This is a genomic window from Pseudomonas oryzagri, from assembly GCF_020831405.1.
GTDB classification, from domain to species: Bacteria; Pseudomonadota; Gammaproteobacteria; order Pseudomonadales; family Pseudomonadaceae; genus Geopseudomonas; species Geopseudomonas oryzagri.
Map to the genome: position 1 here is coordinate 170731 of NZ_JAJHPU010000015.1, position 54615 is coordinate 225345.

Consider the following 54615-nt stretch of genomic DNA (forward strand, 5'->3'; position numbering starts at 1 on the left):
CTGCTACGAGGTGTCGCTGGGCGACACCATCGGCACCGGCACCGCCGGCGCCACCCGCACCCTGTTCGAGGTGGTCGGCCGCGATATCCCGCGCGACAAGCTGGCCGGCCACTTCCACGACACCTACGGCCAGGCGCTGGCGAACATCTACGCGAGCCTGCTGGAAGGCATCCAGGTGTTCGACAGCTCGGTGGCAGGGTTGGGCGGCTGCCCCTACGCCAAGGGCGCCAGCGGCAACGTGGCCAGCGAGGATGTGCTGTACCTGCTGAACGGCCTGGGCATTCACACCGGCATCGACCTGGACGCGCTGATCGCCGCCGGCGAGCGCATCTGCGCGGTACTCGGCCGCGCCACCGGCTCGCGGGTGGCGCGCGCCCGCCAGGGTCGCTGACGATGGGCGAACCGCTCGCTCCGCCACTCGCCGAGAGCATCGCCGACCTGCGCGACTACCAGCGCATCCGCCTGCAGGCGATGCGCTCGCTGTTCGAGATCGTCGAGCAGTCCAGCGAAGGCACGGTGATCGTCGACCGCCAGGCGCGCATCGTCTGGATCAACGACCGCTATGCGCGCCGTTTCGGCCTCGACGACCCCGCCGAAGCGCTCGGCCAGCCGGTCGAGCAGGTGATCCCCGGCAGCCTGCTGCGCGAGGTGGTCACCCGGGGCCGCCCGATCCTCCTGGACATGCTCGAGACCCGCAAGGACCCGCTGGTGGTGATGCGCCTGCCGATCCGCGACGACGACGGCCAGTTGATCGGCGCCATCGGCTTCGCCCTGTTCGACGAGCTGAAGAGCCTGTCGCCGCTGCTCACCCGCTACCTCAAGCTGCGCGAGGAGCTCGCCTCGACGCGCAGCCTGCTGCAGGCGCGCCAGGCCAAGTACAGCCTCGCCCAGCTGATCGGCACCAGCCCGGCGACCCTCGAGGTCAAGCGCCGCGCCCGCCGCGCGGCCTCCAGCCAGGCGCCGGTACTGCTGCTGGGCGAGACCGGCACCGGCAAGGAGCTGCTCGCCCACGCCGTGCACGCCGCCTCGCCGCGCGCCGCCGCCCCGTTCGTCAGCGTCAACATGGCGGCCATCCCGGAGAACCTGCTGGAGGCCGAATTCTTCGGCACCGCTCCGGGCGCCTTCACCGGAGCCAGCCGCAAGGCGCGCCCCGGCAAGTTCCAGATCGCCCAGGGCGGCACCCTGTTCCTCGACGAGATCGGCGACATGCCGCTGCACCTGCAGAGCAAGCTGCTGCGCGTGTTGCAGGAGAAGGAGTTCGAGCCGGTCGGCTCCAACGAGATCCTGCGCAGCGACGTGCGCCTGGTGGCGGCGACCTCCTGCGACCTGGCGAAGGCGGTGGCCGAGGGACGCTTCCGCGCCGACCTCTACTACCGCCTCAATGTCCTGCCGATCGCGCTGCCGCCGCTGCGCGAGCGCCTGGACGACCTGCCGGTGCTGTGCGAGGCGATCCTCGAACAGCTCGGCAGCAGCCACGAACTGGCCGACGACGCCCTCGCCCTGCTGCGCGGGCATGCCTGGCCCGGCAACATCCGCGAGCTGCGCAACGTGCTGGAGCGCGCCGTGCTGCTCGGCGACCGCCCGCACCTCGACGCCGCCGCCCTGGCCGATGCGCTCGGCCCGCTGCACGCCCAACAGGCCGCGCCGGCCGACGCGGCCGCCGGCCCGCGGCTCACCTACGCGCAGGCGCTGGAAGGTTTCGAGCGCGAGCTGATCGGCGCGGCGCTGGCGCGCAACGCCAGCCTGGACGACGCCGCGCGCGAGCTGGGTCTGGGCCGCTCGACGCTGTATCGCAAGATGGCGGCCCTGGGCCTGAAATCCCAAAAGAGAGACGCGATCCCGGAATAGAGAAACGGCGCCATCCTCACGACCCGCGGCCCGCGCAGCGCCAGAGCCGCGACCACTATCCCAAAACCGAGAAAGAGCCTCGCCACGGCATCCGGAATTTCAAAGAAAGAACTTCAAAAACAATAACTTAACTACATTGGCACAAGATTCGCTCAAGGAATGCGGTGCGCCATCGGGCGCGCCCACAACAACAACAGGCCCAGCGTGGTCCCGCCGCCGAGAACCTGCGTCTCGCCGCCACGTCCAGGCCCCAGGAGATTTCCGATGAGTGTCGTCATTTCCCTTGCAGCCCTGGCTTTGCTGATGTTGGCGGCCTATCGCGGCTACAGCGTGATCCTCTTCGCGCCGATAGCCGCGCTCAGCGCCGTCCTGTTCACCGATCCCTCCGCCGTCGCCCCGATGTTCTCCGGGGTGTTCATGGAGAAGATGGTCGGCTTCATCAAGCTCTACTTCCCGGTGTTCCTCCTCGGCGCGGTGTTCGGCAAGCTGATCGAGCTGTCGGGCTTCTCGCGCTCGATCGTCAGCGCCGCCATCCGTCTGCTCGGCACCAGCCAGGCGATGCTGGTGATCGTGCTGGTCTGCGCCCTGCTCACCTACGGCGGGGTGTCGCTGTTCGTGGTGGTGTTCGCGGTCTACCCGTTCGCCGCCGAGATGTTCCGCCAGAGCAATATCCCCAAGCGGCTGATCCCCGCGACCATCGCCCTGGGCGCCTTTAGCTTCACCATGGACGCGCTGCCCGGCACGCCGCAGATCCAGAACATCATTCCCAGCGCCTTCTTCGGCACCAACGCCTGGGCCGCGCCCTGGCTGGGGCTGATCGGCGCGCTGTTCGTCTTCAGCGTTGGAATGCTCTATCTGCAGCGCCAGCGCCGCAAGGCCCACGCCGCCGGCGAGGGCTACGGCACCGAGCTGCGCAACGAGCCGGAAACCGCCGAGGACATCGCCCTGCCCAATCCCTGGCTGGCGCTCTCCCCGCTGCTGCTGGTCGGCGGCGCCAACCTGCTGTTCACCCGCTGGATTCCCGAGCTGTACGGCAAGACCCACAGCCTGCAGCTGGCCGGCATGGCCGCACCGGTGCAGACCGACGTGACCAAGATCACCGCCATCTGGGCGGTGGAGGCGGCGCTGCTGCTGGGCATCCTGCTGGTGCTGGCGAGCAGCTTCCGCGTGGTGCGCGGCCGCCTCGCCGAAGGCACCCGCACCGCGGTCGGCGGCTCGCTGCTGGCGGCGATGAACACCGCCTCGGAATACGGCTTCGGCGCGGTGATCGCCGCGATGCCGGGCTTCCTGGTGCTGGCCGACGCGCTGAAGAGCATCCCTAATCCGCTGCTCAACGAGGCGATCACCGTCACCCTGCTGGCCGGCATCACGGGCTCCGCGTCAGGCGGCATGAGCATCGCCCTCGCCGCCATGTCCGATACTTTCATCGCCGCCGCCAACGCCGCGCAGATTCCCCTGGAAGCCCTGCACCGGATCGCCGCCATGGCCAGCGGCGGCATGGACACCCTGCCGCACAACGGCGCGGTGATCACCCTGCTGGCGGTCACCGGACTGACCCACCGCGAGGCCTACAAGGACATCTTCGGCATCACCCTGATCAAGACGCTCGCCGTGTTCGTGGTGATCGGCGTGTTCTACACCACCGGCCTGGTTTGATAACGGAGACGACCCCATGACCATCCTCAAAGGCAAGACCGCCCTGGTCACCGGCTCCACCAGCGGCATCGGCCTGGGCATCGCCCACTGCCTGGCCGCCGCCGGCGCCGACATCGTGCTCAACGGCTTCGGCGACGCGACCCAGGCGCTGGAGGCGGTGCGCCAGCACGGTCAGCAGGTGCGCCACCACCCGGCCGACCTCTCGCGGCCCGAAGAAATCGCCGCGCTGGTGGCCTTCGCCGAAGGCGAATTCGGCGCCGTCGATATCCTGGTCAACAACGCCGGCATCCAGCACGTGGCGCCGGTCGAGGAGTTCCCTGCGGAACGCTGGGACAGCATCCTCGCCATCAACCTCTCCGCGGCCTTCCACACCACCCGCCTGGCCCTGCCGGGCATGCGCCGGCGCAACTGGGGGCGGATCGTCAACATCGCCTCGGTGCACGGCCTGGTCGCCTCGGCGCAGAAGTCCGCCTACGTCGCCGCCAAGCACGGCCTGCTCGGCCTGACCAAGGTGGTCGCCCTGGAAACCGCGCAAAGCCCCGTCACCTGCAACGCGGTCTGCCCCGGCTGGGTACTGACCCCGCTGGTGCAGCAGCAGATCGACGCCCGCGCCCAGGCCAGCGGCGATCCCCTCGCCGCCCGCCACGACCTGCTGGCCGAGAAACAGCCGTCGCTGGAGTTCGTCACCCCCGAGCAGCTCGGCGCGCTGGTGCTGTTCCTGTGCAGCGACGCGGCCAGCCAGGTGCGCGGCGCGGCCTGGAACATGGACGGCGGCTGGGTGGCGCAATGATGGGCCATGCTTATCGCAGGGCTCGCCCAGGCAACCGGCCTCGGCGCCAAGCCGGCTCTGGCGCGGCCCGCCACTCCCTCACTGAACGCCGCCGCACGGGCGGCGGTATACCGACAACAACACGCGAGGCGACCCGATGAACAAGCTCTACCCCAGCGCCCACGCCGCCCTCGACGGGCTGGTGGAGGACGGCATGACCATCGCCGTCGGCGGCTTCGGCCTGTGCGGCATCCCCGAGGCGCTGATCGAAGCGCTGCGCGATTCCGGCAAGAAGAACCTTACCGCGATCAGCAACAACGCCGGCGTCGACGGCTTCGGCCTCGGCCAGCTGCTGGCCACCCGGCAGATCCGCAAGATGATTTCCTCCTACGTCGGCGAGAACAAGGAGTTCGAGCGCCAGTACCTGGCCGGCGAGCTGGAGCTGGAATTCACCCCGCAGGGCACCCTCGCCGAGAAGCTGCGCGCCGGCGGCGCCGGCATCCCGGCCTTCTTCACCAAGACCGGCTACGGCACCCTGGTCGCCGAGGGCAAGGAGACCCGCCAGTTCGACGGCGAGTGGTACGTGATGGAGCGCTCGCTCACCGCCGACGTGGCACTGGTCAAGGCCTGGAAGGCCGACAAGGCCGGCAACCTGGTATTCAACAAGACCGCGCGCAACTTCAACCCGCTCGCCGCGATGGCCGGCAAGGTCTGCGTGGTCGAGGTCGAGGAGCTGGTGGAAACCGGCGCGCTGGACGCCGACCAGATCCACCTGCCGGGCATCTACGTGCAGCGCATCGTGGTCAACGCCAGCCCCGAGAAACGCATCGAACAGCGCACGCTATCCAAACCGGCAGGGGGGAACTGAACATGGCCTGGACCCGCGAACAGATGGCGCAGCGCGCCGCCCACGAGCTGCAGGACGGCTTCTACGTCAACCTCGGCATCGGCCTGCCGACCCTGGTGGCCAACTACATCCCCGAAGGCATGGACGTCTGGCTGCAGAGCGAGAACGGCCTGCTCGGCATCGGCCCGTTCCCGACCGAGGACCAGGTCGACCCGGACCTGATCAACGCCGGCAAGCAGACCATCACCACCCTGCCCGGCAGCGCCTTCTTCGACAGCGCGGCCTCCTTCGCGATGATCCGCGGCGGCCATATCAACCTGTCGATCCTCGGCGCCATGCAGGTGTCGGAGAAGGGCGATCTGGCCAACTGGATGATCCCCGGCAAGATGGTCAAGGGCATGGGCGGGGCGATGGACCTGGTGGCCGGCGTCAAGCGCGTGGTGGTGCTGATGGAGCACACCGCTAAGGGCGGCGCGCACAAGATCCTCGAGACCTGCAACCTGCCGCTGACCGGCGTCGGCGTGGTCGACCGGATCATCACCGACCTCGCCGTGCTCGACGTCACCGAACAGGGCCTCAGGCTGGTCGAGCTGGCCGAGGGTGTGACCTTCGAGGAACTGCAGGCCGCCACCGGCTGCCCGATCCACCACTGAGGTACCCGTAGGGTGGACAACGGCGCAGCCTTGTCCACCGCCAATCCCATGGTGGGAAATCGCTGCGCGGTTACCCACCCTACCCCCTCGATCCACGCCGCCCGACGAGAACAACAAGATGAGCGACGTCGACCTCCCCACCGTTCGCGGCGAGTGCTTCCCGCGCGCGAACCTGTGCAGCGGCGGTGGCCAAGGTGTAGCCTTGACCACCGAACACGCATGAACGCCGCAACCCCGCCGCCCGCGCGGCGCCGGGGACGCGCCCCGCAGAATCTGGAACCCGCCATGGCGAAGCAGACCTACAGCATCTCCGACCTCGCCCAGGAACTGGACGTGACCACCCGCACCATCCGCTTCTACGAGGAGCAGGGCATGCTCACGCCGCAGCGCCGCGGCCAGGAACGCATCTACAGCCCCAAGGACCGGGTGACCCTCAAGCTGATCCTGCGCGGCAAGCGCCTGGGCTTCTCGCTGGCCGAGTGCAAGACGCTGATCGAGCTGTACGATCCGCAGGCCGGCAACAAGAAGCAGCTCAACAGCATGCTCGAGCTGATCACCGAGCGCCGCCGCCAGCTGGAACAGCAGATGCTCGACATCCGCCAGATGCAGCTGGAGCTGGACACCGCCGAGGAGCGCTGCCGCGCCGCCCTCGAGGAAACCACCGGCCGGCTCGCCGGCGCCAAGTGATCCACCGGCGCCGGCCGTCGCGCCGGCGCCCTTCCCCGCCAACCCGCAGGACATCCCGATGACCGACAGCCACGACCAGGGCCTCAAGGTACGCCGCGAGGTGATGGGCGACGCCTTCGTCGACCGCGCCATGGGCAACGCCACCGACTTCACCGCTCCGCTGCAGGAGTTCGTCAACGCCCACGCCTGGGGCGGGGTGTGGACCCGCGAAGGGCTGCCGCGCAAGACCCGCAGCCTGATCACCCTCGCCGCCCTCACCGCGCTGAAATGCCCGCAGGAACTCAAGGGCCACGTGCGCGGCGCGCTCAACAACGGCTGCACGGTCGAGGAGATCCGCGAGGCGCTGCTGCACTGCGCGGTGTACGCCGGCGTGCCGGCCGCCATCGACGCCTTCCGCGCCGCCCAGGAAGTCATCGACGCCTGGCAGGCCGAGCACTGACGGCCCGGACGGGGCGGGGCCGGGCGCCCCTCTCCGTCCGTCGCCTGCCTCCCAATAACCAACCTCAGAGGTAGGACTTTTTCCCCTGCACCGTGGTCGAAGCAAGTGACCGGAAATCCCGGACACTTGAGGAGCCTCGACCATGTTCGCGCGCCTTTCCCTCGCCACCGGAATTGTTGCCTTTCTGGCCCTGTTCGACCCGGTGCCAGCGGAGGCCGGCGATACCCGGGTCTTCATCGGAGTCCCCAGCGTCGAGATCTACTCGCCGCCCGTAAGCATCCAGTTCGGCGCGCCGCGCTACTACGCGCCCTACTACTACCCGCCGCGCTACTACTACCCGGGACCGGCCTACTACGGGCCGCGCTATCACCACCACCATCACCACCGCTACCATCCGCATCGCCGCTACCACCGCGACTACTACTATCGCGACCGCGGGTATCGGGGGCGTTGGTAAGAGGGCACGACGGCCTGGGGAAACGGTGCCGTCTTGCGGCAAACAGAACCGATCAGCGATCCGGTGGGCTGAGCACCTCATGCCCACCGCGATTGGACACATCGGTAAGTATCAGGGTGGCCTTCACATCGGCATGGCCCGGCAGCGCCTGTACCGTGCGAATGTCCTGGCCGCTCTCCAGCAGATGGGTGGCGAAGGAGTGGCGCAGGGTATGCGGCGTGGCAAGCTTGACGATCCCGGCCGCCCGCACTGCCCGCTTGAAGCCCCGCTGGATGCGCTTCTCATCGATATGGTGACGGCGAATTGCGCCCGAGCGTGGATCGACCGATAGTCCAACCGCTGGAAAAACGTACTGCCACCCCCACTCCCACGCCGCATTGGGGTATTTGCGCGCCAGCGCAAACGGCAACCACACGTCGCCGCGTCCCGTCTCCAGTTCGGTGTTGTGCTGCGCGCGGACCACGCCCAGGTGCTGACGCAGCGGCTGCGAGAGAGTACGTGGCAAAACGGTCACACGATCCTTCATGCCCTTGCCGTCCCGCACCAGGATCTCCCCACGGGAAAAGTCGACATCCTTGACCCGCAGCCGTGCCACCTCCATCAGGCGCATGCCGGTCCCGTACAACAGGCTGCAGGTCAGCCAGAGTTCACCCTCCAGCTCTTCAAGCACCCGACGTACCTCATCAACCGATAGAACCACCGGCAAGCGTTCCGACTTCTTCGCCCGCACCACATCGTTCAGCCAGGGAAGGTCGATAGCCAGCACCTGCTTGTAGAGAAACAGCAACGCCGCCAATGCCTGATTCTGCGTGGACGCCGAAACCTTGCGCCGCACCGCCAGATCGGTGAGAAAAGCTTCCAGCTCCGGAGCGCCCATTTCGACAGGGTGACGATACCGATGAAAGCGAATGACCTGCTTCACCCACTCGCAATAGACGCGCTCGGTGCGAATGGAGTAGTGTTTGAGGCGAATCAAATCTCGCATCTGATCGAGCAACTTGGGCTTACCGTCCATGGTGTATAACTCCCCAAAGCAGTCATCCTGACCGCAGAACCCGCAGAGTAGACAGGGAGAGCACGAATGACAAGGAATGTTATCCACCACGCCCGTTCGGGCAGTTATACACCATTTGGTGTCTAATAATAGTTAGACGCCATGAAAAAACTCAGCGAAATTGAACTCCACGATGGGAACTTACTAGGTTTCCATCTGAATCCTGAAAGCCAGACTGTCACTATCGACATTGAATATTGCTCCGGCACTGAAAGCGGCGACCGTGGTAAGGCGAAAATCAATTTCACAGGAGTTACGCAGGTCAACCAAATTCTTGACCTAGACCTCATGAAGAAACATGCAGTTTTCGGCAATATCGTTCAATGGGTTGTTGGGGAAAAGCCAAAGGTTACTCACCTCTATCTTGCAAGAGGTCTAATATCCATAACATCAAAAACCGTTGAACTGGTGGAGGTCGTCTAACAATGCGCTCAACTGCCGCTCACTTCGTTCGCTGGACTCGCAAAAGCTGCGCTTTTGCTCGCCCGTTAGCTTAATCGTTAGCGCTCAATACGCATGGAACACCTGGATCATCCAACTGAAGCACTATGGGAGCAGCGGCGCCATTGGTTTGAGGCGCATATTTTTCACTACGAAGAACGCGGTAGCTATTTAGTAGGCGAACAAGCCTGCGCCCTGATTTCAGAAGTTCAATCTTGTTTCTGCGCGGGGGCATGGGCTGCCGTAGTTATGCTCGCTTTCGGAGTCATCGAGGCGAATCTCAAAGAAATTGATCCTTCGGCCAAGAAGAGTAAAGCAATCGATCTACTTAGAGCGAACGAATTTGATGAAAGGTTTCACCGTTTAAGAATGCGTAGAAACAGTCTTATTCATGGTGATCATGGGTGCCCAGCAATTACAGTCGATCAGCAGTGGGATAATAGAGCTGAGTTGGAATTGGAGGCTAAAGAAGCGGTGGGCCTAATGTTTGAAGCCTTCTATTCGCAGGCTGGCACATGATCGCTAACAATCCGTTCCAGCGGACAAGCAGCCAGCTTCGCTGTCTGCTTGCCGCTGAACTCCGTCGTTATATGCCACTAGGAATTTGATCAGTGGAACTTGGCGAAATTTCTATTTGGGTTGGTGTTGTTTCTGGCGTTGCAGCCTTAATAATGCAATTTCGCAGCTTGATTCTTGAGCGTGAAATTCTAAAAATTTCGGCCTATACCGGATACTCGGACGGCAGCGGCAAACAATCTCAAAGCTCAGTATCTGTTGTGCTATTAAATAAAGGAAAATCCAAGGTTTACATTCACAAATTTGGCATTAGAGAGCCAAAACGAACCGAGACAACAAATGGCATTAAGCTCACCGTAAAGGGCGGCGTTTACCACACAATATTTAATGACATGAGCACTCTCTGCATTGAGCCAAACGAGAAAAAAGTTTTCCATTTCGACGGCTACAGTGAGGCTGGTATCAAGAAAGTTCTTGAGCTAAAACGAGTGCGCGCATACGTAGTCGACTCAAATGGAAAAACACATAGCGCAATAATTAAGGCGTACGGCATATAGCAATGCGCTCAACTGCCGCTCACTTCGCTCGCTGGACAGTCAAAAGCTGCGCTTTTGCCTGCCCGTTAGCTTAATCGTTATAAGCCAAGAATATGAACCATATGCCAACGTACGCTGAAATAGCGCTTGAGTACCAGCGAATACTCATCCAAGACCTTGATCGAATTATGGAACGTCATGGCATTGATCTGAAGACACGACGCAGCATCTGTCTGAGCTATGCATTTCAAACAGGAACACTGCGTGATGGAGCAAGGCTTGAGGTCAATGGAGTAGAGCTTTCACCTGAAGTAGTATTCAAACTACTCTCTGGAGCGGAAATTCAAAACACCGAAAAACTCTATTTCCACGACAACGCAAGCAATTCCGTGTTTAGCTACTTTGACGCTCAGGAAGGCTTATAACAATGCGCTCAACTTTCGCTCACTTCGTTCGCTGGACGTCCAAAAGCTGCGCTTTTGGCCCCCCGTTAGCTTAATCGTTAGGTGCCTTCGGCATGAAGCCAGATCTCTATGACCCAATAAACGAGCTGGTCATAAAAATCGTTAATGCATCAGAAGTTAACGATCAGAAGGGACAGTGGGCTGCTTACCAGGCTCTTAAAGTTTTATGCGAAAGCAGCGAAGAAAACGGAAATCACCATCCCTTCCAGTGGGAAATATTAGGCGATTTTACGCATAACAAATCACTTGCACTGAGCTTCTATGAAAAAGCATTGAGCCATGCTATCGCATTAACACTTGACGAATACATTGCATCAATATGCTTGGCTATGGCGGAAGCCCATATTAACCTAGGCGATATCTCAGCAGCAAAAATCCTAGCAACGCAGGCCAATGAGGCCGCAATCAAGACCGACGATTTAGAGCTTAGGAGGAGCATCAGTGAGTTACTACTTGAAACATCGAGCCGCACCTAACAAACGGTTCAAGGCCGTTCGCTTCGCTCACTCGGGACGCCCGCATACTGCGGTCGCCCCTTAACCTAAACATTAGAGAGATAGCAGAATAATGAAAGAATTGATAATCCGTGAGGCCACACCTGGTGATGCCTCCGCCGTCGCAAATTTAGTGAATGCTGCTTATCGTCCTCAGCCAGGAAAGGGGGGATGGACTCATGAGTCGAATATTGTTAGCGGCGACAGGACAAGCACTGCTCAAGTCATTAATGCATTAAGAACATCAACCATCCTTATCGGTTCGTGTGATGAACAAATAGTCGCGTGTGTCCAGGTTGAGCCAGATGATCTTGATGCCTATATTGGCATGCTTGCTATTGAGCCTGGCGTGCAGGCCTCAGGATTAGGCAAGGCGATGTTGCGCCACGCCGAACAATATGCTGAGTCGACGCTTGGCGTGAGCCAATTTAAACTGGTTGTAGTTCGAGCGCGAACTGAATTGGTACAGTTTTACTGCCGTAGAGGCTATAACGAGACAGGGGAAATTTTGTCTTATCCAGTAAACAGCAGCGTGGGAATTCCAATCAGCGAGAATTTGGAGCTGATCGTTCTTAGAAAACCCTCTAACTCGTCGCTCAATTCGGACCCGCAGCAAGACCTTGCCGCTTCGCGGCACGTGCTGCAGTCCTGTTAGCTCGGCGTTAGCGCCTGGCAGTGAGCGTCGTGCCCAATCCCGGCCGCCTGGAAAAAAACAAAATATCTCGCACCGCTGCACGGCATGCGGCCTCCCCAAATCACGACAGCTTGACAGCGAATCAGCAACTTCAAGTCGTCGCTAAACCAAAGCGTGGTTTGCATTTCAAAAGGCAGCCCAGGCTTGGCGTAATCACTGCTCAAGAAAAACCGGGTCCATGCCCTGGCCTGGCGCATTACGCAAATATCATGTTAAAAAGCGTGGCCGCTGAGTGCGCCATTCCCTTGGTGAAACGTGGTTCCTCAGCTCAAAGCAAATCGAGATGTTTGGCTAAAACCCATAGCAAGCTGTCCTCGCCTTTCACCACCGCCCCTGGTGCACCTGAAAAAAGCCGCTGAACCTATGTCGCCTTCTTCAAAACCCACCAAACCCGTCGCTAACAAGTCGTATATGGACTCTCCCCACAAGTAGTGAGAAGTAGCTTTTCCAGCCCTGTCGTCAGTGCGGTTGCATTCCTATATCCGGCCTGTACCGGGCGCTTGCGCCCTGGCCATTCTGTAGTTCGCGCAGCGGGGGCCAAGCGCTCAATCGATCCCAAGGATCAGCATTGTTATCGGCCTTGTTCCGCTGCAGGACTCGCCTGTTCTGACAGTGCTGCTGCTCACTACAACCACAAGAAAACCATCACCTCCCACTTGATTACCCCGCTGTCATGCGGGCCTCACGCTTTGCCAGTCTCCACTGAATCGGCGCTCATGGCACCACACCGCCCAGCAGATCCGTACCAGCTTGTTGGCCAGCGCCACCGCCGCCTTGTTGTGGCCAATCCGCGTGGCGGTTTCCACCGCCCAGCGTTGCAGACGCGTCAGCCGCTCCGGCGCTCGGCTATGCAGGCGCTGCGTGGCCAACAACGCCGCTCGCGCGCCGTGGACCAGCAGGGTACGCACGTAGGTATTGCCCTGCCGGCTGATGTGCCCCAGTTTGCGCCGGTCGCCGCTGCTGGATTCGCGCGGGGTCATGCCCAGCCAGGCGCTCAGCTGGCGGCCACTGGCGAAGCGCTCGGGCTGACCGACCGCGGTTTTCAGGGCGCTGGCGGTCAGCACGCCGATGCCGCTGACTTCGTCGAGCTTATGCACAATGGCGTCATCGACGTGCCAGCGCTGGAGCTGCTGTTCGCACTCGACCATGCATTGTTCGTGGAGGTTGATCTCGGCCAGGACGATCTGCAGCTGGCCGCGCAGAGCCGCCACTTCTGGCCGTTCGACCAGTTCGTGAGCCGCCCGAAGAAAGGCAGCTGTCGACGCCGGCGCCTCGATGCCCATTTCCCGCAAGATGCCGCGCAGCAGGTTGATGCGCTGGGTACGACTCTTCTTCCAGGTTTCGCGCAGGCCGTGCAGTTGCTGAAGCTGTTGCTGCTCGTGGGTCTTCACCGGTATCGGGTGGATGTCGGCGCAGCGCGCGGCTTCGAGGATGGCATCGCAGTCGTTGCGGTCGGTCTTGTTGCGCCGCCGATAAGGCCGTACGTAGCGCGCATGCAGCAGGATCACCCGATGGCCCAGCGCCTGGGCGAAACGTCCCCAGTAGTGCGCCGTGCCGCAGGCTTCCATCAGCCACTCGACCGGCTCGGCTTGCCCCTGTATATAGTGACGAAACGCCTCGCGATTCAGCCGCTTGCGCTGAATCACCTGCCCGGCACGGACGCTCTCGGCAACCTGGTAAACGGACTTGGCCAAATCCACTGCAATCTGCTTGCACATCGCTGACACCCTCCAAACGCCACTCACGGCACCGCTGGTGCGGTCAAGTGTGGTGCAGGGAGAGGCCATTACAGCATTCAAATCGCTCGCTTCGCTCACTGGGACAGTCAAACGCTGCGCGTTTGCCTGCCCTTTAACCTGAACGTTATGTATAAGGAAACCTCGCGTGATTAGCTTGAAAAAGGTGATTGCATTTCTGCGAGGGGGCTCAAGTGAATTTAATGATCCAGAAATGCTGCTGCAAGCAACTTTAGATTCCTTGCCAAAGGTAGAGGCCGAAATTCTAGCTAAACAGATCGAGGCGGTATCAATTGTTCAGCGCCAGCATCCAGGGCGACTTGTAGTGGCATATTATCCAAAAATAATAAATGTTCCTCAGCTGCCGTATTTAGGGTATGAATACTGTATTTCAAAAGTAACACACAAGTCTGCCGGCAAAATAAAAACAACCAACCTTGTATTGCACGAGGGGCGATTCATGACATTCGAAGGAAACGTCCCTCTTAAAGAAGACAAAATAGAATCCATTGTAAAAGTAGTGCCACACCCTAGTGATTATAATCAAGTAGCCGAAAAGATAGATACAGAGGAGCATGGCACAAATGCATAACAACACATTCAACTCGTTCGCTATCGCTCACTGGGACGCTGCGACGCATTGCGGCTTGCGCCCCTTAATGCAACGTTAGGTGCCCATATGTCCACCTCTTTCCGTCCTCCTGCGGTGCTAGATCCAAAGCGTGTTGGCGAATACCCGGCTTTAGCCAAGGCTGGCGGCGGCTATGTTTGGGACGAAGTGTTGGAATACCGGGTATGGTGCCATCCGGAAAAAGGGGCGCCAGATGAATTTGATAGTTGTGACTATTACTATGCATTTGCTACCTACAATGAGGCACTTGAGTTCTCTCACAGCAACCTCGGCCGCGAAGAACCTTTAGCTTTAGTGCTTCAAAGAGAGTACATCGACGAACCAGAACCAGAGCAATATGCTCATGTTAAAGAAGAGCGTATTGCTGAATGGCCGGTGGCATTTCTAATCAGACCTAGACGAACTGACAAAACCATTCCAGATTTCATGTCACCAGATGCTCCGCCCAATCGTTTGGCGATTCTCCGTGGCCAGGCCAAAGCTAATGGCAGCGCGTAGTTTCAATATTGAAGTGCAACAAAACCCTTGGTGCACTGCACCTAACAATCCGGTCCACCGGACAGTCAGCCAGCTTCGCTGTCTGCCTGCCGGTGACCTTTGTCGTTAGACCACATGAAGAACCTCGCATCCACAGCTGTCGTAAGCGCGGGCATTGCCGTCTTGATTGCCGTCGCGGGCTGCACATATGTAGTTTCCAGATATGAGCGTGCGTTCGAGCGCACGTCGGATGGAGATCACATGCCCGAAGTCGTTGCCCGCTTCGGAACGCCCTCTGTCCGGGAGAGCCGCTCCGAACCTTTTGACCGCTACGTCGCCAAGCCTTGCGAATTACCCTGTGCGGAGCGGCTCTGGTGGGAGCACCCCCTCCTACGCGGTATCGAGGCTTGGTTCGTCGAATTTGAAGTTTCAGGCCGAGTTGTGCATAAGGCACACATGGTGTCGCCGTGAACCTGTGGCCTAACATGGCAGTCAACGCGTACGTCGCTTCGGCGGGCGTTCGCCAACCGAAGCGACGCCGGCTACTTTTACGTTAGGCATCACATCAAGTATCGAGGTAATTGATGGACTACTTTCAAGGCGTCGTAACCGAGTTCTTGCGTGCAAATAGGTCAACATTTGTAAATACCGAGTATCTCATCCAACTGGACGAGGGCAACACACCATTAAAGGCACGGCATTGGTATTGCGATGCGCTCGCCGTAAATTTCGAACACTCCACTGTGTACCTCTGCGAAATTACTTATTCAAAAACCATGAGCGCCTTACTCGGTAGACTGCAAGGTTGGACAACACATTGGGAGGCAGTTTGCGAGTCAATCACTCGCGACAGCAAACTCATCGGCGCCTGGAACTTCCAGCCTTGGTTGTTCGTACCAGAGGCTAGCAAACCTCTCCTGCTGCGCAAACTTGGGCAAGGTCAAACTCCGACACACCCGCAAGGCAACATGCCTGCGCCGCTAATCACTACACTTGAATCCGTGGCACCATGGAATTACTGTTCGTGGGATCGAAAGCACGAACTATCAGAGAGTGACGCCTAACAATGCGTATATGGACTCTCCCCACAAGTGGTGAGTAAAGCCTTGCCAGCCCTGTCGTCAGTGCGGTTGCATTCGTCTATCCGGCCTTCGCTGGGTGTTGCCGCCTCTCTGGCGCCCCCGCCAGAAGCTTCCGGGCCGGCTGGCCGCTTGCTGGGCAACCTGATCCCCGCCTTTCCCGGAAGCTCCACAGTCGCCTTAGCGCCTGGTAATCACCACCTCCAGATATTCCCCCGGCACCACCAGCGAATCCGGCCCGGCGACGTTGCGCGTTAGGAGCATCCGTTCCAGGTCGGCATACAGGCGGGCCTGGCCGGCCTCGTCTAGGGCGGCGAAGGCCTTGTGGGTGGGGCCGTAGTAGCGGCGGAAGATGTCGATCCAGTGCGCCGCCGACAGGTAGCGGAAGTTGAACAGCTTGCGCGTGCAGCGGATGTCGGCGGCCTGCGGGCCGAACAGTTCGACCAGGGCGGCCTCGTCGCCCCAGCGCAGCGGCGAACGCAGGCCGGCCGGCGGCGGCAGGTGGGCGCCGATCACCCGGAACAGCTCGCCGATGAAGCCTTCGGGCGTCCAGTTGGCCATGCCGATGCGTCCGCCCGGGCGCACCACGCGCAGCAGCTCACCCGCGGCGCGCGGGTGGTCGGGGGCGAACATCACCCCGAAGGTGGACAGCGCGACGTCGAAGCTCTCGTCGGCGAACGGCAGCGCCTCGGCATCGGCGACCTGGAAGTCGACCTCCAGGCCTTCGGCCCGGGCGCGCGCGGCGCCCTTGTCGAGCAGGTGGGCCACATAGTCGGTCGAGGTCACCCGGGCGAAGCGGCGCGCCGCGGCCAGGGTGGCGTTGCCGTTGCCGGCGGCCACGTCGAGCACGCGCTCGCCGGCGCGCAGGTCGACGGCCTCGGCCAGCGACTCGCCGACGATCTGCAGGGTGGTGCCGATCACCGCGAAGTCGCCGCTGGCCCAGGTGGCCTGCTGGCGGGCCTTGATGGCGGCGAGGTCCGGTTGCGGAGCGGTGGCGGCGGCGGTGGCCGGGCAGCTGTGGGCGGGGGCGGTCATGGGCGGTCTCCTCGGGTGGACAGGGCGGGATATCCCGACGAGTCCATTGTTCCGCCGTGGGGCAATCGGTGCTTCACTGAAAATCCGGGAAACTTGTCCGGGCGTCCGCGATTGCCGCGGATGCCGCCGCGAAGGGACTCCGCCCCCGCTGCACCGGCGCCGCCGGTACGGAGCCAGGCCATGAGTCGAGACCCGCTGTCGGACCTGCTGCGCTCCGTGCGCCTGCGCGGCGCGGTGTTCTACTACGTGAGCAACCGCGACCCGTGGGCCGCCGAAGCCCCGCCAGCGCGGGAGATCGCCGCCGCGGTGCTGCCCGGCGCCGAGCACGTCATGGAGTTCCACCTGCTCGCCCGCGGCAGCGGCTGGGCGGCGGTCAGCGGCCTGCCGCCAGTGCGCCTGGAATGCGGCGACATCGTGATGTTTCCCCACGGCGACGCCCACGTGCTGTCCAGCGCGCCGGGCCTCGAGCCGCAGCGCATCGGCGTCGAATGGGTGTTCGCCACCCGTCACCTGCCCAAGCCACTGCCGGTCGCCTTCCACAGCGGCGTGCGCGAACCGGGCGCAGACACGCCGGTCGAGGCAGCCGACAGCGTGCTGGTGTGCGGTTTCCTCGGCTGCGACCTGCGCCCGTTCAACCCGCTGATCGCCGCCCTGCCGCGCCTGCTGCACCTGCCGGCGGCGCGTGCCGGCGAGTGGATCGCCCGGGTCATCGACCAGGCGGCGCACGAGTCGGCCGCGCCCGGCCCCGGCGCCGAGGCGGTGCTGGAGCGGCTGGCGGAGATGATGTTCGTCGACACCGCGCGGCGCTATCTGGACAGCCTGCCGGAGGACGCCACCGGCTGGCTGGCCGGGCTGCGCGACCGCTACGTCGGCCACGCCCTGGCGCTGCTGCACGAGGCGCCGGAGCACCCGTGGAGCATGGATGAGCTGGGCCGCGCGGTCGGCCTGTCGCGCTCGGCGCTGCACGAGCGCTTCCTGCAGTTCCTCGCCCAGCCGCCGATGCACTACCTCGCCCAGTGGCGCATCCAGGTCGGCTCGCGCCTGCTGCGCGAGACCAACCAGACCGTCGCCGCCATCGCCCAGGAGGTCGGCTACGAGTCGGAAGCCGCCTTCTCGCGCGCCTTCAAGCGCCTGGTCGGGCTGCCGCCGGCGACCTGGCGGCGCAGTGTGGCGGCGGGCGAATGAGCCAAACGCGCGCTCACTCCCCCGTCTCGCGCTCCAGCAGCGCGCGCTTGCGCTCCACGCCCCAGCGGTAGCCGGACAGGCCGCCGTCGCTGCGCACCACGCGGTGGCAGGGAATGGCCACGGCCAGCGCGTTGGCCGCGCAGGCGCCGGCCACCGCGCGCACCGCCCTGGGCGCGCCAATGCGTTCGGCCAGTTCGGCGTAGCTGACCGTGCTGCCCGGCGGAATGTCGCGCAGCGCCTGCCAGACGCGCTGCTGAAAGGCGCTGCCGCGCAGGTCCAGCGGCAGGTCGAGGCCCAGGCGCGGCGCCTCGACGAAGCCGACCACCTGCGCCACCAGACGCTCGAAGTCGGCGTCGCCGCCGAGCAGTTCGGCGTTCGGGAAGCGCCGCTCGAGGTCGGCGAGCAGTTCGCCGGGATCGTCGCCGAGCAGGATGGCGCACAGCCCGCGCGCGCTCTGCGCGACCAGGATGGCGCCCAGCGCGCACTGGCCGATGGCGAAGCGGATCTGCTGGCCCTGGCCGCCGGCGCGCCAGGTGCTGGGGCGCATGCCGAGCACGGCGTCGCTCTCGGCGTAGCAGCGGCTGCTGGCGTTGTAGCCGGCGGCGAAGATCGCCTCGGTCACCGTGGCCTGGCGGCCCAGTTCGTCCCGCAGGCGCTCGGCGCGGCGGGCGGCGGCCCAGGCGCGCGGCGTCACCCCGGTGTGCTGCTTGAACTGGCGGTGGAAGTGCCAGGGACTGAGGCCGACGCGCGCGGCCAGTTCGGCCAGCGCCGGCGGCTCGTCGCTCTCGAGGAGGCGACAGGCCTCGGCGATGCGCGCCGCCTGCTGGGCGGCCGGCGCCGGCTGCTGCGGCTGGCAGCGCTGGCAGGGGCGGAAACCGGCCTGCTCGGCCGCCGCGCCGCTGGCGTGGAAGCGCACATTCTCCGGTCGCGCCCGCCGCGACGGGCAGGACGGCCGGCAGTACACCCCGGTGGTGCGCACCGAATAGACGAACTGGCCATCGGCCGCCGCATCGCGCGCCAACACGGCGGCCCAGCGTGGGTCGGCAAGGGTGGCGGCGGCCTGGTCGGCGGTCTTGGCGGTGGTCATCGAAAGCTCCCGGACAACGCGGTTCGAGGATGACTGTACCCGCGCCAGCCCCGTGGCGCACTCCGCGTCTTGCGCTCGAATTCGCGGGGCGCGGCGGCGGGGGAACGCCAGCCCCGGCAGGCAGCGCCCGTTCGCGGCGAGGACGTCGCGCCCACGGGCCGGAGCCCAATTGCCCGGCAAGAAACGGCTTGGCGCGGCGCGGTGCCCGGCGGCAGACTGCGTGGATCGCGATCTTCGCCCCAGGACGCCGCCATGCCCCCTGTCACCGCCGACTTCCTCGCCGCCAGCGCCCATCTGGCCAGCCTCGACGCCGACTGGGCGCGCCTGATCGAGCAGGTCGGCCCCTGCACCCTGGAGTGCCAGGCGGCGCGCGAGCCCTTCGAGGCGCTGGTCCGCGCGGTCGCCCATCAGCAGCTGCACGCGCGCGCCGCCGAGAGCATCCTCGCGCGGATGCTCGCCCTGTATCCCGACACGCCCTTCCCCAGTCCCGAACAGCTGCTGGCCAGCGAATTCGACGCGCTGCGCGCCACCGGCCTGTCGGCGCGCAAGGTGGAGACCCTGCGCGGCATCGCCGAGGGCGCGCTGAGCGGCCTGGTGCCCAGCGGCGCGGAGGCCGCGGGGCTGGACGACGAGGCGCTGATCGAACGGCTGGTCAGCCTGCGCGGCATCGGTCGCTGGACGGTGGAGATGCTGCTGATCTTCACCCTGGAACGCCGCGACGTGCTGCCGGTGGACGACTTCGGCGTGCGCAACGGCTATCGCCGCCTCAAGGGCCTGGAAAAGATGCCGACGCCGCGCGAGCTGGCGCGTATCGGTCAGGCCTACAGCCCGTGGCGCACGGTGGCGGCCTGGTATCTGTGGCGGGTGCCGCAGCCGTCCGCGTAGCAGCCGGCTGGCTGGCGATTGCCTCCGGCGGCGCAGCGCGGATGGCGAGCCGGCGCGCGTCTACCGGACCGCGCGCGGGCCGCTTAGACTCGGCACACCCCATCACGCGAGGATCGCCCATGGCCCGCCTGCAGCTCGAACTCCCCGAAGACGGCTTCCGCTTCTCCACGCGCATGACCGTGCGCAGCACCGACATCAACGCCGGCCAGCACCTGGGCAACGACGCGCTGGTCTCCATGCTCTCCGAGGCGCGCTCGCGCTTTTTGTTCGCCGAGGGCATCGACGATGCCGGCGACGAGAACGGCCTGGGCATCGTGGTCACCGATCTCGCCACCCTGTACAAGGCCGAGGCCTTCGCTCGCGACGAGCTGCTGTTCGAGGTCGGCGTGATGGACTTCAACAAGTACGGCGGCGACATCACCTACCGGGTCAGCCGCCCGGACGACGGCGCGCTGATCGCCCTGGCCAAGAACGGCTTCGTGTTCTTCGACTATCGCGCCAGCAAGGTGACGCCCATGCCGGAGGCGTTCCGCGCGCGTTTCCCCGGGGTCACTCGGGCGAGCTGAGGAATACCCGCGCCGGGTCGAACTGCTCCGGCCAGTCGCGGCGGATCAGCACCTGGCCTTCGCCGCGCACCCGGCGCACCTGGCCGAGGTCGAGATCGGCGACCAGCCACTGGCTGCGCGCCGGGCACAGTTCGGCGCTCTCGGCGACCACCCCGCTGGGCGGCAGGCCGTAGTCGGACGGCACGTAGAGCGCGGCGCGGCCGATATTCTCGTCGAGCGCCGGCGACCAGGGCGCCAGGCCCACGGTCGGCGATTGCAGCACGGCGATCTGGTTCTCCAGCGCGCGCGCCTGCGCGCCGATGCGCACTCGGTGGAAGCCGGCCTCGGTGTCGGTGCAGCTCGGCGCGAGGATCAGGTCGGCGCCGGCCTCGGCCAGGGTGCGGGCGAGCAGCGGGAATTCGTTGTCGTAGCAGATCAGGATGCCCAGCCGGCCGAACGCCGTGTCGAATACCTTGAGGCCCGCGCCGCCGGCGATCTGCCACAGCTCGCGCTCGAAGCGGGTCATCACCAGCTTGTCCTGGTGGCCGAGCAGGCCCTCGGGGCCGAACAGGAAGGCGCGGTTGCGGTACAGGCCGTCGGCGTCGAGCACCGGCAGCGAACCGGGCTGCAGGTAGACGTTCAGGCGCCGCGCCAGTCCCGCGCAGAGCCCCAGCCACTGCGGCAGCAGCGGCTGGATGCCGGCGATGGAACCGTGCAGGTCGCCGCGCAGCGCCGGCGGCAGCTGCCCGGAGAGCACCAGGCCGGCGTACTCGGGCAGCAGCAGCAGGCGCGCGCCCTGCGCGGCGGCCTCCTCGCACAGCGCGGTGAGGTGGGCGGCGTAGGTTTCCCAGGTTTCCAGCAGCTCGATGGCGTACTGGCAGGCGGCGACGCGGATCATCGGTTGAGCTCCTTGAGCCAGAAGGACATCGGCTTGGCCGACTCGGCCTCCTCGTCGAGGTCCTGCCAATGGTATTCGGTGCGCAGCTCCGGGTGGTGGCGGAAGCCGCGGCGGGCCCAGAAGGTGTCCAGCGGCTGGTAGTCGGCCGGCCGCCGCGGGTGGTCGGCCGGACGCTGGACCGCGCAGAAGGCGCACCAGTCGAACCGCCCCAGACGCCGCGCGTGGGCCTCGCGCTCGGCGAAGAAGCGCACGCCCAGGCCCCGGTTGCGGTACTCGGGCAGCAGCAGCGACTCGCCGAAGTAGAACACCCGCGCGCAGTCCCGGCCGGCAGCGCGGAACGGCCGGCGGAACTCCTCGGTTTCGTCGCTCAGCGGCAGCGCCGTGGAGGCGCCGACCACCCGCCCGCCGTCGAGCACCAGCACGCACAGGCTGTCCGGCGCGGCGGCGTAGGTGGCCAGGTACTCGGTCTCGTAGGCCAGGCTGCCGTCGTACAGGTAGGGGAATTCGCGGAACACGGTGATGCGCAGGCGCGCCAGGTCCTCGATGTGCGAGGCGATGGCCGCGCCCTGGAGCAGGCGGATTTCCATGGCGAAGACGTTCTGTCGATAGAAGAGGACGTGGCTGGCTATGTGCAGCCCCTGGGGAAACCCTATCATGCCGGCAGCCCAGGCTCAGCCCGATTCGCGACAGGAGATTGCCCATGAGCGCAGCCGAAGTACTCAAGGCCTACTACACCGCCTTCAACGCCGGCGACATGCCCGCCTTCCTCGACCTGCTCACCGACGACGTGGTGCACGACATCAACCAGGGCGAGCGCCAGGTCGGCAAGACCGCCTTCGCCGAATTCATGGTCAAGATGAACCGCTGCTACCGCGAGCGTCTCGCCGACATCGCGATCATGACCAGCGCCGACGGCCGCCGCGCCGCCGCCGAGTTCGTGGTGCACGGTGAGTACCTGGCCGACGACGAGGGCCTGCCGCCGGCCAACGGCCAGACTTACGTGCTGCCGGCCGGCGCCTTCTTCGAGATCCGCGACGGCAAGGTCGCGCGCATCAGCAACTACTACAACCTCAACGACTGGATCGCCCAGGTGAATTGAGGAGAGTTGCCGCGACATCCATCGCGGCAACTTCGGCAACAACCGTCCGCCCGCTCATCCTGCATCGCGCAATTTTCGCTTTGTAGGGGCGAATTTATTCGCCTTGGCGGGGTGTCTTGGCGAATAAATTCGCCCCTACAGCGGACCGAGCAGGCTCGGAAGCCATTCAGGCGCTTGCCCTGCCGTGCCATGCAAGGCGGATAGCCGGCAAATAAACGCGCAGGACCTCCCTGCCCTGCGCCAAGGAAAAGGGGGCGGGAGCAGACGCCCCCGTCCGTCAACCGCCGCTGCAGCCGGTGCCGGACACCAGGTATTCCAGGGTGTGGCGCTGGCCCTGGTGGTCTTCGTAGACCATCTGCACCGGCTCGACGCTGCAGGTATTGGGCGCCTCGGCCGACTTGATCACCCGGGCGACGTCCAGCTCCATACCGTATTGGTAGTGCTCGACGTTCGCCTGTTCCCGTTCATTCGCCACCGGCTGTTCGCCAGCCAGCGACACGCACGAAACCCCGGCCAGAACCAGCAAGGCCCACGCTTTCATTTCACGATTACCTGTAAAGAGTCACTGCATCGGAGAGGCTTCGGCAGCCCCGGCGGGGCCGCCGAAGTTTTTTTGCACAGCACACAACAAGGGGGGCATGGCGCCGGCCCTCAATGCCTTTGCCTGGAAGGCGTGCGCATTCTAGGAAGGGTGACGGGACGGTTACACCGCCAATGCATACAGGGACTTGTTCCTGATTCGGCAACAATGCCCGGGAACTTCCCGGCGTCGCGCGCGGCGCCGTTCACCCCCGGCCACGTTGCAGCGCAGTAACCGCAGGCGCGCCCGCTCACCCCCTCCGCTTCGCTGCTTCAGCCGATTGCGCCCGGCGCTGATTGCCGACGGCGAACGCCGCTCAGGCGGGACGCCCGGCCGGTTCGGCGGTGCGGAACGCCTCGCGGAAGGCGCCGGGCTGGATGCCGGCCTGCTTGCGGAAGTAGCGGCTGAAGTAGGAGGTGTCGCTGAAACCGAGGTCGTGGGCGATCTGCTTGACCTCCAGCTCCGAGTAGGCGAGCTGGCGCTGCGCCTCGCGCATCAGGCGCGCGTTGACCAGCTCCATGGCCGACTCGCCGACCTCCTCGCGGCAGATGCGGCCGAGCTGGGCGGCGCTGATGCCCAGGTGGCTGGCGTACAGCTCCAGCGACCAGTGCTGGCGAAAATGCCGGTTGATCAGCTCGCGGAACTGGCCGAGCAGCGCGGCGCGCCGCCCGCTGCCGGCGTGCGGCAGGCCACCGCCCGGCTGGGCCAGGCGGGCGATGTGCACCAGCAGGGTGACCAGCAGGGCGAGGCCGGCGGCGGTGTGCCCCGGCGCCTCGCTGCCGGCCTCCTGTTCGAGCAGCTGCAGCAGCGGCCACAGCGGCTCGGAGCCGTCCGCCGGCCAGGGCAGCGGGATCAGCGCCGGACGCTGCAGCAGCGCCGGCAGCTCGGCCGAGGCGATGCGCGCCATCGACTCCAGCGGGCGGTGCGCGGCGGTGATCACCAGACCGTCGGTGTCCAGGCTGTGGCTGAAGGCGTGCACCACGCCGCACGGCAGGACGATCACGCAGGGCGCGGCGAAGGCCAAGCGGCGGTGCTCGACGCTCAGCGCGCCGGAGCCGCTGCGCACATAGAGGATCTGCACCAGCGCGTCGTGGCGGTGCGGCTCGATCTCGCCGCGGTACAGCAGGCTGCGCTCGTGGATCCACTCGACGTGCAGCAGGTCGTGCCACAGCGGACTGGCGGACTGCCCGTACAGGGCGTAGTTGGGGATGCGCTTGCCTTTCATCGGGGCCTCTCGCGGTACTGCGCCGGACGCTCGCCGGCCCGTTGGTGCGATCTGCACGAATTGTCCTGTTCATCGTGCCGTTTGTGCAACCGCCGTCCGCTTTAATAGCGTCATGCACTCCCCATACGTTCCCCGCTCCCGTTCCCTGCCGCCGAGCCACACCCGCCCATGAACCTCCCTAGCTGGCGCGAATGGCTGTATTCGGGCAAGGCCCTGCTGGCTGCCCTGCTGGCCCTCTACATCGCCCTGGCGATCCCCCTCGACAACCCCTACTGGGCCATGGCGTCGGTGTACGTTGTGTCCCATCCGCTGTCCGGGGCGACGCGCTCCAAGGCGCTGTTCCGCGCCCTCGGCACGCTGCTGGGCGCCGCCGCCGCGGTGGCCATGGTGCCGCCTCTGGTGCACCAGCCGGTGCTGCTCAGCCTGGCGGTGGCGCTGTGGGTGGGCACGCTGCTGTTCCTCTCCCTGCTCGACCGCACGCCGCGCAGCTACATCTTCATGCTGGCGGCCTACACGGTGCCGCTGATCGCCATGGGCCAGGTCGAGCATCCGCAGACCATCTTCGCCGTGGCGCTGGCGCGCAGCGTGGAGATCCTCCTCGGCATCACCTGCGCCGCGCTGGTCAACGCCGTGCTTTGGCCCAGCCGCATCGCCCCGGTGCTCGGCGCGCGCATGGACGCCCTGCTCGGCGACGCGCGACGCTGGATCGCCCAGGGCCTGACCCTGCAACCGTCCGCCGGCGCCGCGCCGCGCGCGCTGCACACGCTGCTCGCCGACGTGATGGCCCTCGACGGCCTGATCGTGCAGCTGTCCTACGACAGCGCCAGCCACCTGCCGGCGCGCCACGCCCGCGAGTTCCGCGCGCGCCTGGCCATCCTGCCGCCGCAGGTCGACGCCCTGCTCGACCCGCTGCGCCGCCTGCAGGCGCAGCTCGGCGAGCTACCGGCGGAATTGACCGAGCTGCTCGAGCGCCTGAGCGCCTGGTTGCAGCACGGCGATGCCGAGGATGCGCGGCAGCTGCGCGAGCACAGCAAGCGCCTGGAAGCCTGGCTGGACGACCGTCCGCCCGCGCAGGCGCTGCTGATCGCCGGCGCGATGCGCCAGCTGCGCCAGTTGCTCGACCTCTGGCAGGACTGCCTGCACCTGCGCGCGAGCTTCACCGATCATCCGGGGCCGGCGCCGGCGCTGCGCTACAAGGTGCGCCAGCTGGTCGGCGCGCCGCAGCACTTCGACTTCGGCCTCTCGGCCTTCTCCGCCGCCTCGGTGGGCCTGTCGGTGTTCGTCGCCTGCCTGCTGTGGATCGCCCTGGGCTGGGACTACGGCTTCAGCGGCATCTTCATGGTCGCGGTGGTCGGCTGCTTCTTCGCCGGCCAGGACAACCCGGCGCCGTTCATCCAGACCTTCCTGATGTGGACGCTGATCTCCACCGCCGCCGCCGGCCTCTACCTGTTCGGCGTGCTGCCCTTCGTCCACGACTTCGCCATGCTGGCGATCGCCCTGGCGGTGCCGCTGCTGCTCGCCGGCACCCTCACCGGGCGACCGCAGTTCAACATGGCGGTGATGCTGTTCGCGGTGCAGACCATCTCCGCCCTGACCCTGCAGGACAGCTACCGTGCCGACTTCCCGCTGTTCGCCGACGTCGCCCTGTCCAACGTGCTCGGCCTGCTGCTGGCCCTGGTCTGGGCGCGGCTGAGCAAGCCGTTCGGCGCCGAGTGGGCGGCGCGCCGCCTGGCCCGCGCCACCTGGCACGACCTCGGCGAGCTGGCGCGCGGCGCGCGCGCCGAGGACCCCGACCGGGTCGCCGCGCGGACGATCGACCGCACCAGCCAGCTGCTGCCGCGCCTGGGCCAGGTCAGCGACCCGGGCCTGGCGCTGGCCGACCTCACTCGCGACCTGCGCGTGTGCTTCCGCCTGCTCGACCTGCAGCGCAGCCTGCCGGCGGCCATCCGCCGCCAGGTCGAGCCGCCGCTCGCCAGCCTGCACGGCTACTTCGCCGCCTGCGCCGCCGCACGCCGCCAGCTGCCGCTGCCGGCCGGCCTCGCCGGGCAGCTGGAAACCGGCCTGACGGCGCTGCTCGCGCTGCCCGGCGCGCCGGCGCACAAGGCCGCCGAGGCGCTGGCCGGCCTGCAGCTGGCGCTGTATCCCGCGCCGGCCACCGCGCTTCCCGCCTCGCTCCCCACCGCCAACCCCGCTGGAGTGCCCGCATGAACGGTCATTTCGATCTCTACGGCGTGTTCGTGCCGAGCCTGCTGCTCCTGCTGCTGGCCGCCTACGCGGTGAAGAGCCTGCTGCGCGCGCTGCTCGCGCGCCTGGGCGTCTACCGCTGGGTCTGGCACCCGCCGCTGTTCAACCTCGCCCTGTACGTGCTGGTGCTGGGCGCCCTGTTCACCCTCGCCCCCGGAATCCGATCGTGAAGAACTGGCTCCCCAATCTTGGCTCCGTGCTGCTGACCCTGGTCGCCGTGGCCGCCGCCAGCCTCGTCAGCCTGCACCTGTGGGACTACTACATGAAGGCGCCGTGGACCCGCGACGGCCGCGTGCACGCCGACATCATCCAGGTCGCCCCCGACGTCTCCGGGCTGGTCACCGAACTGCTGGTGCGCGACAACCAGCAGGTCAGCCGCGGCCAGCCGCTGTTCGTCATCGACCGCGCGCGCTTCGAGCTGGCGGTGCGCAAGGCCGAGGCGCTGGTCAAGGAACGCCGCGCCCAGCTCGACCAGGCACGCCGCGAGGCCAGGCGCAACCGCGTGCTCAAGGATCTGATCGCCGCCGAGACGGTCGAGGAAGGCGACACCCTGGTGCAGCGCGGCGAGTCGGCGCTGGCCACCGCCGAGGCGGCGCTCGCCACCGCGCGGCTGGACCTCGAGCGCACCCGCGTGCTCAGCCCGGTCGACGGCTACGTGGGCGACCGTACCGTGCGGGTCGGCGACTACGTGAAGACCGGCACCCCGGTGCTGTCGATCGTCGACACCGGCTCGCTGCGCGTCGAGGGCTACTTCGAGGAAACCAAGCTGCACGCCATCGCCATCGGCCAGCCGGTGGACATCGTCCTGATGGGCGAGCAAGGCCACCTGCGCGGCCACGTGCAGAGCATCGCCGCCGGCATCGAGGACCGCGACCGCAACCGCGGCGAGAGCCTGCTGCCGGACATCGACCCGAGCTTCAACTGGGTGCGCCTGGCCCAGCGCATCCCGGTGCGGGTGAGCATCGACAGCGCGCCCGCGGACATCCGCCTGGTGGTCGGCCGCACCGCCACCCTCAGCGTGCAGCCCTGGCCGACCCCACAGCAGCCGGTGGCTGCCCGGCAGGCCGGCCGATGAGCGCGCTGCCCCGTTTCGCCATCGCTGCTCTCAGCCTGGCGCTGGCCGCCTGCGGCGCGGTCGGCCCGGACTACCGGGTGCCGGATGAAGCCGCGATCCGCAAGCCGCAGGCCGAGGCGCCCTTCGACCTGGCCGGCAACGCCCGGGTCAGCCAGGCCGAACTGCCCGAAAACTGGTGGCAGCTGTACCGCGACCCGCAGCTCGACGCGCTGGTCAGGGAAGCGCTGGCCAAGAACAGCGACGTGCGCCTGGCCTGGCACAACCTGCGCCGCGCCTACGAGCAGTACCAGATGGCCCATCACGCCCAGGAAGTGGAAGTCGGCGGCGAGGCCACGGTCGGCCGCGGGCAGATCTCCAGCGAGGGCCTGGGCGAGACCGAGCAGATTCCGGTGATGGATCTGGGCCATGTCGGCCTGGAGGTCGGCTACCAGCTCGACCTGTTCGGCAAGTTGCAGCGCGCCACCGAGGCCGCCGCCGCCGGCACCCAGGCCAGCCAGGCGGCGCTGGACGCCGCGCGCATCACCGTGGTCGCCCAGGTGGTCGGCAACTACCTGGGCGCCTGTCACGCCAGCGAGGAACTGGCGATCGCCGGCGAGTCTCTGGAGATCCAGCTGCGCCAGCTCGAGGTGGCCAGCCGCCTGCTCGCCGGCGGGCGCGGCAACCAGGTCGACGTGGCGCGCGCCCGCGCGCAGGCCGAGACGCTGCGCGCCGCGCTGCCGCCGTTCGAGGCGCAGAAGGCCACCGCGCTGTACGCCCTGGCCGCCCTGCTCGGCCGCACCCCCGGCGACCTGCCGGCCGGCGTGGCCGACTGCGCGCACGCGCCGCAACTGGCCGAAGCGCTGCCGGTGGGCGACGGCGCCGCGCTGCTGATGCGCCGCCCGGACGTGCGCGCCGCCGAGCGCGAACTGGCCGCCGCCACCGCGCGGATCGGCGTGGCCACCGCCATGCTGTATCCCGAGATCAGCCTGGGCGCCGGCCTCGGCTACACCGGCATGCTCGATCACATCGGCGACCCGATCACCCGCTTCTGGAACCTCGGCCCGCATATCTCCTGGCACATCCCCACCGAGGTCGACCGCGCGCGTATCCGCGCCAGCGAGGCCGGCGCCGGCGCCGCCCTGGCGCGCTTCGACGGCGTGGTGCTGGGCGCGCTGCGCGAGACGCAGACCGCGCTCAGCCACTACGCCCACGACATCCAGCGCAGCCAGGCGCTGCGCCAGGCCCGCGACGCCGCGCGCGACGCCGCCGCGTACAACCGCCGGCTGTACCAGGAAGGCCGCCTGACCTACCTCGACAGCCTGGACGCCGAACGCACCCTGGCCGAGGCCGAAGCCGCCCTGGCGGCAGCGCAGGCGCGGCTGAGCCAAGACGAGGTGGGGCTGTTCCTTGCCCTCGGCGGCGGCTGGGAAAGCGCCCGCGGCAGCCTCGGCACGGAGCCGAAACCGGCGGCGCACTGAGGCGCCGGTGGACAAGGCTGCGCCGTTGTCCACCCTACGCCGGGTCCGGCGTCCGAGTGCGCCCTACCAGCGCTGCGGCACCGCGCGCGGCTTCCCAGTCGTGATCCTGATCGTTCCCACGCTCCCGCGGGAGAACGCCACCCGGGACGCTCCGCGTCCCTGCCTCGCCAGCCTCCCAGGCTGCCAAGCCGCACCGAGGCCGCGCCCGGTGGACAAGGCTGCGCCGTTGTCCACCCTACGCCGGGCCCGGCGTCCGCGCGCGCCCTACCAGCGCTGCGGCACCGCGCGCGGCTCGCCGGTCGGCGGGGTGATGATCACCGTGCAGGTCAGCCCGGCGGCGAGCAGCACGCCTTCGGGCGGCGGGTCGAGGTGGATGCGCACCGGCACGCGCTGGGCCAGGCGCACCCAGTTGAAGGTCGGGTTGACGTCGGCGGTCAGCTCGCGGCTTTCCGGGTTGTCGCGGTCGTAGATGCCGCGGGCGATGCCCTCGACCCGGCCGCTCAGCTCCTCGCCGCTCATCAGGCGCATCTGCGCCTTGTCGCCGACGCGGATCAGCGGCAGGCGGGTTTCCTCGAAGTAGCCGTAGACGTACCAGGAGTGGCTGTCGACCAGCGCCACCGCGGCCTCGCCGCGCTCGGCGAAGTCGCCGGCGAACAGGTTGAGGTTGGTGACGTAGCCGTCCACCGGCGCGCGCACCTCGGTGCGCTTGAGGTTGAGGCGCGCCTCGTCGAGCTGCGCGCGGGCCTCCTGCAGGTCGGCGCGGGCACGGGCGGCCAGATGCCCGGCGTCGTTGCGGCTCTCGCGCGACACCACCCGCTCGTCCATATCGGCGCGCCGCGCGGCGTTGTCCTCGCGCATCGCCAGCGCGGCCTGGCGCGCCGCCACCAGCGCCTCGGCCTCCTGCACCGCGGCGCGGTAGTGCTCGGGATCGATGCGCAGCAGCAGGTCGCCCTGCTTCACCGTCTGGTTGTCGTGCACCGCCACCTCGACCACCAGGCCGGCGACATCGGGGGCGACGTTGATCACCTCGGCGCGCACCCGGCCGTCGCGGGTCCAGGCCGCGTCCATGTAGTGCAGCCACATGCTGCGCACCAGCCACACGGCGGCGGCGAAGACCAGCAGGGTGAAGACGACGCTGACGATTCTCTTCCAGGGCATTGGCGGGTTCTCGGGCAGGGCTCAATGGTAGACGTAAAGGACCAGGGCGCCGTACAGGCAGGTGAACAGGCTGACCCGCAGCAGCGTGGGGTGCCAGGCGTGGCGGTACAGCCCGCACCAGGCGACCAGGCGGTCGATGACCCAGCCGCCGGCCAGGGTGAGCAGGAACAGCAGGGTCAGGTTCGGCAGGTAGACGCCGAACAGGGCGATCTCGCGGGGCATGGGGTGGCCTGTGGGGTGGCTTGCCGGGGTCGGCGGCATGGGCTAGGGGCTGGCCGCGGCATCGGCCAGCGGCGAATTGGGGTCGAGCAGCGAGCTGCGCACGAAGTGCAGGTAGCTGAGCACCCGGCGCAGCGGCGAGGTGTCGAACTGCGGCGGACGTTCCTCGGGGGTCTGGCGCACCGCGGCGATGGCCTGCTCGACCGCCGCCAGGGCGCGCTGGCGGTTGCCTTCGTCGGGCTGGATGAACAGGCGCACCAGGGCGCGGCCGAGGGCGCGGATGCTCTGTCGCCAGGGCATGTCCTCGGCGTAGCAGGCATCAAGCGGCAGGCGCGCCTGCTCCTGGCGCAGCTCGATCAGCGCGTGGCCGATCTCCAGCACGGCGAACAGCCAGCCGAGCAGGCGGCGCTGCACCGCGGGGCGGCCGGCGGCGAGGCCGTAGGCCTGGTTGAACAGATCGCGGGTGCCGCTCTCGAAGCCGGCGACCAGGCCCTTGAGCTTGCCGCCGACGGCGAACACCACGCGCTGGCGCAGGTCGCGCTCCAGGCTGCGCCACAGCCAGGGCCGGTCGGGCGGCAGGATCAGGGTGGCGGCCAGCGCCGCGAGGCCAATCGACAGCAGCGCGGCGAGGTACTCGTTGAACAGCCGGTAGGGATCGAAGACGGTCAGGTTGGCCGGCAGGCCGAGCATGCAGAACCACAGCAACAGGCCGGCGCCGTAGCCCGTGCGCGCCGGCCGGGCGAGCAGCCAGGCGCCGAGGGCGAACAGCGGCGCCAGCGCGCTGCACAGCAGGGCGAAGCCGTCCAGCCAGGGCAGCACCGAGAACTGCAGGAAACCGGCGTACAGCGCCGCGCCGCTGGCGCCGGCGAGCAGTTGCCAGGACAGCCGGCGCGGGTTGGCGGCGGTGGAGGCCAGCGCCGAAACCATCGCCGCGGTGAGCACGAAGGTGCTGCCGCTCGGCCAGGCCGAGGCGATCCAGAAGGTGCCGAGCAGGAGGATCAACAGTGCGCTGCGCATCCCCGCCACCGCCGCCGCCAGGCCGTTGGCGCGCGGCGTGAAGCTGTCCTTCCACTGCTCGCGGGCGTGGCGGTGCTCGCGCAGCGAGGCGTAGGTGTGCGCGTAGCCGAGCAGGTCGTCGGCGAAGCGGTAGAGCAGCTCGGCGGCGGTATCGAAGTCGAGCAGCGCGGCCTCGGCGTCGATATCGTCCAGCGCGGCGAGCTGGCGGCGGCCGTCGCGGATCGTCTGCATCAGGCGGTGGCGCTCGCCGGTCAAGCGCTCGGCCAGGCGGGCGAGGTCGGCCTCGTCGGCGAGCAGCTGGCCGAACGGCGCCAGCTGCGCGGCGACCGCGTCGAGGCAGGGTTGCAGGGCGGCGCGGATCAGAACGCCGGCCTCGCCCTGCTGGCGCTGCAGCAGCTGGTAGAGCGCGTGAAAGCGGGTGGTGAGCACCATGAATTCGTTGTTCAGGCGCGCCAGGCGGCCGCTGCGCAGGCGGATGTGCGGGTCCTCGAAGCCGGCGGCGTTGCGCAGGTTGTCGAGCCCCACCGCCTCGGCGGCGAAGCGCGCGTTGACCTGCTCGACGCGCACCGCGTCGAGCTGGCCGGCCAGGCCCGCGGCGGCAAACCCGGCGAAGTCGCGAAAGCGCGTGGCCAGCGCGGTGCGCAGGCTGGCGCTGCTGGTCTGCGGCAAGAGCAGCGCGCTGACCAGCCCCGAGCAGAGGATGCCCAGGCCAATCTCCAGCACCCGCCACAGCGCCTGCATAAAGGCGCCCTGCGGATGGGCGATGGCCGGCAGGCCGATCATCGCCGCGGTGTAGCCAGCCAGCACGCAGGCGTAGCCGCGAAAGTCGCGATAGCGCGCGGCGCCCGCGGTGCACAGGCCGATCCACAGCGCCAGGCACAGCAGGAACAGCACGCGCTCCTGGGCGAACAGAGCGATCAGCGGCACCATCACGGTCAGGCCAAGCAGGGTGCCGACGATGCGGTAGAAGCTCTTGGCCAGCACCTGGCCGCTCTGCGGCTGCATGACGATGAACACGGTGGCGAGCACCGTGCTCGGCTGCGGCAACTCCAGGCGATAGGCCAGCCACAGGGCGAGGAAGGCGGTGAGCAGCGCCTTGAACACGAAGGCCCACACGCGTCCCTCGTCCTGCGCCCACTCGGCCAGGGCGCGACGCAGGGCGCCACGCGGCGCGGGGATCGGCGGTACGTTGTCCATTTCAGTCGCGCCCCGGCAGGTGCAGGCCGACCGCGCGGGCGCGCAGCTGGCCGTCGCCTGGGCCGCTGGCGGCCGGCAGCACACCGCCGCCGAGCGCCACCCACAGCTCGGCCTGCGCCGCCAGCTGCCCGGCGCGCACCTGCTGCTGCAGGCGCTGCTGGGCGAACAGCTGGCTCTGCGCCTCGAGCACCGCGCGGGCGTCGGTCAGGCCGCGCCGGTGCGCCTCGGCGGCCAGTTGGCAGCGTTCCTCGGCGCGGGCCAGGCCCTCGGCGGCGAAGCCCTCCTGCTCGTGCAGCGAGTGCAGGCGTACCAGCAGGTCGGCGACGCCCTTGAGCGCCTGCACCAGGGTCTGGTTGTACTGCTCGACGGCGATGTCGTAGGCCGCCGCCTGGGCGCCGAGCCGGCCGCGCAGGCGGCCGCCGTCGAACACCGGCAGGCTGAGCGCGGGGCCCAGCCCCCAGGCCAGCTTGTCGTGACGCAAAAAGTCCAGCACGCCGCCCTGCACCGCGGCGCGGCCGAAGCTGCCGAGCAGGTCGACATTGGGATAGAACTCCGCCTCGGCCACCTCGATACCGCGCGCCTGCGCCGCCACCTGCCAGCGCCGGGCGACCAGGTCGGGACGCCGGCCGAGCAGCTCCAGCGGCAGCTGGGTGGGCAGGCCCGGCAGCGCGTGCAGCGTGATGCTCGGGCGCTCGAGTGCATCGCCGGCACCCGGCCCTGCGCCGGCCAGCGCGGCCAGCTGGTGGCGCGTCAGGGCGATGCGCTCATGCACCAGGTCGAGCTGGCGGTGCGCCTCGGGCAGCGGCGCCTCGGCCTCGCTGACCTCCAGGCGGGTGCCCAGGCCGATGCGCAGGCGCTCGCGGGCCAGCGCCAGGAGTTGCTCGCGCTGTTTCAGTTCGTCCTTGGCGATGTCCAGTTGCGCGTAGCCGAGCGCCAGCTGGATATAGGCCTGCACCACCTGACCCTGCAATTCCAGCGCCGCGGCGCGCGCCTCGGTGGCGGCCAGCTCGGCCAGGCTCAGGGCGCGCTGGCGTTCGCTGCGCAGGCGCCCCCACAGATCGAGGTCGTAGGCCAGGCCGAAACTTGCGGTGTTGTTCCAGGTGGTGGTGTCGGCCAGCGGGCCGGGGCCGTAGAAGTTGTCGGTCGGCCAGCGCCGGCGCTGCACGCTGGCCTCGACGCCGACCTGCGGCGCCTGCGCGCCGGCGGCCACCCCGGCCAGCGCCTGCGCCTCGCGCACCCGCGCGCCGGCGATGGCGAGACTCGGGCTGCCGGCCAGGGCACGCTCGACCCAGGCATCCAACTGCGCGTCGCCGTAGGCGCGCCACCACTGCGCGGCGGGCCAGGCGGCGCGCTGCTCGGCGTGGGCGATGGCGTCGCCAGCCTCCAGCGCAGCGGCGTCGAGGCGCTCGGCCTGCGGGGCGATGCCGCCGCGGTCGATGCAACCGGCGAGGGTGGCGAACAGGACGAACAGAGGGGCGAGATACAGCTCGGGCCGAACGATGGCGGGCACTGCGGCGCATCCTGGAGAGGGGCGGTGGACCGGGAGGGGCAGGCGATTCTAGGGGCGGCCGCGGGCGAGGATAAGGCGCCGGTCAGGCGATGGATTGTGTACTATCGGTACACAATCGGCCGACAAACTTTGTGACACAATCGCTGTCGCACCGAGGACCTCGGCCTGCGCAGGACGCGCCCCCGCCGCCAGACGGCCGCCCGCCCCCGCGCGGCGCAGGGAACGGCCAGTCCCGCCCCGCTCCCCTCTACAGGTGCCCGATGGACATCCTCTTCAACATGCGCGCCTTCGTCTGCGTGGCGGAAACCGGCAGCTTCACCGCCGCCGCCGCGCGCCTCGACCTGACCACCTCCTACGTGTCGCGGGCGGTCGCCACCCTGGAAACCCACCTGCGCGCGCGCCTGCTGCACCGCACGACCAGACGCATCGCCCTCACCGAGGCCGGCCAGCGCTACCTGCAGCGCTGCCAGCAGATCCTCGGCTACATCGAGGAAGCCGAGGCCGAGGCCGGCGACGCCCATGCGCGGCCGGCCGGCAACCTCAAGCTGCACACCATGACCGGCATCGGTCAGCACTACCTGATCCAGGCGGCCGCCGAGTACCACGAGAAGTACCCGGAGGTCAGCTTCGACCTGACCCTGGCCAACCGCACCACCGACATCCTCGACGAGGGCTACGACGTCTCGGTGGTGACCGCCCGTGAGCTGCCCGACTCGGGCTTCATCTCCAAGCGCCTGGGCGAGACGCACAGCGTGCTGTGCGCGGCGCCCGCCTACCTGGCGCAGCACGGCATTCCGCAGCAGCCCGCCGAACTGGCCGAGCACCAGTGCCTGCGCCTGGTCTATCCGGTGATGAGCCTGGACAAGTGGCTGCTCGACGGCCCCGACGGCCAGGAGCTGGTCAGCGTCGAGCGCACCCACTTCCAGGTCAACACGGTGGACGCCATGACGGTGGCGCTCAAGGCCGGCATGGGCATCGGCGCGCTGCCGGTGTACTCGGCGCTGCAGAGCCTGGAGGACGGCAGTCTGGTGCGCGTGCTGCCCGGGCACACCCTGTACCCGCTGGGCGTCTACGCCCTCTATCCGTCGCGCCAGTACCTGGACGCCAAGATCCGCACCTGGGTGGAGTTCCTGCGCGACTACATGCCGGCGCGCCTGGCCGCCGACCAGCGCCGCCTCGAGGAGTGCAGCCGGCGGGGCTGACACAAGTTTTTACAGGCCGCCACGGAGCCAACCGAGCGCGCCGCGGTCCTAGGGGAAGGCCGGATCTGCCGGCAGCACAGGAGTCCCCGCTCATGCTTTCGCGTCTCGTCCTCGTCACCGCCCAGCTCGCCGGATTGGCCCTGTTCCTCCAGGAGCCGGTCCAGGCCTCCGATCGCGACTACTTCCGTCACGACCGCTACGCCGAGGTCCAGCGCGCCCCGGCCTACTACCGCGATCCGCGTCCGGCCTACTATCCGCCGCGCTATCGGCCGGCGCCCTACTACGACGCGCGCTATCGCCATCCCCATCGGCATCGCCACCACCACCATCATCATCACCGCGACTACGACCGCTACTACTACAGCGACCGCCGCTGGTAAGCGGCGCCGGTTCGCGCAACCGCGCGTGGCCGACTCGCGCCGGGCAACTGACCTAGACTTGCAGCGAGGCCGCTGGCCTTGGGCGGCACAGCGGAACGGCGGCAGGGCCCGGTAAGGAGAGGTTCTCCTGGCTGTGCGAGGTTGCCATGCTCGCTCCCCCCGACCGGCCGGCCCGGCTGGTTCCCCGCCCTCCTCGACCTGCGGCCAGGCGTCGCCAGCTTGGCCGCACTCTGATTTTCCTGCCCGTGCTGCTGCTCGGCCTGGCGCTGACCCTGGTGGTGGTCCTCGCCATGCAGCAGAAGCCCCCGCCCCCGCCGCCCGCCGCGCCGCCCTGGGTGGTGGCACGCAGCGCACCGCCCGCGCCACTCGCGCCGCCGCAGCCGGCCAAGGCAGCCAAGGCGACCAAGGCGGCGCCCGCCGCGCAGGCCAAGGTGGTCAAGACGGGCCGGGTGGTCAAGGCGGCCAAGCCCAAGCCCCTGGAGCAGTGCCTGGCGCGCGGCAGCCACCTGCTCGACAACCGGGTGGCGCGCTGCCGCTTCGGCACCCCGGACGGCGCGCCGCCGGCGGCGACCCGCCGCCCGCCGCGCAAGGAGCCGGGCTAGCGGCGCTCTCCCCGCCGCGGTTCATGCTGACGCGCTACGGCGCATCCGCCGCGTGGCCGGCGGCCAGCGCCGTGGCCAACTCGCCGAGGCGGCGCAGCGCGCCGGTGACCCGTTCGTCCAGCTCCTGGCAGCAGGACAGCCGCAGGCAATGGCGAAAGCGCGCGCCGTTGGAATACAGCTGGCCGGGGATGATGACGATGCGCTCGGCCAGCGCGGCGTGGAACAGCTCCAGGCTGTCCACCGTCTCCGGCAGCTCCAGCCACAGCAGGAAGCCGCCGACCGGCTGGGTGGCGCGGGTGCCGGCCGGGAAGTGGCGGGCGATGATGCCGCGCACCGCATCGACCTGCGCCGCATAACGCCGGCGCAGGGCGCGCAGGTGGTGGTCGTAGCCGCCGCTCTCGAGGAACAGGCCGACCGTCTCGGCGAGCAGCACCGACTCGGCGACGCTGGCGGTGAACTTCAGCTGGCGCACCGCCTCGCGGAAGCGCCCGGCCTCCAGCCAGCCGATCCGGTAGTCCGGCGCCAGGGTCTTGGTGTAGCTGGAGCAGACCATCACCCAGCCATCGCGGTCGAAGGCCTTGACCGTCGGCTGCAGCGGCTCGACGAACTGCAGCTCGGCGTACAGCGCATCCTCGATCAGCGGCACGCGGTACTGGTTGACCAGCGCGGCCAGGCGCTGCTTGGCGGCCACCGACATGCTGCAGCCCAGCGGGTTGTGCACCGTGGGCATGGCGACGATGGCGGTCAGGCGTTTCTCCTCCAGCAGCAGTTCCAGCGCGTCGAGGGACAGGCCGTGCTGCGGGTGGGTGGGGATCTCCAGCACCTTGAGGCCGAGACTGGCGAGCAGCGGGTAGAGGTTGAAGTAGCTCGGCGACTCGACGCCCACGGTGTCGCCGGCGCGGGTCACTGCGCGCAGCGCCAGCTGCAGCGCCTCCATGGCGCCGTGGGTGAGCAGGATGTCGTCGGCGACCAGGGTCATGCCGAGCAGCGCGGCGCGCCGGGCGATCTGCTCGCGCAGGCGCCGCGAGCCCGGCGGCAGGGCGTAGCGGCCGACCAGCTGCGGTTGGCGACGCAGCAGGCCGGCGGTCAGCCGGGCCAGCTTGGCGCCGGGATAGAAGGCCTCGCCGCGCGGGCAGGCCAGCGCCAGGTCGATGTGGTCGGCGCGCTGCTGGCTCTGCAGCACCACGGCCATCAGGTCGTCCAGCTGCCCGGCCGGGCGCACCCCGGCCGGACGCTCGCGCAGCGGCCGCTGCAGCGGCGGCAAGCTGCTGCGCACGTAGTAGCCGGACTGCGGGCGTGCCTCGATCAGGCCGCGGTCCTCGAGCAGGCGGTAGGCGGCGGTGACGGTGTTGAGGCTCAGCTCGTGCTGGGCGGCGCAGGCGCGCACCGACGGCAGGCGGGTGCCGGCCGGCAGGCTGCCGCGGTCGATGGCCTCGGCCAGCTCCTCGGCGAGCAGGCGGTAGCGGACGGGTGCGGACGCAGGTGCGTTCATGGCGGTTCACCGGTGACAGCGGGGTGGACGAATCATGGTGACAGTTGCGCAGCGCGCCTTTCTGTAACCATTACAAAAGCAATTTTGTGAGTCTGTCACCATTTACCGCCAGTGCCTAGCATGGACTGCCATGGATCAACCGCAGGAGGCCCACCATGTTCGAAGCCCTCGCCCTGGCCAGCTACATGGGAGTGATGTCGATCACCCCCGGCCCCAACAACATCATGCTCACCGCCTCGGGGGTGAACTTCGGCTTCCGCCGCACGCTGCCGCACATGCTCGGCATCACCTTCGGCTGCTCGCTGCAGCTGCTCCTGTGCGCCGCGCTGTTCGCCCAGGTCGCCGACCTGCTCGGCGAGGTGCGTCCGCTGCTGGCGGTGGCCGGCTGCAGCTACCTGCTGTGGCTGTCGCTGAAGCTGGCGCGCGCCGGCGCGCCGGGCCGCCGCGAGGTGGCGCGGCCGATGGGCTTCGTCGCCGCCGCGTTGTTCCAGTGGATCAACCCCAAGGCGTGGATCATGGTGCTCAACGCCTGCGTGCTGTTCCTGCCGCAGGGCGGCCAGCTGTCCGCCGCCGCGGCCATGGCGCTGCTCGCGCTGGTGGTCAACCTGCCGTGCATCGCGGTGTGGGCCTGGGGCGGCGAGCGGCTGCGCCACTGGCTGCAGCAGGACCGCGCGCTGCGCTTGTTCAACGCCGCGATGGCCGGCCTGCTGGCCGCCACCGCGCTGTGGCTGCTGGTGGAGGAGCTGACACGCTGAGTCGAATGCCCGGCTGCTGATCCCCGACGCCCCGCGAATGCGGGGCGTCGTCGTTACGGGCCGGGAGAACGGCGCGGCCTCACTGGCTCTGCCAGCGGCTCCAGCGTTCGGCGATTTCCTCGCCGTGCTTGCCCCAGTACTTGAAGTCCAGGCTGACCTGCCGGGCCGCGTGGGCGCTGGGCAGGCACGCTCTTGCGAAGGTTCTCCCGCTCCAACTGCGGACGGCCGGCGGCGCAGATTCGCCCGCATGACGGCATACGGGAATACGACCAACCAACATGCAAGCCCAGTCTCCTGCCGGCAGATGTGCGCCGACGGCCGCCGACCGCCGAGCGCTGCCGGTGAGCAATGACGGAGGAAACAAGGGTGCCGCCAGGAAGGTGGCATGCCGCTCCCTGCCAGCCGCCGGCGGCGTGAATGGCGGAGACCCGCCCCGGTGGGCTAAAACACTGGAAGGAATCGCCGAGGAGACGCCATGCGCACGCTGTACATCGACACCGAATTCACCCAGCTCAGCCCGGCCCGGCGGCTGATCTCGCTGGCGCTGGTGGATGCCGCCGGCGCCGAGTTCTACGTCGAACTCAACGACGGCTGGGAGCTGGCCGACTGCTCGGCGTTCGTCGTCGAGATCGTCCTGCCGCAGCTCGATCTGCCCCGCCACGGCCGGTCGCGTGCCGAGGCCGGGCCGGCGCTGCACGCCTTCCTCGCCGGCCTCGGCGAGCTGGAGGTGGTCGGCGATGCGCTGGTCTGGGACTGGCCGCTGCTGCTGGAACTGCTCGGCCCGCTGGGCCTGCCGGACAATGTGCGGGACTGCCGGCAGGTCGATGACCCGTTCGCCGCCCTGCCGGAGGAGGCCATACCGCACCACGCGCTGCGCGATGCCCGCCTGCTGCGCGACCTGTGCGAGGGCGTCGGCGGCTAGGCCCGCTACGAAAAGTGCCTGTGCTCGACTGACCTTTCGTAGGGGCCTAGGCCTTCTGCTCCTGCAGCCGCTGCAGTTCGCGGCGCACCATGCTGGCGAACTGCGGCGGAGCGAGCGCGTACAGCTCCCCCGCCACCCAGCTCAGCCAGCGCCCGCCGAGCTGCCCGCGCGCCGCCAGCAGCCGCTCGGCCTCGGCGACCGCGCGCGCCTGGTGGGCGCGGTGGTAGTCGGCGCGGGAGGTCTTCGCGGGGGCGTCGTGGTCGTGGTCGTGGTCGTGGTCGTGGTCGTGGTCGTGGTCGTGGTCGTGGTCGTGGTCGGACATGCTGGGGCTCGGCGCGGGCGGGCGCCGCAGTCTAGCCGATCGCCGCCCCGGCAGCGCCAGCGGGGCGACCGGCCGGCGCCGCGCGGCCGTCAAGGTCCGGCCAGTTCCTTGTCCTTGACCTCCTGCCAACTGCTGTCGGGATCGAAGGTGGTCATGGCCTTGGCCAGCCGGTCGCCGTCCTGGCCCATGTCCTTCTCGAACACTTCGCCGTCGTGGCTGATCATGAAGCTCATCACCCCGCTGTCGCCGTAGCGCGCCGGCCAGGCGATCAGCGCGAAACCGCGGCTCATGTTGGCGCCGAGCTTGTAGTCGTAGGCGCCGCCCGGCGCCGAGGGTCCCTGGGCGTCGAGGATGCGGTAGTGGTAGCCCTGCCACTCGCCGTCCGGCAGCTCGTCGCCGAACAGCGGACCGAGCGGACTCTCCGGCACACCCGGCTCGTCCGGCCAGTACAGACCGTCGTACTGACCGTCGCTGCTCATGAACTTCTGCGCGTACTCGAGCACGCCGTCGCCGTCGTGGTCGATCTCGGCGTAGTCCATCTGCGCGTCGTGGTAGGCGCGCACCGCCTGCATGACGGCCAGTTCGTTGCGGCCGATGCGCCGCGCGCGGATTTCCTCGCCGCCGGCCTTGGGATCGAAGCGCCAGCCGTCCTTGCCGTGGACCAGCGGCAGCGGGAAGGTCCAGGGCGTGTTGCCGACCACCAGCTGGGCGCGGTCCTGTCCCTCGAGGCGCACGGTGCGCCGCTCGCGGTACAGGGCGAGGAAGGCGTCGACGTCCTTGCGCTCGATGTCGTCGGTGGGCACCCAGGTCTGCCAGTCGGCGCCGAGCAGCGCGCTCATCCGCTGGGCATCGGCGCGCTCGGTGCCGAGCGCGGCGATCAGCGCGTCGACCGCGGCGGTGGGGGTGGCGAACGCCTGCTGGGCGTGCGCCTCGAGGGTCGACAGGGCCAGCAGCGCCGGCAGACAGATACGCAGTAATCGATTCATGGCGAGTCTCCTTTTCTCAACGCCGACCACCGCCGCGACCGCCGCGGGCACCACCACCCCCCATGCTGCGCGAACCCCGGCTGGGCGCCGCCCGCTGCACCTGGCGGCTGCTGCGCTCCATCTTCGGCCGGCTGGCGGAGGCGCGGCTGAGTTCGCCGCGGCTGGCGCTGGCCTTGCTGCGCGAAGGCTGGCGGGCATCGGCGAAGGCGCTGTCGCGCGTGCGCTGGCCTCCCGAGTACTGCTGGCGAGCCTGCTGGCGGGCCTGCGCGCTGTTCTGCGTGCGCTGGCGAGGCTGGGCGCCGGCCTGGGCACGTGGGCGGGCCTGCGGCTGGTCGCGCATCTCGCGGCCGGCCACCCGGGCGCGCTCCTGGGCCTCGCGGTTGCTTCTGGCGGGCGCGTCGATGCCGCGCTCGCCGAGGGTCTGCCGGGCGCGTTCGCGGTCGGCGGACTGAGCGCGCTCGCCTGCTGCACGGTCCCCGCGCTCGGCTGCCGCCCGACTGCCACGCTCGCCTGCCGCCCGGTCCCCGCGCTCGCCGCGCGTCTGCGCGGCCTGCTGGCGCTCGGCGGCACGCGCCGGATCGCGGCCGCGCAGGGCGTCGCGCTGTTCGCTGCCGGCCAGGCGCTGGCTGTACTGCTCGCGGTTGGCCCGGTCGCGGTAGGGCACGCCGTCGCGGTTGGCCGCGTTGTGCTGCCACTTGCGCTGGCTGGCGTCGATCTTCCGGTTGCTGTTGATGTTGTTGTACTTGTTGACGTCGATGTCGACGTCGCCGCCGCCCCAGTCGCAGTCGCCCCAGACCGAATCGATGACCGCGACGCCGGCGGCGAAGCCCAGCCCGGCGACCAGCGCGGAGCCGAAGTAGTAGCCCGGCGGCGGCGGATAGTAGGTCGGCGGATAGGACGGATAGGGCCAGGTGCCGTAGACCACGCTGGGGTTGTAGCTGGGCACGTAGACCACCTGCGGGTCGGCCGACTCGATGATGATCGTCTGCTCGGCGGGCGGCGCCTGCACCACCGTGGTCCCGCCGGAGGGTTCCACCACGGTGGTGGCGCCGCCCTGCGCCGCGCTCTGCACGGAAACCTTCTGCTGCTCGTTGGATTCGAGGTTGCCGGCGGCCTTGGCCTGGCGGCGCAGGCGCTGCACCGAATCCATCACCTCGTTGGGCTGGGCGAGGAAGGCGTCGCCGACGCGCTGCACCCAGGCCGGGTCCTGGCCGAGGGTGACCAGCACCGCCGGGAAGGCGACCAGCGACTGCACGCTGGGGTCCCACGGCTGGTTGGCCACCTGGCGCACGGCGGCGTCGCCGCTGGCCTTGGGATTGGCCTTGGACCAGGCCACCGCGTCGGCGACATCGCCCGGATAGGTGCTCGCCATCAGCACCTGGGCCAGCAGCGAATCCGGATACAGCGCGAGCGGCGCCATCATCTGGTCGAGTTCCTCGGGGCGGAACACGGCCTCGGTAGCCGGGCTGCCGGCGGCCGCCTCGGCGCTGGTCGGAGCAGGCGGAGCGGTGGCGGCCTCCGTGGCCGCCCGAACGTCCTGCTGCACCCCGCCGGCAAGGGCCAGCCAGGCGAGCAGGACGGCGCTGAAACGACGATCGGTACGCATGGCTCTTCTCCTGAGCACGGGAAGCGGGACCAAGGCAGGCCTGGCCCATCGCCACATCGAGGGGGGCTTCGCGGAAAAGCATAGACGGTGGAGTGACGGACGGTTGGCCGGGCAACTGGAGCGACGCGGGCGGCGGGAGACGCGCGGAGGAGAAGGGCATGAGGGAGCAGGAAAAGGCGGCGCCAGAAACGCCATTCGTCCTTTCAGCCAAACTTCCCTACCGGTCAAAAGTCCACCGGAGAGCTGCGGTATTTCGCAGCTTGCCCCTGTCTACCACCAGATAAAGGAGAACCAACATGCACACTTCCATGCATGAGTCCTGTATCCAGGCATGTAGCGATTGCGCCTGGGCGTGCGAAACCTGTGCGGCTTCCTGTTTGCGCGAAGACAACGTACAGGCGATGGCACGTTGCATTGCGCTGGATATGGACTGCGCCGCCTTCTGCAAGATGGCCGCTGCGTTGATGGCGCGAGAAAGTGAGTATGCAAAAGCGTTTTGCAGACAATGCGCAGAAGTCTGCCGCGCTTGCGCCGAGGAATGCGCGCGGCATGAGTCCGACCATTGCCAGCACTGCGCCCAAGCCTGCCGGTCGTGCGCCGAGGAGTGCGAGCGGATGGCTGGCGGGCAGATGGCTGCCTAGACGAAGGCTGGCGAATGCGGACACAAAAAAACCGGCGCCAAGGCCGGTTTCTCTGGGTTTCCGTTGCTTCCGGGTGAACTCGGGAGCAAGCGGATGAATGTTTGTTGTGGGGGACCAGGAATCGAACCTGGGATCTACTGATTCAAATCAGAGGGGCCTTGGGTTTTCCCCCTCCCAAAGCCCCCAGGTAACGCCTTTGACGACTCGCCCCATCGTACTGAGCTGTTCGGCACCATCAGCTCACGCTTGCGGTTCTTGAAGGAGCGCGCGCAGATGATCCAGGGTTTGATTTTCCACGAGCTGACGATCTGCCGCTCGGCGTTGCGCAGGCGGCCACGGTTGCCCCTGAGGGTGCCGCGCGCGAAGACGGCATGCAGCTGGCTGTGGAGTCGACACGGTTTTGCAGGGGCATGCCTGGCACTCCATTGCAGATAGGTTCAGGACGGCTTCAGTCTTCGCTGAAGTAGTCGCTATCGAGCTGCTTGACCTCGTAGACCTGCTTCACGCTGCAACCGAGGTTGTTTTCCACCATCAGCCGGGCCAGCTCGCTGCCGTCGATCAGTACCATCTTCATATCCAGACTCAGTGCCGCCTCGCGGGCTCCGCTGGAGAAATCCGAGGTAGTGATGAACACGCCCTTGCGGGCGCGCTGACGGATCAGCGCGCCGATGAACTTGTCGATCTCCGGCCGATGCACTGTGTTGCTCCAACGCTTGGCCTGCAGATAGATCACGTCCAGGCCGAGCTTGTCTTCCTTGATGATGCCGTCGATGCCATCGTCGCCGGTTGCCTTGGTCGCACTGCCCGCCTCCTTGCGAGAGCCGCCGTAGCCCATGGCGATCATCAAGTCCACCACCAGTTGTTCGAAGAAGGCCGGTGAAGCAGCCCGCACCTGTGCTAACAGCTCGCCGGCCAGCGACTGCGTCAGCGCCTGGTGCGCGTCGGCCAGTTGCTCGTCGGGAGTGGCCTCCTCGACCGCCTCGACCTGCGCCGCAGGCGTCGTAGTGCTGACCGGGCTGGCTGCGTGGAACTCAGCGAACTCCGGATAGCGCTTGAGCCAACCCACGGTGATGCGTGCCGGGCCGTTGTCCAGCACCTCGCCTCCGCGTTCGGTTATTTGCACCAGCCCCTTGGCCGGAATGCTCAGCAGCCCCGCCTTGTTCAGATAGGTGCGCGCCCAGCCGACCCGGTTGTTGATCACCGTCTGCTTGCCAGAGGGCAGGCGCTCGTTGCGCTCATCCTCGCTGAGCTGGAACTCGTTGGCGATACGCTCACGCAGCTGGCTGAGCGCCAGCGGCTCACCGTCGGCGACGGCAGCCAGTACCGGGCGCATGACGGACTGAAAATCAGGGATGGGCATGAATGACTTCCTGTGGTTTTAGCCCCGGCTTCTGCGCCGGGCGAGCAAAAGAAAGATCCTGGTAGGTGGAAAAAGGCCGCAGGCTTTTCCAACTTTGGACGGGGGTGTGGTGGAAGATCGCTGCGCGAGTCTTCCACCCTACGTCACTTATCCGTGTGCCGGGAAACGCCAGCTTTCCCGCAGCCATTCGAGACGCTGTTGCAGGATCGGAATCCCTTGGCGGCACCAGAACTCCCCCGACACCATGCCGCTACTCATTCCGCCACGGGCGAGATGAGGCACCCGCACGTCTTGCTCGACTACCAACTGCGCTCCAGTGATGGCTGCAAAGGCGCCCTGAACGATGCCCGCCAAGGCATCGGCTGTTGCAGGCAGCGCAGTGTGAGACAGGGCATGTCGCATTTCCAGCCAGAGAAACAGGTCGCCCCTGAGTCCCCAGTGGCTCGGTGCAGGATCAAAGAGGTCGGCAACGACAGCCCAAGACTCGCCGAAAAACACGCCGGAACGCTGCAGGGTCAACTGTAAAGCAGGGATGAAGCGTTCCTGCCAAAAATGGGCGTCCGTCGTGAAGTCGAAGCTCTCACCCACCTGAAAGCCCAGCCGCTGCCGAGCATCCAGCACTAGCCCGGTCAACGCCTGAACGCCGGCTGCTACCCTGTGCGGTAGCTCCGCCGCAGAGAGTTCGGCAATGTCGAGACTGAACATCTCGATCAGCCGGTCGCAGACAATCTGATTGCCATCGTAGACGCCGAACAGCGAAGGTTGCTCCGCTACCAGCTTGCGTATCAGCTGGGACAGGGTCAGCCGGCGCGGCGCCAGAATGTAGGCCAGATCCACCCGCTCCGGGTGCTTCTCGATAGCGATGTGCTGTGCTGTTTGCTGCTTTGCCGTGACGCGACGAGGATCGGCACCCAATGCCAGCAACTCACCTACCACCGGCAAGCTGGCGCCATGCCATGCTGCCTGGTGCAAGGGCGCGTAACCCTTGCCCTCGCTGGCCTCGTTCACTCGCTCCGGTGATTGCCGCAGCACCTCCAGCAGTGCCTTCCACTCGCCATGGAAGGCCATCTCCGTGATCTGGCTCATGCCTTCCTCCGCTGACGAGTCTTGGGCGCGCTGGCGCGTTGGGCCTGAATGCGCGCCAGCAGTCCGCTGGCCGGTTCGTCGTCGGGGTCCTGGGGCACCAGTTCGCCGCGGAAGGCCTTGGCGAGGATGCTCTGGGTCAGGCGGTCGATGCGTGTTTTCGCCTCGTTGACCTTGGCCTCCAGCTGGTCGGCGAAGGCGAACAGTTGCTCGACGCGGCGGACGATTTCGGTTTGCTCTTCGAGGGAGGGTAGAGACACCTTGCAAGCCTTGACGTCCCCCTGATTGATGCTGGCCTGATTAACTGCATGCTTGGCCTTGGCAATGAGCTTCTTGCGGCCAATTTCGCTACTCAGAAATCGCATCAGATACTCGGGATGCACCAATTCGCTTTTTAGGGACATCCGCATGATGTTGCTTTCAAAGACCGCAGGCTCGGGGACAGATCGCACCAAGGCACACTTCCCAAGATATTCAACGCTGTTGACCCGATTAATGAGAATGTCGCCATTTCTGACGCTCCACGTCTCCAACTCCCGTTGATCAACCTCCAGCGAACGCAGGCCTTCCCATCCAGTGATTTCCCCAGAATAAAAGCCATCTATTCGGATAATTTTCACGCCGCGCCCGTAGGCGCTGGAAGGCTTGTAAAGTCCGTTCTGGGGACCTTCCTTGATCAACTCTCCTAGCTCAACCTCAGATAGCTCAGGCAAGGCGCGCTCTCTGCGCCACTCCTCCGTCAACCGCCCGGAAACGGCGGCGGCGAGGACGGACTGGCGGAAGCGTTTGAGCAGCGCGGGGATGCCGTCGATGCGGGCTTTCAGGGTATCGACCTGGGCCAGCAGCTCGTCGAGCTTGGCGGCGATGCGAGTTTGTTCAGCAGCCGGCGGCACCGGCACTGGGTAGTTTTCTACAAACGGCCTGGGCACACGCCGCAGGCCTACTGCCCCCGTCATGTTTTCCGCGCCCTTGCGCAGGAAGTCGTGGCTCTTGACCAAGGCCAGCAGATACTTGGCCGACACCTCATCGCAGCTTGGGCGAAGCACGAAAAACTCGCTGCTTCCTGCACCGATACCGTTAGGCAAACCCTCGACAAAGGCCGCCTTGCCGTTCTCAAAGCAGGGCGTGACCTTGGCAAAAATTACGTCGCCATCTTTGAAGTTCGTATACGCCTTCTTGATCTCGCCCCATGGACGCTCATCGAAACGCAGCTTGTCTCGAAAGTTGGTTGGCGCATGGGACATGGGCACAAAGCCAGCGACGGTTGCATCGTCGAATGCCTGCTTGGGGTTCAGCTCCGCCAAGTCGCCAATGCGCGCCATGGCCCACCCCTTCGGCAACTCACTCATTCCCCCGCCCCCACTTCCAACCCCATCACTTCCGCCAGCATCCTTTTCTGCTGCTCGGCTTCGTCCCCGGCCCCCAGCGCCTGCATCAGCGCATCCAGCTCGCGCAGCGCCTCGGTCAGCTCGGCCATGGCTTCGCCGGCCAGCACTTCCGGGGCTGGCAGGTCAGCGGCGTCGATGCTGCTGTCGTCCTTCAGCCAGCTGATATCCAGCGAGTCGCCGCGCTCGCGGATCTGCTCGCGGGTGAACACGCGGAAGCGGCTCAGCTCGCCGATGCCCTCGACGTTCTCGGCGCGCGGGCTGTGGCCGTTCGGGTCGTCGCCATAGGCGTCCTCGAAGGCCTTGAGGTGCTGGGCGCCGAACGGCGTGCGCTTGCCGAAGCTCGGCATGTTGCTGCGCAGGTCGTAGATCCATACGCGCTGGGTGCATCCCTCTTCCTGGCGCGGGTTGTCCTGGCTGCCCTTCTGGAAGAACAGCACGTTGGTCTTCACTCCCTGGGCGTAGAAGATGCCAGTGGGCAGGCGCAGGATGGTGTGCAGGTTGCACTTGTCCAGCAGGTCGCGACGCACCTCGGTGCCGACCCCGGCCTCGAACAGCACGTTGTCCGGCAGCACCACGGCGGCGCGCCCGCCGGGCTTGAGGCCGCGGTAGATGTGCTGGAGGAAGGCCAGCTGCTTGTTGCTGGTGCGGTAGGTGAGGTCGTCGCGGGTCGGCCCTCCGCCGCCCTTGGCGGTGCCGAACGGCGGATTGGAGAGGATCACGTCAACCTTGGGCAGCGCGGCGCCGACCTGGCCGAGGGCGTTGCCCAGGTGCACCACGCCCTCGGCGTCGCCTTCCATGCCGTGCAGCAGGCAGTTCATCAGCGCCAACCGGCGGGTGCCGGGCACCAGCTCGATGCCGACGTAGGCCTGGGTGCGCTGGAAGCGGCGGTCCTTTTCGTTCAGCTCGTAGAGGTCGTCCGTGAGCTGCTTGATGTAGGCGTCGGCGGCGATCAAAAAGCCCGCAGTGCCGGCGGCCGGGTCTTGGATGGTCTCGCCCGGCTGCGGACGGATTGCGCGGATGATGCTGTCGATCAGCGGGCGCGGGGTGAAGTACTGGCCGGCGCCGGATTTGGTTTCGCTGGCGTTCTTCTCCAGCAGGCCCTCGTAGAGATCGCCGAGGCCGTCCTGGCGGGCGCTGAACCAGTCGATGCCGTCGAGGCTCTTGATCAGCTGCTCCAGATGGCGCGGCTCCTTGAGACGAGTCTGCGCGTCGGCGTAGACGGCGGCGATCAGCGGGTCGCTGTTCTGGCCGAGGTCGAGGAGCATCTGCCGGTAGTGATTGAGCAGGTTGAGGCCCGACTTGCCGGCCAGATCCGGCCAGCGCGCGCCCGCAGGCAGCTTGTGGGCGAAGTCATCGTTGTTCTGGACCTGCTCGTATTCCATCTTGATGAACAGCAGCAGGACCAACTCGGTGACGTAGTCGCTGTAGTTGATGCCGTCGTCGCGCAGGACGTCGCAGAGGTTCCAGAGTTTCTGGACGATGTCGGAGTTGGTCATGGGGCTTCCAGGCATATGACTCAGAGCCAGCGATTCTGCCGGATAACGCTTGCCTGTAGGAGCGGATTCATCCGCGACCTCAGGACAATCGCATGATCTATGTAGGAGCGAATTCATTCGCGATCCTGGCCGCTCGGTCGCGAATGAATTCGCTCCTACAGGTGGGGCCGCGAACTGCGAGGCTGACAGCACCATGGTTCACGGTCATCGCGGTCGCGGATGAATCCGCTCCTACAGCCAGGCGGCATCCCAGAGTGGGTAATCACCGACAGTCTCGACGATGCCTGCCCGCACGGGGTTGGCAACGATGTAGCGCGCCATGGCACGCAGGTCATCATCACTGCGAGCGGCGCGGTCGTGATAACCGGGCTGCCACAACCGGCCAGCCAGTCCGAGCTGTTGATTGATGCGCCGAGAACTGCGCGCCTTGATCTGCTTGATCAGGCTCGAAAGGCTGCCTTGCCGCAACGTCAGCAACCAGTGCAGATGATCCGGCATCACCACCCAGGCCAGGCTTTCGACCGACCCGTCTGAACAGGCTTCGCGCATTTCGCCGACCAGCAGGCGAGCCGTCTGGAGGTCGGCCAGCAAGGGACGGCGACCAGCAACGACCGTCGTGATGAGGTAGGTATATCCCGGATGCGAGATGCGGCCCCGACGCAAGGCGGCCGCATGGGCATTGCGATTGTCAGGCATTCCTTGCCTCCTGCTTGGATCGTGCATCCATGCAATTCGGGATGGACTCAATCACACGCCCATAAAAAACCCGCTCGATTTGTGCGTGGCTGCCGAGGCAGCCATAGGCATGGCGGGTGTATTGGCGGCAATGGTGGTCGGTGCGGCTCGGATTGGCAAGAAGCACTGATGAGCGCGAAGCTCGATGCAGGACCACGCCGACGCCAAGCGTTGTAGGAGCGAATTCATTCGCGACCGAGTGGCGGGTCGCGGATGAATCCGCTCCTACAAGGAATTCACCCCACCTGCGGCCACAGGTTGTCATTGAGCGCTTCCAGCACCACCGCAAGGTGGCCTCCCAGCCGCTTGTCCAGCTGCTTGCTGCCGCCGTCGTTCCTGAAGGCTTCGCCGATCTGCTTGTCGTCGATCACCACCTCGTGCACCAGCTGCTTGGCCAGGCGCTCCAGCCACTTGCGCTGCACGGGCGTCCACGACTGCAGGGCGTAGATCTTCTGCATGGCGTTAGCCACGCGCTGCTCGAACGGCAGCAGGGCCTCGCCGAGGGCGGCGCGGCGGATGAAGCCGACAATGCTGGCGGCGATATCCTGGTTCGTACTGTTGCGCCAGGCACTCTGCAGGCTGGCCTCCTTGTAACCGTGCTGATCGAGCAGCAAGCGCACTTCGCGCAGCTGTTCGCGGGTCAGGTCCTGCGGGCGGTTGACCACCACGCCGAGGGCCACCGACTGGTTGAGCTGGTTGCGAATGAAGTCGTTGAAGCTTTCCAGGTAGTCGGCCGGCTTCTGGTTGGCGCCGTAGCTTTGCTCGCGCACCACCAGCTCGTCCGTGTGGGCGGAGATGACCGGGTAGTTCTCCGAGCCGAGCAGGGCGCTGACCGCGGCGAGCTGGTCGAGCAGCTTGCTGTGCTGGCGGATGAAGTTTGCCGCCTGCTGCGGGCCGAGCTGATGCAGGTGCTGATGCAGCTTGTCCGGCGCCACGCCCCAGGCGTCTTCCAATTCGCTGAGCTTCTGCTTGAGGGTGGGCTTGCTGTCGGCCTTGTGGCTGGCCTTGCGCAGGATGCGCATTACCCGCTGGCTGAGTTGGTCGAGCACGTCGTGGGCGTGGCTGGTTTCCGCTTGACTGCCAGGGGCATCGAGGCTGGCCGGATTGGTCAGCTCGCCGATCAGCTGCTCTAGGGTGACGCTGGGGTCCTTGACCAGCGGCTTCATGGTGTCCACCGGCTCGAGGCTGGCGTAGAGGTCGACCGGGTCGTAGATGCGGAACACGGTCTTGCCGATCTCGTCGCAGCGGCGGGTGGCGCGGCCCTTCATCTGTTCGTAGAGGATGCGCGAGCGCACCCTGCGCATGAATACCAGGTGGCAGATGCGCGGCACGTCGATGCCGGTGGTGAGCAGGTCGACGGTGATGGCGATGCTCGGATAGCGCTCGTTCTTGTACTGGCGGATCAGCTGTTCGACCTTGTCGCTCTGCCCGGTGATGATCTGCACGGCGGCCTGGTTGTACTGCTCGCCATGGACTTCCTTGAAGGCTTCGTCGAGCAGATGCTTGACCCGCTCGGCATGGGCCTGGTTGACGCAGAAGATCATCGCCTTCTCGTCGCCCAGCGGGTCGAGTTCCTGGGCCAGCTGTTCGCAGATCACCTGGTCGAAGCCCGGGGTGATCACCCGGCGGTTGAAGGATTCGATCTCGAAGTCGAGTTCGTCCTCCAGCTCGGCCACATCCACCTCGCCGGTGGCGGTGTTGATGACGCTGACGCTCTCGCCCTTGGCGAAGTGGATACCGTTCTGACTCAGCTCGGTCTCGTAGCGGATCGGCGGTTCGTGGTCGATCAGCCAGTCGTCGGCCACCGCCTCGCGGTAGCTGTAGGTGAACACAGGGGCGCCGAAGATCTCGCTGGTGTGCTTGGCCGGGGTGGCGGTGAGGCCGATGCGGCAGGCATCGAAGTACTCCAGCACGCGACGGTACTGCGACAGGTACTGGCTGTGGTCGCGCACCGCCAGCTCGCCCTCGGTCATCTCCTGGTCGAGGGTGTAACCGCGGTGCGCCTCGTCGACGATGATGCAGTCGAAGGCGTCGATGGGCGGCGGCGTGTCCGACTGGAAGATGCGCCGCACCATGGCCTGCACGGTGGCGACCTGGACGCGCGTCTCGGCCTCGGCGGCCATGTCGCCGAGCTCCTTGATGTCGTAGATCTGCGCCAGGGTGTGGTTCTGCTCCAGCGTCGCATCATTGAAAGCCTCGATGGCCTGCTGGCCGAGGGCGCTGCGGTCGACCAGGAACAGGATGCGGCGAAAGCGCTCGGCCTTCAGCAGGCGATACATCAGGCCGATGATGGTGCGCGTCTTGCCGGTGCCGGTGGCCATGGCCAGCAGGCACTGGCGGCGATTGGCGGCCAGCGCCTGCTCCACCGCCTTGATGGCGTTTTCCTGGTAGTCGCGCAGCTTGAGGTAGGCGAAGCCTTCCTGCTGCAGCCTGGCTTCGGCCTCGGCGCGACTGCGCTTGAGCAGGTCGAGCAGGCCGTCCGGGGTATGGAAGTCCTGCAGCGGCCGGCGCAGGTTGGCTGGGCTGCGCAGATCGCGGAACCAGATGCCGGACTGCTCGGCGAGCTGCTTGATGTACGGGCGGCCGTTGCAGGCGAAGGCAAACGGCACGCGGAACTGGCCGCCCTGCCCATCCGCCCAGCCATCGCCCTCGCCGCTCAGCAGCCAGGCCGGCTGCAGCTCGCCGTGGATGACCAGCTGGCGGGCGTAGCGTTCGGCCTGCGGGATGCGGTTGGCGATGTTGATGCGCTGGCGCTTGGCCTCGACGATGGCCATCGGGACGAGGCCGGCGAACAGCACGTAGTCGGCCGCTTCGCCCGGCTTGTTGGTCGGCCACTCGGCGATGGCCTTGTTCTTGCCCTTCTCCGGGCGGGCCCCCTTGCTCCAAGTGAGGTCGAGCGAGTCGGCTTCCCAGTCGGCCTCATTGAGCTGCTGGTCGATGAGGATGCGAGTCAGGTCCTCGTTGAGGTCGAACTGGCTGCTGGCCTGCTGGGTCCGCTGCATGACCTGCTGGGTGGCCTGTGGCTGGCTCTCCAACTGCTTGTGCAGCGCCTGCAGGCTGACCTCGAACTCGGCGCGGGTCTTGGCCAGTTCGGCCTCGTGCTCCAGAGCGAGCTGCTCGTAGGTGCGCGCCTCCTCGCCCATCTGCCCGGCGAGATTGACGTACTCGTTCTTCTCCCGAGCCAGCAGCTCGGCCAGTTGCTGATTGCTCTCCAGCTGCTGGCGGCTGTCGCCCAACTCGGCGCGCAACTGCTCGATCTGCTCCTGCAACTCGCGCAGCGGGGCGCTGGGGTCGGCGGGAGTAATGAAGGGGCCAGGCTTGAAGGCGCTGCCGGCCTTGCCGAGCGATTGGTGATACCAGATGGCCAAAGCGCGGGCGACCTTGAGGCCGTCCAGCGCCTCGCGGTGCTGGGTGCGAAATTCGTGGGTGGCCTTGTTGCCCTCGACGCGCAGGGTGTGGAACAGGTTGCGGATGTTACCGTCGAGCTGGATCTCGCGGCCCAGGCGGTACAGCAGGTCGGCTTGGCTGAGGGTGGCGTCGCGTTCGATGCCGGCCCGCACCGCCAGATCCTGCGCCAGCGCCTCGCCGAACTGGCGCAGCTTGATCAGCGTGGTATTGGGGTCGCTGGCGAATACCCGCTCGGCCGTGCTGGCGAGCTGAAAGAACACCGGGTCGTGTTCCTTGAGGAAGGCGAAGTTACTGCTCTCAGCCATGTTCCATCCCTTGAAATCGTCCCCCGGCTATCCGGGCTTGGCGGTGCTATGGGAGGGATGATGCCAGAGGCAACGCGCAGGGAGTACTCGGGGCAAAGGCGCACGCCTACAAGCCGGCGAGGGGGCGAGCTGGTGCGCAAAGATTGCTTCGCACAGGAATCGCGCCTGATTGACAGCCGCCAGCGATGGGGAATCGCCGCGCATAGGGGGCCGAGAGGGCCGTCTTGAGGGGCTTTTTCCGTTCTGGTGTTAGCCCGCCCCAGAAAGAAAAAAGGCCCGCATAGTTGCGAGCCTTGATGTAGATGGTGCCGGCACCAGGAATCGAACCCGGGACCTACTGATTACAAGTCAGTTGCTCTACCAGCTGAGCTATACCGGCAACGGGGCTGGATTATAGCGAGTGGGGCGCCGGAGTAAACCGGAAAATGCCTGAATGCTCAGGAGCTTGCGACGTTGCCGGGGCGCAGGGGCACGCCGGCGGCGGCAGCGGGTGTCCTTGGGCGGGTTTGCCGAACACCGCCAGCCGAGGTTGCCCATGCGAGGACGATGCGCCGAACGACCGCCTCGACCATCCATACCGTGAGAGCGCCGCCGGCGCACTGCTCAATAATGGCTGGGGGCGCAGTACACAGGGACCCGCGCGGTAGCGCCACTGCCCAGCTGCGGCGCTGCGCCGGCCGCCTGTCTGGCCCGGCCGGCCCGGGCGATCCATAATGCCGGCAGACTCCCCGCCGAAAACCACCATGCGCCGCTCCTTCGATCTGCTGTCCCGCCCGCGCTGGCGCACCCTGCTGCTCCTCGCCCTGTTGCTGGCGCCACTGCTGTGGCCGGTCCAGCACCTGGCCACCCGCTACTACCGCGAGCGGGTGGCCGACCAGAACGCGCAGACTCTCGAGCTGTACGTGGCCAACCTGCGCGGCACGCTGCGCCGCTACGAGACCCTGCCGGCCATCCTCGGCGACCTGCCCGCATTGCGCGCTGCCCTGCGCGCGCCCGGCGACGCCGCCACCGTCGATGCCGCCAACCAGCTGCTCGCGCGGCTGAGCGAGCAGAGCGGCGCCGACGTGATCTACCTGATGAATCCGGCGGGGCAGACCCTCGCCACCTCCAACTGGAACGACTTCGACTCCTTCATCGGCCGCAACTTCGCCTTCCGCCCGTACTTCCGCGAGGCGCTGGCCGGCCGCCTCGGCCAGTTCTTCGGCCTCGGCACCACCTCGGCCAAGCGCGGCTACTTCTTCGCCGCGGCGGTGCGCGACGGCCAGGAGGTGCTCGGCGTGCTGGTGGTCAAGGTCGACCTCGACCCCACCGAGACGCTGCTCGGCACCAACCCCGAGCAGTTGCTGGTGACCGACCGCCACGGCGTGGTGATCCTCACCTCGCGCCCGGACTGGCGCTTTCGCGCCACCCGTCCGCTGGACGCCGCCGAGCGCGCCGACATCGCCGCCAACCTGCCCTACCCGACCCAGGAGCCGCAGCCGCTGGCTCTGCCGGCGCAGGACTGGCTGCGCCAGAGCAGCACGCTCGAGGAAACCGGCTGGACGGCGAGCATCCTCGCCCCGCGCAGCCTGGTCGAGCGCCCGGTGCAGAGCGTGATGGCCGTCGCCGGGGCGACCCTGCTCGCCGTGCTGCTGCTCGCCGCGGTGCTGCTGCAGCGCCGCCGCCACCTGTACGAACGCCTGGCCCTCGACGCGCGCACCCGGCGCGAACTGGAGCAGCGGGTGGCCGAGCGCACCGAGGACCTGCTGGCGCTGAACGAGCGGCTCAAGGAGGAGGTGCTGGTGCGCGAACAGGCCCAGCAGGAGCTGGTGCGCGCCCAGGACGAACTGGTCCAGGCCGGCAAGCTGTCGGCGCTGGGCACCATGAGCGCGAGCATCAGCCACGAACTCAACCAGCCGCTGGCGGCGATCCGCAGCTACGCCGACAACGCCGGCGTGCTGCTCGACCACGGCCGCCTCGACGACGCGCGCGGCAACCTCAAGCTGATCAGCGAGCTGACCGCGCGCATGGCCTCGATCATCAGCCATCTCAAGGCCTT

56 protein-coding genes and 1 tRNA gene (2 of these 57 cut by a window edge) are annotated in these 54615 nt (G+C 67.2%); 33 read left to right on the forward strand and 24 right to left on the reverse strand.

Annotated features, from left to right (window positions below; all coding sequences use genetic code 11):
- From LMJ29_RS04095 to LMJ29_RS04135, 9 genes are all read left to right on the forward strand, one after another.
- Positions 1 to 391: the 3' end of a hydroxymethylglutaryl-CoA lyase gene (locus tag LMJ29_RS04095; RefSeq protein ID WP_229604375.1), read on the forward strand. It extends 509 nt beyond the left edge of the window; 391 of the gene's 900 nt are visible here — the last part of the coding sequence; its start codon lies off the left edge, out of view; the stop codon is at positions 389 to 391.
- 2 nt (positions 392 to 393) lie between these two features.
- Positions 394 to 1848 carry a sigma-54 interaction domain-containing protein gene (locus tag LMJ29_RS04100; protein ID WP_229604237.1) on the forward strand — a complete coding sequence of 485 codons (1455 nt, stop codon included), beginning with the start codon at positions 394 to 396 and terminating at the stop codon, positions 1846 to 1848.
- Between the two features lie 264 nt (positions 1849 to 2112).
- The gene (locus LMJ29_RS04105) at positions 2113 to 3504 is read left to right on the forward strand and encodes a GntP family permease (RefSeq protein ID WP_229604238.1); all 1392 of its coding nucleotides are present in this window, start codon (positions 2113 to 2115) and stop codon (positions 3502 to 3504) included.
- Positions 3505 to 3520: 16 nt separating this feature from the next.
- A complete protein-coding gene (locus LMJ29_RS04110) occupies positions 3521 to 4294 on the forward strand; it encodes a 3-hydroxybutyrate dehydrogenase (RefSeq protein ID WP_229604239.1) in 774 nt (257 codons plus the stop codon).
- A gap of 136 nt (positions 4295 to 4430) precedes the next feature.
- Positions 4431 to 5141: a CoA transferase subunit A gene (locus LMJ29_RS04115; protein ID WP_229604240.1), complete on the forward strand. Its 711-nt coding sequence runs from the start codon at positions 4431 to 4433 to the stop codon at positions 5139 to 5141.
- Between the two features lie 2 nt (positions 5142 to 5143).
- Positions 5144 to 5773 (forward strand): CoA transferase subunit B, encoded by a 630-nt coding sequence (locus LMJ29_RS04120; protein ID WP_229604241.1) that lies wholly within the window; start codon positions 5144 to 5146, stop codon positions 5771 to 5773.
- A gap of 285 nt (positions 5774 to 6058) precedes the next feature.
- Entirely contained in the window at positions 6059 to 6460 is a 402-nt protein-coding gene (locus LMJ29_RS04125; protein ID WP_229604242.1) for a MerR family transcriptional regulator, read from the forward strand.
- A gap of 58 nt (positions 6461 to 6518) precedes the next feature.
- Complete coding sequence (locus LMJ29_RS04130) at positions 6519 to 6899, forward strand: carboxymuconolactone decarboxylase family protein (protein WP_229604243.1); 381 nt, start codon at positions 6519 to 6521, stop codon at positions 6897 to 6899.
- 142 nt (positions 6900 to 7041) lie between these two features.
- Positions 7042 to 7356, forward strand: a complete 315-nt coding sequence (locus LMJ29_RS04135; RefSeq protein ID WP_229604244.1) for a hypothetical protein — start codon at positions 7042 to 7044, stop codon at positions 7354 to 7356.
- 52 nt (positions 7357 to 7408) lie between these two features.
- On the opposite strand, the gene LMJ29_RS04140 is transcribed toward LMJ29_RS04135, so the two are convergent.
- Positions 7409 to 8371, reverse strand: a complete 963-nt coding sequence (locus LMJ29_RS04140) for an integron integrase (protein WP_229604245.1) — start codon at positions 8369 to 8371, stop codon at positions 7409 to 7411.
- Positions 8372 to 8512: 141 nt separating this feature from the next.
- Between LMJ29_RS04140 and LMJ29_RS04145 the strand changes: the two genes are divergently transcribed.
- The 6 genes from LMJ29_RS04145 to LMJ29_RS04170 all read left to right on the forward strand — a co-directional run bounded on the left by LMJ29_RS04145 (position 8513) and on the right by LMJ29_RS04170 (position 11516).
- On the forward strand, positions 8513 to 8833 hold the full coding sequence (locus tag LMJ29_RS04145) for a hypothetical protein (protein ID WP_229604246.1): 321 nt from the start codon (positions 8513 to 8515) through the stop codon (positions 8831 to 8833).
- 93 nt (positions 8834 to 8926) lie between these two features.
- Positions 8927 to 9370 (forward strand): hypothetical protein, encoded by a 444-nt coding sequence (locus LMJ29_RS04150; protein WP_229604247.1) that lies wholly within the window; start codon positions 8927 to 8929, stop codon positions 9368 to 9370.
- A 92-nt stretch (positions 9371 to 9462) separates the two neighbouring features.
- Entirely contained in the window at positions 9463 to 9924 is a 462-nt protein-coding gene (locus tag LMJ29_RS04155; RefSeq protein ID WP_229604248.1) for a hypothetical protein, read from the forward strand.
- Positions 9925 to 10025: 101 nt separating this feature from the next.
- The gene (locus tag LMJ29_RS04160) at positions 10026 to 10328 is read left to right on the forward strand and encodes a hypothetical protein (RefSeq protein ID WP_229604249.1); all 303 of its coding nucleotides are present in this window, start codon (positions 10026 to 10028) and stop codon (positions 10326 to 10328) included.
- Positions 10329 to 10420: 92 nt separating this feature from the next.
- Positions 10421 to 10843 (forward strand): hypothetical protein, encoded by a 423-nt coding sequence (locus LMJ29_RS04165; RefSeq protein WP_229604250.1) that lies wholly within the window; start codon positions 10421 to 10423, stop codon positions 10841 to 10843.
- 91 nt (positions 10844 to 10934) lie between these two features.
- Positions 10935 to 11516, forward strand: coding sequence for a GNAT family N-acetyltransferase (locus LMJ29_RS04170; RefSeq protein WP_229604251.1), 582 nt, complete (start codon positions 10935 to 10937; stop codon positions 11514 to 11516).
- Between the two features lie 710 nt (positions 11517 to 12226).
- On the opposite strand, the gene LMJ29_RS04175 is transcribed toward LMJ29_RS04170, so the two are convergent.
- Positions 12227 to 13273: an IS110 family RNA-guided transposase gene (locus LMJ29_RS04175; RefSeq protein ID WP_229604376.1), complete on the reverse strand. Its 1047-nt coding sequence runs from the start codon at positions 13271 to 13273 to the stop codon at positions 12227 to 12229.
- A gap of 166 nt (positions 13274 to 13439) precedes the next feature.
- Here LMJ29_RS04175 and LMJ29_RS04180 point away from each other — a divergent pair, with 166 nt between their 5' ends.
- The 3 genes from LMJ29_RS04180 (at position 13440) to LMJ29_RS04190 (ending at position 15463) form a co-directional block, all read left to right on the forward strand.
- Positions 13440 to 13883 carry a hypothetical protein gene (locus tag LMJ29_RS04180; RefSeq protein WP_229604252.1) on the forward strand — a complete coding sequence of 148 codons (444 nt, stop codon included), beginning with the start codon at positions 13440 to 13442 and terminating at the stop codon, positions 13881 to 13883.
- An 87-nt stretch (positions 13884 to 13970) separates the two neighbouring features.
- Entirely contained in the window at positions 13971 to 14420 is a 450-nt protein-coding gene (locus LMJ29_RS04185) for a hypothetical protein (RefSeq protein WP_229604253.1), read from the forward strand.
- 563 nt (positions 14421 to 14983) lie between these two features.
- Positions 14984 to 15463: a hypothetical protein gene (locus LMJ29_RS04190; protein WP_229604254.1), complete on the forward strand. Its 480-nt coding sequence runs from the start codon at positions 14984 to 14986 to the stop codon at positions 15461 to 15463.
- Positions 15464 to 15658: 195 nt separating this feature from the next.
- Here LMJ29_RS04190 and LMJ29_RS04195 read toward each other — a convergent pair whose 3' ends face one another.
- On the reverse strand, positions 15659 to 16513 hold the full coding sequence (locus LMJ29_RS04195; RefSeq protein WP_229604255.1) for a class I SAM-dependent methyltransferase: 855 nt from the start codon (positions 16511 to 16513) through the stop codon (positions 15659 to 15661).
- Positions 16514 to 16693: 180 nt separating this feature from the next.
- Between LMJ29_RS04195 and LMJ29_RS04200 the strand changes: the two genes are divergently transcribed.
- A complete protein-coding gene (locus LMJ29_RS04200) occupies positions 16694 to 17698 on the forward strand; it encodes an AraC family transcriptional regulator (protein ID WP_229604256.1) in 1005 nt (334 codons plus the stop codon).
- A gap of 13 nt (positions 17699 to 17711) precedes the next feature.
- Here LMJ29_RS04200 and ada read toward each other — a convergent pair whose 3' ends face one another.
- Positions 17712 to 18785 carry a bifunctional DNA-binding transcriptional regulator/O6-methylguanine-DNA methyltransferase Ada gene (gene ada / locus LMJ29_RS04205; RefSeq protein ID WP_229604257.1) on the reverse strand — a complete coding sequence of 358 codons (1074 nt, stop codon included), beginning with the start codon at positions 18783 to 18785 and terminating at the stop codon, positions 17712 to 17714.
- Positions 18786 to 19037: 252 nt separating this feature from the next.
- Here ada and LMJ29_RS04210 point away from each other — a divergent pair, with 252 nt between their 5' ends.
- Positions 19038 to 19670 (forward strand): DNA-3-methyladenine glycosylase family protein, encoded by a 633-nt coding sequence (locus LMJ29_RS04210; RefSeq protein ID WP_229604258.1) that lies wholly within the window; start codon positions 19038 to 19040, stop codon positions 19668 to 19670.
- A gap of 119 nt (positions 19671 to 19789) precedes the next feature.
- On the forward strand, positions 19790 to 20236 hold the full coding sequence (locus LMJ29_RS04215; RefSeq protein WP_229604259.1) for an acyl-CoA thioesterase: 447 nt from the start codon (positions 19790 to 19792) through the stop codon (positions 20234 to 20236).
- On the opposite strand, the gene LMJ29_RS04220 is transcribed toward LMJ29_RS04215, so the two are convergent.
- Positions 20220 to 21113: a carbon-nitrogen hydrolase family protein gene (locus LMJ29_RS04220; protein ID WP_229604260.1), complete on the reverse strand. Its 894-nt coding sequence runs from the start codon at positions 21111 to 21113 to the stop codon at positions 20220 to 20222. The genes LMJ29_RS04215 and LMJ29_RS04220 overlap by 17 nt on opposite strands.
- Entirely contained in the window at positions 21110 to 21700 is a 591-nt protein-coding gene (locus LMJ29_RS04225) for a GNAT family N-acetyltransferase (protein ID WP_229604377.1), read from the reverse strand. The genes LMJ29_RS04220 and LMJ29_RS04225 overlap by 4 nt, the downstream gene beginning before the upstream one ends.
- Before the next feature lie 113 nt (positions 21701 to 21813).
- On the opposite strand from LMJ29_RS04225, the gene LMJ29_RS04230 reads away from it, so the two are divergent.
- A complete protein-coding gene (locus LMJ29_RS04230; protein WP_229604261.1) occupies positions 21814 to 22212 on the forward strand; it encodes a ketosteroid isomerase-related protein in 399 nt (132 codons plus the stop codon).
- Positions 22213 to 22489: 277 nt separating this feature from the next.
- Here LMJ29_RS04230 and LMJ29_RS04235 read toward each other — a convergent pair whose 3' ends face one another.
- Both LMJ29_RS04235 and LMJ29_RS04240 read right to left on the reverse strand, forming a co-directional pair.
- Positions 22490 to 22753, reverse strand: a complete 264-nt coding sequence (locus LMJ29_RS04235; protein ID WP_229604262.1) for a DUF2790 domain-containing protein — start codon at positions 22751 to 22753, stop codon at positions 22490 to 22492.
- Between the two features lie 355 nt (positions 22754 to 23108).
- Positions 23109 to 24017, reverse strand: a complete 909-nt coding sequence (locus LMJ29_RS04240; protein ID WP_229604263.1) for a helix-turn-helix domain-containing protein — start codon at positions 24015 to 24017, stop codon at positions 23109 to 23111.
- Positions 24018 to 24185: 168 nt separating this feature from the next.
- Here LMJ29_RS04240 and LMJ29_RS04245 point away from each other — a divergent pair, with 168 nt between their 5' ends.
- From LMJ29_RS04245 to LMJ29_RS04260, 4 genes are read left to right on the forward strand one after another with little or no spacing between them, the layout of a single operon-like run.
- The gene (locus tag LMJ29_RS04245; protein ID WP_229604264.1) at positions 24186 to 26225 is read left to right on the forward strand and encodes an FUSC family protein; all 2040 of its coding nucleotides are present in this window, start codon (positions 24186 to 24188) and stop codon (positions 26223 to 26225) included.
- Positions 26222 to 26431 (forward strand): DUF1656 domain-containing protein, encoded by a 210-nt coding sequence (locus LMJ29_RS04250; RefSeq protein ID WP_229604265.1) that lies wholly within the window; start codon positions 26222 to 26224, stop codon positions 26429 to 26431. Before LMJ29_RS04245 ends, LMJ29_RS04250 begins: the two co-directional genes overlap by 4 nt.
- Entirely contained in the window at positions 26428 to 27336 is a 909-nt protein-coding gene (locus tag LMJ29_RS04255) for an efflux RND transporter periplasmic adaptor subunit (protein ID WP_229604266.1), read from the forward strand. Before LMJ29_RS04250 ends, LMJ29_RS04255 begins: the two co-directional genes overlap by 4 nt.
- Positions 27333 to 28793, forward strand: coding sequence for an efflux transporter outer membrane subunit (locus tag LMJ29_RS04260; RefSeq protein WP_229604267.1), 1461 nt, complete (start codon positions 27333 to 27335; stop codon positions 28791 to 28793). The genes LMJ29_RS04255 and LMJ29_RS04260 overlap by 4 nt, the downstream gene beginning before the upstream one ends.
- Positions 28794 to 29057: 264 nt before the next feature.
- Here the strand turns inward: LMJ29_RS04260 and LMJ29_RS04265 are convergent, their stop codons facing one another.
- From LMJ29_RS04265 to LMJ29_RS04280, 4 genes are read right to left on the reverse strand one after another with little or no spacing between them, the layout of a single operon-like run.
- On the reverse strand, positions 29058 to 29951 hold the full coding sequence (locus tag LMJ29_RS04265; protein WP_229604268.1) for an efflux RND transporter periplasmic adaptor subunit: 894 nt from the start codon (positions 29949 to 29951) through the stop codon (positions 29058 to 29060).
- Between the two features lie 21 nt (positions 29952 to 29972).
- Positions 29973 to 30173 carry a DUF1656 domain-containing protein gene (locus LMJ29_RS04270; RefSeq protein WP_090351472.1) on the reverse strand — a complete coding sequence of 67 codons (201 nt, stop codon included), beginning with the start codon at positions 30171 to 30173 and terminating at the stop codon, positions 29973 to 29975.
- A gap of 42 nt (positions 30174 to 30215) precedes the next feature.
- Positions 30216 to 32384, reverse strand: coding sequence for an FUSC family protein (locus LMJ29_RS04275; RefSeq protein WP_229604269.1), 2169 nt, complete (start codon positions 32382 to 32384; stop codon positions 30216 to 30218).
- A 1-nt stretch (position 32385) separates the two neighbouring features.
- A complete protein-coding gene (locus LMJ29_RS04280) occupies positions 32386 to 33894 on the reverse strand; it encodes an efflux transporter outer membrane subunit (RefSeq protein ID WP_229604270.1) in 1509 nt (502 codons plus the stop codon).
- A gap of 260 nt (positions 33895 to 34154) precedes the next feature.
- Between LMJ29_RS04280 and LMJ29_RS04285 the strand changes: the two genes are divergently transcribed.
- The 3 genes from LMJ29_RS04285 to LMJ29_RS04295 all read left to right on the forward strand — a co-directional run bounded on the left by LMJ29_RS04285 (position 34155) and on the right by LMJ29_RS04295 (position 36078).
- The gene (locus LMJ29_RS04285) at positions 34155 to 35096 is read left to right on the forward strand and encodes a LysR family transcriptional regulator (RefSeq protein WP_229604271.1); all 942 of its coding nucleotides are present in this window, start codon (positions 34155 to 34157) and stop codon (positions 35094 to 35096) included.
- A 92-nt stretch (positions 35097 to 35188) separates the two neighbouring features.
- Positions 35189 to 35476: a hypothetical protein gene (locus LMJ29_RS04290; protein ID WP_229604272.1), complete on the forward strand. Its 288-nt coding sequence runs from the start codon at positions 35189 to 35191 to the stop codon at positions 35474 to 35476.
- A gap of 245 nt (positions 35477 to 35721) precedes the next feature.
- Positions 35722 to 36078 carry a hypothetical protein gene (locus LMJ29_RS04295; protein ID WP_229604273.1) on the forward strand — a complete coding sequence of 119 codons (357 nt, stop codon included), beginning with the start codon at positions 35722 to 35724 and terminating at the stop codon, positions 36076 to 36078.
- A gap of 34 nt (positions 36079 to 36112) precedes the next feature.
- On the opposite strand, the gene LMJ29_RS04300 is transcribed toward LMJ29_RS04295, so the two are convergent.
- Entirely contained in the window at positions 36113 to 37570 is a 1458-nt protein-coding gene (locus LMJ29_RS04300) for an aminotransferase-like domain-containing protein (protein ID WP_229604274.1), read from the reverse strand.
- 155 nt (positions 37571 to 37725) lie between these two features.
- On the opposite strand from LMJ29_RS04300, the gene LMJ29_RS04305 reads away from it, so the two are divergent.
- Complete coding sequence (locus LMJ29_RS04305; RefSeq protein WP_229604275.1) at positions 37726 to 38325, forward strand: LysE family translocator; 600 nt, start codon at positions 37726 to 37728, stop codon at positions 38323 to 38325.
- A 79-nt stretch (positions 38326 to 38404) separates the two neighbouring features.
- On the opposite strand, the gene LMJ29_RS04310 is transcribed toward LMJ29_RS04305, so the two are convergent.
- Positions 38405 to 38605, reverse strand: a complete 201-nt coding sequence (locus LMJ29_RS04310) for a hypothetical protein (protein WP_229604276.1) — start codon at positions 38603 to 38605, stop codon at positions 38405 to 38407.
- Between the two features lie 195 nt (positions 38606 to 38800).
- On the opposite strand from LMJ29_RS04310, the gene LMJ29_RS04315 reads away from it, so the two are divergent.
- Positions 38801 to 39247: a hypothetical protein gene (locus tag LMJ29_RS04315; protein WP_229604277.1), complete on the forward strand. Its 447-nt coding sequence runs from the start codon at positions 38801 to 38803 to the stop codon at positions 39245 to 39247.
- Positions 39248 to 39293: 46 nt separating this feature from the next.
- Here LMJ29_RS04315 and LMJ29_RS04320 read toward each other — a convergent pair whose 3' ends face one another.
- From LMJ29_RS04320 to LMJ29_RS04330, 3 genes are all read right to left on the reverse strand, one after another.
- Positions 39294 to 39569, reverse strand: a complete 276-nt coding sequence (locus LMJ29_RS04320) for a hypothetical protein (RefSeq protein WP_229604278.1) — start codon at positions 39567 to 39569, stop codon at positions 39294 to 39296.
- Between the two features lie 89 nt (positions 39570 to 39658).
- The gene (locus LMJ29_RS04325) at positions 39659 to 40555 is read right to left on the reverse strand and encodes a DUF2950 domain-containing protein (protein ID WP_229604279.1); all 897 of its coding nucleotides are present in this window, start codon (positions 40553 to 40555) and stop codon (positions 39659 to 39661) included.
- Between the two features lie 16 nt (positions 40556 to 40571).
- Complete coding sequence (locus LMJ29_RS04330; RefSeq protein WP_229604280.1) at positions 40572 to 42161, reverse strand: DUF3300 domain-containing protein; 1590 nt, start codon at positions 42159 to 42161, stop codon at positions 40572 to 40574.
- A gap of 296 nt (positions 42162 to 42457) precedes the next feature.
- On the opposite strand from LMJ29_RS04330, the gene LMJ29_RS04335 reads away from it, so the two are divergent.
- Positions 42458 to 42802 (forward strand): four-helix bundle copper-binding protein, encoded by a 345-nt coding sequence (locus tag LMJ29_RS04335; RefSeq protein WP_229604281.1) that lies wholly within the window; start codon positions 42458 to 42460, stop codon positions 42800 to 42802.
- Positions 42803 to 43250: 448 nt separating this feature from the next.
- Here LMJ29_RS04335 and LMJ29_RS04340 read toward each other — a convergent pair whose 3' ends face one another.
- From LMJ29_RS04340 to LMJ29_RS04370, 7 genes are all read right to left on the reverse strand, one after another.
- Positions 43251 to 44162, reverse strand: coding sequence for a restriction endonuclease (locus LMJ29_RS04340; RefSeq protein WP_229604282.1), 912 nt, complete (start codon positions 44160 to 44162; stop codon positions 43251 to 43253).
- 147 nt (positions 44163 to 44309) lie between these two features.
- Positions 44310 to 45248 carry an ankyrin repeat domain-containing protein gene (locus LMJ29_RS04345; protein WP_229604283.1) on the reverse strand — a complete coding sequence of 313 codons (939 nt, stop codon included), beginning with the start codon at positions 45246 to 45248 and terminating at the stop codon, positions 44310 to 44312.
- A complete protein-coding gene (locus LMJ29_RS04350) occupies positions 45245 to 46567 on the reverse strand; it encodes a restriction endonuclease subunit S (RefSeq protein WP_229604284.1) in 1323 nt (440 codons plus the stop codon). The genes LMJ29_RS04345 and LMJ29_RS04350 overlap by 4 nt, the downstream gene beginning before the upstream one ends.
- Before the next feature lie 23 nt (positions 46568 to 46590).
- Positions 46591 to 48129, reverse strand: coding sequence for a class I SAM-dependent DNA methyltransferase (locus tag LMJ29_RS04355; protein WP_229604285.1), 1539 nt, complete (start codon positions 48127 to 48129; stop codon positions 46591 to 46593).
- A 231-nt stretch (positions 48130 to 48360) separates the two neighbouring features.
- On the reverse strand, positions 48361 to 48825 hold the full coding sequence (locus tag LMJ29_RS04360) for an REP-associated tyrosine transposase (RefSeq protein WP_229604286.1): 465 nt from the start codon (positions 48823 to 48825) through the stop codon (positions 48361 to 48363).
- Between the two features lie 275 nt (positions 48826 to 49100).
- A complete protein-coding gene (gene hsdR / locus LMJ29_RS04365) occupies positions 49101 to 52577 on the reverse strand; it encodes a type I restriction-modification system endonuclease (protein ID WP_229604287.1) in 3477 nt (1158 codons plus the stop codon).
- Between the two features lie 303 nt (positions 52578 to 52880).
- Positions 52881 to 52956: transfer RNA gene (locus LMJ29_RS04370), tRNA-Thr, on the reverse strand.
- A 364-nt stretch (positions 52957 to 53320) separates the two neighbouring features.
- Here LMJ29_RS04370 and LMJ29_RS04375 point away from each other — a divergent pair.
- Positions 53321 to 54615, forward strand: partial view of a sensor histidine kinase gene (locus tag LMJ29_RS04375; RefSeq protein ID WP_229604288.1) — the 5' portion only. Its footprint extends 520 nt past the window's final position; 1295 of the gene's 1815 nt are visible here — the first part of the coding sequence; the start codon lies at positions 53321 to 53323; its stop codon lies off the right edge, out of view.

Coding starts and splice junctions, on each gene's coding strand:
- LMJ29_RS04100 (WP_229604237.1), top strand. CDS start 394: ATGGGCGAACCGCTCGCTCCGCCACTCGCCGAGAGCATCGCCGACCTG.
- LMJ29_RS04120 (WP_229604241.1), top strand. CDS start 5,144: ATGGCCTGGACCCGCGAACAGATGGCGCAGCGCGCCGCCCACGAGCTG.
- LMJ29_RS04215 (WP_229604259.1), top strand. CDS start 19,790: ATGGCCCGCCTGCAGCTCGAACTCCCCGAAGACGGCTTCCGCTTCTCC.
- LMJ29_RS04190 (WP_229604254.1), top strand. CDS start 14,984: ATGGACTACTTTCAAGGCGTCGTAACCGAGTTCTTGCGTGCAAATAGG.
- hsdR (WP_229604287.1), bottom strand. CDS start 52,577: ATGGCTGAGAGCAGTAACTTCGCCTTCCTCAAGGAACACGACCCGGTG.
- LMJ29_RS04320 (WP_229604278.1), bottom strand. CDS start 39,569: ATGTCCGACCACGACCACGACCACGACCACGACCACGACCACGACCAC.
- LMJ29_RS04300 (WP_229604274.1), bottom strand. CDS start 37,570: ATGAACGCACCTGCGTCCGCACCCGTCCGCTACCGCCTGCTCGCCGAG.
- LMJ29_RS04290 (WP_229604272.1), top strand. CDS start 35,189: ATGCTTTCGCGTCTCGTCCTCGTCACCGCCCAGCTCGCCGGATTGGCC.
- LMJ29_RS04165 (WP_229604250.1), top strand. CDS start 10,421: ATGAAGCCAGATCTCTATGACCCAATAAACGAGCTGGTCATAAAAATC.
- LMJ29_RS04150 (WP_229604247.1), top strand. CDS start 8,927: ATGGAACACCTGGATCATCCAACTGAAGCACTATGGGAGCAGCGGCGC.
- LMJ29_RS04225 (WP_229604377.1), bottom strand. CDS start 21,700: ATGGAAATCCGCCTGCTCCAGGGCGCGGCCATCGCCTCGCACATCGAG.
- LMJ29_RS04110 (WP_229604239.1), top strand. CDS start 3,521: ATGACCATCCTCAAAGGCAAGACCGCCCTGGTCACCGGCTCCACCAGC.
- LMJ29_RS04315 (WP_229604277.1), top strand. CDS start 38,801: ATGCGCACGCTGTACATCGACACCGAATTCACCCAGCTCAGCCCGGCC.
- LMJ29_RS04210 (WP_229604258.1), top strand. CDS start 19,038: ATGCCCCCTGTCACCGCCGACTTCCTCGCCGCCAGCGCCCATCTGGCC.
- LMJ29_RS04185 (WP_229604253.1), top strand. CDS start 13,971: ATGTCCACCTCTTTCCGTCCTCCTGCGGTGCTAGATCCAAAGCGTGTT.
- LMJ29_RS04330 (WP_229604280.1), bottom strand. CDS start 42,161: ATGCGTACCGATCGTCGTTTCAGCGCCGTCCTGCTCGCCTGGCTGGCC.
- LMJ29_RS04345 (WP_229604283.1), bottom strand. CDS start 45,248: ATGAGCCAGATCACGGAGATGGCCTTCCATGGCGAGTGGAAGGCACTG.
- LMJ29_RS04305 (WP_229604275.1), top strand. CDS start 37,726: ATGTTCGAAGCCCTCGCCCTGGCCAGCTACATGGGAGTGATGTCGATC.
- LMJ29_RS04195 (WP_229604255.1), bottom strand. CDS start 16,513: ATGACCGCCCCCGCCCACAGCTGCCCGGCCACCGCCGCCGCCACCGCT.
- LMJ29_RS04275 (WP_229604269.1), bottom strand. CDS start 32,384: ATGGACAACGTACCGCCGATCCCCGCGCCGCGTGGCGCCCTGCGTCGC.
- LMJ29_RS04115 (WP_229604240.1), top strand. CDS start 4,431: ATGAACAAGCTCTACCCCAGCGCCCACGCCGCCCTCGACGGGCTGGTG.
- LMJ29_RS04170 (WP_229604251.1), top strand. CDS start 10,935: ATGAAAGAATTGATAATCCGTGAGGCCACACCTGGTGATGCCTCCGCC.
- LMJ29_RS04350 (WP_229604284.1), bottom strand. CDS start 46,567: ATGGCGCGCATTGGCGACTTGGCGGAGCTGAACCCCAAGCAGGCATTC.
- LMJ29_RS04270 (WP_090351472.1), bottom strand. CDS start 30,173: ATGCCCCGCGAGATCGCCCTGTTCGGCGTCTACCTGCCGAACCTGACC.
- LMJ29_RS04175 (WP_229604376.1), bottom strand. CDS start 13,273: ATGTGCAAGCAGATTGCAGTGGATTTGGCCAAGTCCGTTTACCAGGTT.
- LMJ29_RS04340 (WP_229604282.1), bottom strand. CDS start 44,162: ATGCCCATCCCTGATTTTCAGTCCGTCATGCGCCCGGTACTGGCTGCC.
- LMJ29_RS04230 (WP_229604261.1), top strand. CDS start 21,814: ATGAGCGCAGCCGAAGTACTCAAGGCCTACTACACCGCCTTCAACGCC.
- LMJ29_RS04360 (WP_229604286.1), bottom strand. CDS start 48,825: ATGCCTGACAATCGCAATGCCCATGCGGCCGCCTTGCGTCGGGGCCGC.
- LMJ29_RS04235 (WP_229604262.1), bottom strand. CDS start 22,753: ATGAAAGCGTGGGCCTTGCTGGTTCTGGCCGGGGTTTCGTGCGTGTCG.
- LMJ29_RS04310 (WP_229604276.1), bottom strand. CDS start 38,605: ATGTTGGTTGGTCGTATTCCCGTATGCCGTCATGCGGGCGAATCTGCG.
- LMJ29_RS04265 (WP_229604268.1), bottom strand. CDS start 29,951: ATGCCCTGGAAGAGAATCGTCAGCGTCGTCTTCACCCTGCTGGTCTTC.
- LMJ29_RS04285 (WP_229604271.1), top strand. CDS start 34,155: ATGGACATCCTCTTCAACATGCGCGCCTTCGTCTGCGTGGCGGAAACC.
- ada (WP_229604257.1), bottom strand. CDS start 18,785: ATGACCACCGCCAAGACCGCCGACCAGGCCGCCGCCACCCTTGCCGAC.
- LMJ29_RS04240 (WP_229604263.1), bottom strand. CDS start 24,017: ATGAAAGGCAAGCGCATCCCCAACTACGCCCTGTACGGGCAGTCCGCC.
- LMJ29_RS04130 (WP_229604243.1), top strand. CDS start 6,519: ATGACCGACAGCCACGACCAGGGCCTCAAGGTACGCCGCGAGGTGATG.
- LMJ29_RS04160 (WP_229604249.1), top strand. CDS start 10,026: ATGCCAACGTACGCTGAAATAGCGCTTGAGTACCAGCGAATACTCATC.
- LMJ29_RS04260 (WP_229604267.1), top strand. CDS start 27,333: ATGAGCGCGCTGCCCCGTTTCGCCATCGCTGCTCTCAGCCTGGCGCTG.
- LMJ29_RS04145 (WP_229604246.1), top strand. CDS start 8,513: ATGAAAAAACTCAGCGAAATTGAACTCCACGATGGGAACTTACTAGGT.
- LMJ29_RS04125 (WP_229604242.1), top strand. CDS start 6,059: ATGGCGAAGCAGACCTACAGCATCTCCGACCTCGCCCAGGAACTGGAC.
- LMJ29_RS04200 (WP_229604256.1), top strand. CDS start 16,694: ATGAGTCGAGACCCGCTGTCGGACCTGCTGCGCTCCGTGCGCCTGCGC.
- LMJ29_RS04250 (WP_229604265.1), top strand. CDS start 26,222: ATGAACGGTCATTTCGATCTCTACGGCGTGTTCGTGCCGAGCCTGCTG.
- LMJ29_RS04245 (WP_229604264.1), top strand. CDS start 24,186: ATGAACCTCCCTAGCTGGCGCGAATGGCTGTATTCGGGCAAGGCCCTG.
- LMJ29_RS04135 (WP_229604244.1), top strand. CDS start 7,042: ATGTTCGCGCGCCTTTCCCTCGCCACCGGAATTGTTGCCTTTCTGGCC.
- LMJ29_RS04335 (WP_229604281.1), top strand. CDS start 42,458: ATGCACACTTCCATGCATGAGTCCTGTATCCAGGCATGTAGCGATTGC.
- LMJ29_RS04220 (WP_229604260.1), bottom strand. CDS start 21,113: ATGATCCGCGTCGCCGCCTGCCAGTACGCCATCGAGCTGCTGGAAACC.
- LMJ29_RS04325 (WP_229604279.1), bottom strand. CDS start 40,555: ATGAATCGATTACTGCGTATCTGTCTGCCGGCGCTGCTGGCCCTGTCG.
- LMJ29_RS04355 (WP_229604285.1), bottom strand. CDS start 48,129: ATGACCAACTCCGACATCGTCCAGAAACTCTGGAACCTCTGCGACGTC.
- LMJ29_RS04105 (WP_229604238.1), top strand. CDS start 2,113: ATGAGTGTCGTCATTTCCCTTGCAGCCCTGGCTTTGCTGATGTTGGCG.
- LMJ29_RS04140 (WP_229604245.1), bottom strand. CDS start 8,371: ATGGACGGTAAGCCCAAGTTGCTCGATCAGATGCGAGATTTGATTCGC.